The sequence below is a fragment of the Curtobacterium sp. YR515 genome, from assembly GCF_900113095.1.
Lineage (GTDB): Bacteria > Actinomycetota > Actinomycetes > Actinomycetales > Microbacteriaceae > Curtobacterium.
Genome location: NZ_FOOD01000003.1, coordinates 343,513 through 398,706, shown reverse-complemented (window position 1 = coordinate 398,706; position 55,194 = coordinate 343,513). Strand labels below are relative to the sequence as shown.

58 protein-coding genes and 1 riboswitch (2 of these 59 cut by a window edge) are annotated in these 55,194 nt (G+C 72.0%); of the genes, 25 read left to right on the top strand and 33 right to left on the bottom strand.

What is annotated here, in order from left to right; translation table 11 throughout:
- The 3 genes in view from BM028_RS10065 to BM028_RS10055 are tightly spaced (each overlapping or abutting the next) and all read left to right on the top strand, a layout consistent with a single transcriptional unit that may run on beyond the window.
- Positions 1-36, top strand: the 3' portion of a protein-coding gene (locus BM028_RS10065) for a MarR family winged helix-turn-helix transcriptional regulator (protein ID WP_229086351.1). The gene continues 477 nt to the left of window position 1, outside the view; 36 of the gene's 513 nt are visible here — the last part of the coding sequence; its start codon lies beyond the left edge, outside the window; it ends in the stop codon at positions 34-36.
- The gene (locus BM028_RS10060; RefSeq protein ID WP_092386315.1) at positions 33-1,382 is read left to right on the top strand and encodes a cryptochrome/photolyase family protein; all 1,350 of its coding nucleotides are present in this window, start codon (positions 33-35) and stop codon (positions 1,380-1,382) included. The genes BM028_RS10065 and BM028_RS10060 overlap by 4 nt, the downstream gene beginning before the upstream one ends.
- Positions 1,379-2,824, top strand: coding sequence for a serine hydrolase domain-containing protein (locus tag BM028_RS10055; RefSeq protein WP_175496047.1), 1,446 nt, complete (start codon positions 1,379-1,381; stop codon positions 2,822-2,824). Before BM028_RS10060 ends, BM028_RS10055 begins: the two co-directional genes overlap by 4 nt.
- A 51-nt stretch (positions 2,825-2,875) precedes the next feature.
- On the opposite strand, the gene BM028_RS10050 is transcribed toward BM028_RS10055, so the two are convergent.
- Positions 2,876-3,850, bottom strand: a complete 975-nt coding sequence (locus BM028_RS10050) for a carbohydrate kinase family protein (protein ID WP_175496046.1) — start codon at positions 3,848-3,850, stop codon at positions 2,876-2,878.
- Positions 3,851-4,010: 160 nt separating this feature from the next.
- Here BM028_RS10050 and BM028_RS10045 point away from each other — a divergent pair, with 160 nt between their 5' ends.
- Positions 4,011-4,586, top strand: coding sequence for a TetR/AcrR family transcriptional regulator (locus BM028_RS10045; protein WP_139219797.1), 576 nt, complete (start codon positions 4,011-4,013; stop codon positions 4,584-4,586).
- Positions 4,587-4,686: 100 nt separating this feature from the next.
- Here the strand turns inward: BM028_RS10045 and BM028_RS10040 are convergent, their stop codons facing one another.
- The 5 genes from BM028_RS10040 to BM028_RS10020 form a co-directional block, all read right to left on the bottom strand.
- Complete coding sequence (locus BM028_RS10040; RefSeq protein ID WP_070418340.1) at positions 4,687-5,301, bottom strand: superoxide dismutase; 615 nt, start codon at positions 5,299-5,301, stop codon at positions 4,687-4,689.
- Between the two features lie 44 nt (positions 5,302-5,345).
- Positions 5,346-5,855: a flavin reductase family protein gene (locus tag BM028_RS10035; RefSeq protein ID WP_070418339.1), complete on the bottom strand. Its 510-nt coding sequence runs from the start codon at positions 5,853-5,855 to the stop codon at positions 5,346-5,348.
- A gap of 292 nt (positions 5,856-6,147) precedes the next feature.
- Positions 6,148-7,671, bottom strand: coding sequence for an MFS transporter (locus tag BM028_RS10030; RefSeq protein ID WP_070418338.1), 1,524 nt, complete (start codon positions 7,669-7,671; stop codon positions 6,148-6,150).
- Positions 7,672-7,891: 220 nt separating this feature from the next.
- Positions 7,892-8,914 (bottom strand): LacI family DNA-binding transcriptional regulator, encoded by a 1,023-nt coding sequence (locus BM028_RS10025; protein ID WP_071296384.1) that lies wholly within the window; start codon positions 8,912-8,914, stop codon positions 7,892-7,894.
- The gene (locus BM028_RS10020) at positions 8,893-10,953 is read right to left on the bottom strand and encodes an aldo/keto reductase (protein ID WP_092386307.1); all 2,061 of its coding nucleotides are present in this window, start codon (positions 10,951-10,953) and stop codon (positions 8,893-8,895) included. The genes BM028_RS10025 and BM028_RS10020 overlap by 22 nt, the downstream gene beginning before the upstream one ends.
- 183 nt (positions 10,954-11,136) lie before the next feature.
- On the opposite strand from BM028_RS10020, the gene BM028_RS10015 reads away from it, so the two are divergent.
- From BM028_RS10015 to BM028_RS18515, 5 genes are all read left to right on the top strand, one after another.
- Positions 11,137-12,438 carry an ABC transporter substrate-binding protein gene (locus BM028_RS10015; protein WP_092386305.1) on the top strand — a complete coding sequence of 434 codons (1,302 nt, stop codon included), beginning with the start codon at positions 11,137-11,139 and terminating at the stop codon, positions 12,436-12,438.
- Positions 12,435-13,475, top strand: a complete 1,041-nt coding sequence (locus BM028_RS10010) for a carbohydrate ABC transporter permease (protein ID WP_083403485.1) — start codon at positions 12,435-12,437, stop codon at positions 13,473-13,475. The genes BM028_RS10015 and BM028_RS10010 overlap by 4 nt, the downstream gene beginning before the upstream one ends.
- Positions 13,472-14,395 carry a carbohydrate ABC transporter permease gene (locus BM028_RS10005; protein WP_092386303.1) on the top strand — a complete coding sequence of 308 codons (924 nt, stop codon included), beginning with the start codon at positions 13,472-13,474 and terminating at the stop codon, positions 14,393-14,395. The genes BM028_RS10010 and BM028_RS10005 overlap by 4 nt, the downstream gene beginning before the upstream one ends.
- Before the next feature lie 125 nt (positions 14,396-14,520).
- Complete coding sequence (locus BM028_RS10000) at positions 14,521-15,069, top strand: TetR/AcrR family transcriptional regulator (RefSeq protein WP_092386301.1); 549 nt, start codon at positions 14,521-14,523, stop codon at positions 15,067-15,069.
- Positions 15,070-15,135: 66 nt separating this feature from the next.
- Positions 15,136-15,306: a hypothetical protein gene (locus tag BM028_RS18515; protein WP_156794867.1), complete on the top strand. Its 171-nt coding sequence runs from the start codon at positions 15,136-15,138 to the stop codon at positions 15,304-15,306.
- 164 nt (positions 15,307-15,470) lie between these two features.
- Here the strand turns inward: BM028_RS18515 and ribH are convergent, their stop codons facing one another.
- The 7 genes from ribH to BM028_RS18690 all read right to left on the bottom strand — a co-directional run bounded on the left by ribH (position 15,471) and on the right by BM028_RS18690 (position 24,803).
- Positions 15,471-15,950 (bottom strand): 6,7-dimethyl-8-ribityllumazine synthase, encoded by a 480-nt coding sequence (gene ribH, locus BM028_RS09995; RefSeq protein WP_070418333.1) that lies wholly within the window; start codon positions 15,948-15,950, stop codon positions 15,471-15,473.
- Positions 15,947-16,663 (bottom strand): 3,4-dihydroxy-2-butanone-4-phosphate synthase, encoded by a 717-nt coding sequence (gene ribB / locus BM028_RS09990; protein WP_092386299.1) that lies wholly within the window; start codon positions 16,661-16,663, stop codon positions 15,947-15,949. Before ribB ends, ribH begins: the two co-directional genes overlap by 4 nt.
- Positions 16,663-17,364: a riboflavin synthase gene (locus BM028_RS09985; RefSeq protein ID WP_092386297.1), complete on the bottom strand. Its 702-nt coding sequence runs from the start codon at positions 17,362-17,364 to the stop codon at positions 16,663-16,665. The genes ribB and BM028_RS09985 overlap by 1 nt, the downstream gene beginning before the upstream one ends.
- Before the next feature lie 91 nt (positions 17,365-17,455).
- Positions 17,456-17,590, bottom strand: a riboswitch (FMN riboswitch).
- A gap of 197 nt (positions 17,591-17,787) precedes the next feature.
- A complete protein-coding gene (locus tag BM028_RS09980; RefSeq protein WP_139219796.1) occupies positions 17,788-20,211 on the bottom strand; it encodes a bifunctional lysylphosphatidylglycerol flippase/synthetase MprF in 2,424 nt (807 codons plus the stop codon).
- On the bottom strand, positions 20,208-21,521 hold the full coding sequence (locus tag BM028_RS09975) for an alpha/beta hydrolase (protein ID WP_254789510.1): 1,314 nt from the start codon (positions 21,519-21,521) through the stop codon (positions 20,208-20,210). Before BM028_RS09975 ends, BM028_RS09980 begins: the two co-directional genes overlap by 4 nt.
- Positions 21,522-21,716: 195 nt before the next feature.
- A complete protein-coding gene (locus BM028_RS09970; protein ID WP_092386293.1) occupies positions 21,717-23,366 on the bottom strand; it encodes a hypothetical protein in 1,650 nt (549 codons plus the stop codon).
- A gap of 90 nt (positions 23,367-23,456) precedes the next feature.
- Complete coding sequence (locus BM028_RS18690; protein ID WP_217647246.1) at positions 23,457-24,803, bottom strand: hypothetical protein; 1,347 nt, start codon at positions 24,801-24,803, stop codon at positions 23,457-23,459.
- A 111-nt stretch (positions 24,804-24,914) separates the two neighbouring features.
- Here BM028_RS18690 and BM028_RS09960 point away from each other — a divergent pair, with 111 nt between their 5' ends.
- On the top strand, positions 24,915-25,346 hold the full coding sequence (locus BM028_RS09960; protein ID WP_070418328.1) for a GNAT family N-acetyltransferase: 432 nt from the start codon (positions 24,915-24,917) through the stop codon (positions 25,344-25,346).
- A 1-nt stretch (position 25,347) separates the two neighbouring features.
- Here BM028_RS09960 and BM028_RS09955 read toward each other — a convergent pair whose 3' ends face one another.
- Both BM028_RS09955 and BM028_RS09950 read right to left on the bottom strand, forming a co-directional pair.
- Complete coding sequence (locus BM028_RS09955) at positions 25,348-25,875, bottom strand: Lrp/AsnC family transcriptional regulator (protein ID WP_070418327.1); 528 nt, start codon at positions 25,873-25,875, stop codon at positions 25,348-25,350.
- 9 nt (positions 25,876-25,884) lie between these two features.
- Complete coding sequence (locus BM028_RS09950; protein ID WP_092386291.1) at positions 25,885-26,451, bottom strand: TetR/AcrR family transcriptional regulator; 567 nt, start codon at positions 26,449-26,451, stop codon at positions 25,885-25,887.
- 110 nt (positions 26,452-26,561) lie between these two features.
- Here BM028_RS09950 and BM028_RS09945 point away from each other — a divergent pair, with 110 nt between their 5' ends.
- Positions 26,562-28,037: an MFS transporter gene (locus tag BM028_RS09945; RefSeq protein ID WP_092386289.1), complete on the top strand. Its 1,476-nt coding sequence runs from the start codon at positions 26,562-26,564 to the stop codon at positions 28,035-28,037.
- 316 nt (positions 28,038-28,353) lie between these two features.
- Positions 28,354-28,764, top strand: coding sequence for a phage holin family protein (locus BM028_RS09940; RefSeq protein WP_092386287.1), 411 nt, complete (start codon positions 28,354-28,356; stop codon positions 28,762-28,764).
- Here the strand turns inward: BM028_RS09940 and BM028_RS09935 are convergent, their stop codons facing one another.
- The gene (locus BM028_RS09935; protein WP_071296394.1) at positions 28,765-29,271 is read right to left on the bottom strand and encodes a hypothetical protein; all 507 of its coding nucleotides are present in this window, start codon (positions 29,269-29,271) and stop codon (positions 28,765-28,767) included.
- Between the two features lie 37 nt (positions 29,272-29,308).
- Complete coding sequence (locus BM028_RS09930) at positions 29,309-29,698, bottom strand: DUF5997 family protein (RefSeq protein ID WP_070418322.1); 390 nt, start codon at positions 29,696-29,698, stop codon at positions 29,309-29,311.
- 33 nt (positions 29,699-29,731) lie between these two features.
- Here BM028_RS09930 and BM028_RS09925 point away from each other — a divergent pair, with 33 nt between their 5' ends.
- Positions 29,732-30,493 carry a LysR family transcriptional regulator substrate-binding protein gene (locus BM028_RS09925; protein WP_175496045.1) on the top strand — a complete coding sequence of 254 codons (762 nt, stop codon included), beginning with the start codon at positions 29,732-29,734 and terminating at the stop codon, positions 30,491-30,493.
- A complete protein-coding gene (locus BM028_RS09920; protein WP_092386283.1) occupies positions 30,490-30,960 on the top strand; it encodes a GNAT family N-acetyltransferase in 471 nt (156 codons plus the stop codon). Before BM028_RS09925 ends, BM028_RS09920 begins: the two co-directional genes overlap by 4 nt.
- Before the next feature lies 1 nt (position 30,961).
- On the opposite strand, the gene BM028_RS09915 is transcribed toward BM028_RS09920, so the two are convergent.
- Genes BM028_RS09915 through BM028_RS09905 form a run of 3 tightly spaced genes read right to left on the bottom strand, consistent with a single transcriptional unit; the run spans position 30,962 to position 32,896 of the window.
- A complete protein-coding gene (locus BM028_RS09915) occupies positions 30,962-31,771 on the bottom strand; it encodes a DJ-1/PfpI family protein (protein WP_092386281.1) in 810 nt (269 codons plus the stop codon).
- 38 nt (positions 31,772-31,809) lie between these two features.
- Complete coding sequence (locus tag BM028_RS09910; protein WP_092386279.1) at positions 31,810-32,427, bottom strand: DNA-3-methyladenine glycosylase I; 618 nt, start codon at positions 32,425-32,427, stop codon at positions 31,810-31,812.
- A 52-nt stretch (positions 32,428-32,479) separates the two neighbouring features.
- Positions 32,480-32,896 (bottom strand): VOC family protein, encoded by a 417-nt coding sequence (locus BM028_RS09905; RefSeq protein ID WP_092386277.1) that lies wholly within the window; start codon positions 32,894-32,896, stop codon positions 32,480-32,482.
- 96 nt (positions 32,897-32,992) lie between these two features.
- On the opposite strand from BM028_RS09905, the gene BM028_RS09900 reads away from it, so the two are divergent.
- Positions 32,993-33,523 (top strand): DUF3800 domain-containing protein, encoded by a 531-nt coding sequence (locus BM028_RS09900; RefSeq protein ID WP_092386275.1) that lies wholly within the window; start codon positions 32,993-32,995, stop codon positions 33,521-33,523.
- A 196-nt stretch (positions 33,524-33,719) separates the two neighbouring features.
- Here BM028_RS09900 and BM028_RS09895 read toward each other — a convergent pair whose 3' ends face one another.
- Positions 33,720-34,049 (bottom strand): hypothetical protein, encoded by a 330-nt coding sequence (locus BM028_RS09895; protein WP_071294543.1) that lies wholly within the window; start codon positions 34,047-34,049, stop codon positions 33,720-33,722.
- 30 nt (positions 34,050-34,079) lie between these two features.
- A complete protein-coding gene (locus BM028_RS09890) occupies positions 34,080-35,750 on the bottom strand; it encodes a sodium:solute symporter family protein (RefSeq protein ID WP_071294544.1) in 1,671 nt (556 codons plus the stop codon).
- Between the two features lie 139 nt (positions 35,751-35,889).
- Here BM028_RS09890 and aroQ point away from each other — a divergent pair, with 139 nt between their 5' ends.
- Both aroQ and BM028_RS09880 read left to right on the top strand, forming a co-directional pair.
- Positions 35,890-36,333, top strand: a complete 444-nt coding sequence (gene aroQ, locus BM028_RS09885; RefSeq protein WP_092386273.1) for a type II 3-dehydroquinate dehydratase — start codon at positions 35,890-35,892, stop codon at positions 36,331-36,333.
- Between the two features lie 97 nt (positions 36,334-36,430).
- Positions 36,431-37,483: a Gfo/Idh/MocA family oxidoreductase gene (locus BM028_RS09880; RefSeq protein ID WP_092386271.1), complete on the top strand. Its 1,053-nt coding sequence runs from the start codon at positions 36,431-36,433 to the stop codon at positions 37,481-37,483.
- A gap of 35 nt (positions 37,484-37,518) precedes the next feature.
- On the opposite strand, the gene BM028_RS09875 is transcribed toward BM028_RS09880, so the two are convergent.
- Complete coding sequence (locus BM028_RS09875; RefSeq protein ID WP_092386639.1) at positions 37,519-38,115, bottom strand: NAD(P)H-dependent oxidoreductase; 597 nt, start codon at positions 38,113-38,115, stop codon at positions 37,519-37,521.
- 88 nt (positions 38,116-38,203) lie between these two features.
- On the opposite strand from BM028_RS09875, the gene BM028_RS09870 reads away from it, so the two are divergent.
- On the top strand, positions 38,204-38,665 hold the full coding sequence (locus BM028_RS09870) for an MSMEG_6728 family protein (RefSeq protein ID WP_092386269.1): 462 nt from the start codon (positions 38,204-38,206) through the stop codon (positions 38,663-38,665).
- Positions 38,666-38,686: 21 nt separating this feature from the next.
- Here BM028_RS09870 and BM028_RS09865 read toward each other — a convergent pair whose 3' ends face one another.
- From BM028_RS09865 to BM028_RS09835, 7 genes are all read right to left on the bottom strand, one after another.
- Positions 38,687-38,977, bottom strand: coding sequence for a hypothetical protein (locus BM028_RS09865; protein WP_092386267.1), 291 nt, complete (start codon positions 38,975-38,977; stop codon positions 38,687-38,689).
- A gap of 245 nt (positions 38,978-39,222) precedes the next feature.
- Positions 39,223-39,489 (bottom strand): hypothetical protein, encoded by a 267-nt coding sequence (locus BM028_RS09860; RefSeq protein ID WP_070418313.1) that lies wholly within the window; start codon positions 39,487-39,489, stop codon positions 39,223-39,225.
- Between the two features lie 90 nt (positions 39,490-39,579).
- Positions 39,580-40,719 carry a cysteine desulfurase family protein gene (locus BM028_RS09855; protein WP_092386265.1) on the bottom strand — a complete coding sequence of 380 codons (1,140 nt, stop codon included), beginning with the start codon at positions 40,717-40,719 and terminating at the stop codon, positions 39,580-39,582.
- A gap of 1 nt (position 40,720) precedes the next feature.
- Entirely contained in the window at positions 40,721-41,599 is an 879-nt protein-coding gene (gene nadC / locus BM028_RS09850) for a carboxylating nicotinate-nucleotide diphosphorylase (protein ID WP_092386263.1), read from the bottom strand.
- Positions 41,596-43,215, bottom strand: coding sequence for an L-aspartate oxidase (gene nadB / locus BM028_RS09845; protein ID WP_092386261.1), 1,620 nt, complete (start codon positions 43,213-43,215; stop codon positions 41,596-41,598). The genes nadC and nadB overlap by 4 nt, the downstream gene beginning before the upstream one ends.
- Before the next feature lie 2 nt (positions 43,216-43,217).
- The gene (nadA, locus tag BM028_RS09840; protein ID WP_071294552.1) at positions 43,218-44,489 is read right to left on the bottom strand and encodes a quinolinate synthase NadA; all 1,272 of its coding nucleotides are present in this window, start codon (positions 44,487-44,489) and stop codon (positions 43,218-43,220) included.
- Between the two features lie 16 nt (positions 44,490-44,505).
- Positions 44,506-45,204: an NUDIX hydrolase gene (locus BM028_RS09835; RefSeq protein WP_070418308.1), complete on the bottom strand. Its 699-nt coding sequence runs from the start codon at positions 45,202-45,204 to the stop codon at positions 44,506-44,508.
- 122 nt (positions 45,205-45,326) lie between these two features.
- Here BM028_RS09835 and BM028_RS09830 point away from each other — a divergent pair, with 122 nt between their 5' ends.
- From BM028_RS09830 to BM028_RS09820, 3 genes are all read left to right on the top strand, one after another.
- On the top strand, positions 45,327-45,590 hold the full coding sequence (locus tag BM028_RS09830; protein ID WP_083403155.1) for an acylphosphatase: 264 nt from the start codon (positions 45,327-45,329) through the stop codon (positions 45,588-45,590).
- A gap of 128 nt (positions 45,591-45,718) precedes the next feature.
- Complete coding sequence (locus BM028_RS09825) at positions 45,719-47,197, top strand: MDR family MFS transporter (RefSeq protein ID WP_092386259.1); 1,479 nt, start codon at positions 45,719-45,721, stop codon at positions 47,195-47,197.
- Positions 47,198-47,240: 43 nt separating this feature from the next.
- Positions 47,241-48,488, top strand: coding sequence for a D-arabinono-1,4-lactone oxidase (locus BM028_RS09820; RefSeq protein WP_092386257.1), 1,248 nt, complete (start codon positions 47,241-47,243; stop codon positions 48,486-48,488).
- 50 nt (positions 48,489-48,538) lie between these two features.
- On the opposite strand, the gene BM028_RS09815 is transcribed toward BM028_RS09820, so the two are convergent.
- Positions 48,539-49,027 carry a 2'-5' RNA ligase family protein gene (locus BM028_RS09815; protein ID WP_092386255.1) on the bottom strand — a complete coding sequence of 163 codons (489 nt, stop codon included), beginning with the start codon at positions 49,025-49,027 and terminating at the stop codon, positions 48,539-48,541.
- A gap of 143 nt (positions 49,028-49,170) precedes the next feature.
- Between BM028_RS09815 and BM028_RS09810 the strand changes: the two genes are divergently transcribed.
- The 3 genes from BM028_RS09810 to BM028_RS09800 are packed head-to-tail and all read left to right on the top strand — an operon-like array spanning position 49,171 to position 51,829.
- On the top strand, positions 49,171-50,121 hold the full coding sequence (locus BM028_RS09810) for a MetQ/NlpA family ABC transporter substrate-binding protein (RefSeq protein ID WP_071294556.1): 951 nt from the start codon (positions 49,171-49,173) through the stop codon (positions 50,119-50,121).
- A complete protein-coding gene (locus tag BM028_RS09805) occupies positions 50,121-51,161 on the top strand; it encodes a methionine ABC transporter ATP-binding protein (protein ID WP_071294557.1) in 1,041 nt (346 codons plus the stop codon). The genes BM028_RS09810 and BM028_RS09805 overlap by 1 nt, the downstream gene beginning before the upstream one ends.
- Entirely contained in the window at positions 51,158-51,829 is a 672-nt protein-coding gene (locus BM028_RS09800; protein ID WP_217642545.1) for a methionine ABC transporter permease, read from the top strand. The genes BM028_RS09805 and BM028_RS09800 overlap by 4 nt, the downstream gene beginning before the upstream one ends.
- Before the next feature lie 311 nt (positions 51,830-52,140).
- On the opposite strand, the gene BM028_RS09795 is transcribed toward BM028_RS09800, so the two are convergent.
- Complete coding sequence (locus BM028_RS09795; protein ID WP_083403156.1) at positions 52,141-52,917, bottom strand: endonuclease/exonuclease/phosphatase family protein; 777 nt, start codon at positions 52,915-52,917, stop codon at positions 52,141-52,143.
- A 134-nt stretch (positions 52,918-53,051) separates the two neighbouring features.
- Positions 53,052-54,455, bottom strand: a complete 1,404-nt coding sequence (locus tag BM028_RS09790) for an MFS transporter (protein WP_217647245.1) — start codon at positions 54,453-54,455, stop codon at positions 53,052-53,054.
- 156 nt (positions 54,456-54,611) lie between these two features.
- Between BM028_RS09790 and BM028_RS09785 the strand changes: the two genes are divergently transcribed.
- Positions 54,612-55,194: the beginning of an alanine racemase gene (locus BM028_RS09785; RefSeq protein ID WP_092386253.1), read on the top strand. 632 nt of this gene lie beyond the right edge of the window; the window shows 583 of its 1,215 coding nt (coding positions 1-583); it begins with the start codon at positions 54,612-54,614; its stop codon lies off the right edge, out of view.

The following is a 55,194-nucleotide window of genomic DNA, read 5'->3' as shown; positions in this document are numbered from 1 at the left end:
CGGGCGGCGTCCGACGTCGACGCGGCAGCGGTGTGACCGGCGCCCTGGTCTGGCTCCGCGACGACCTCCGTCTCGCGGACAACCCGGCACTCCGAGCAGCGATCGACCACGGCGGCGACGTCACGGTCGCGTACGTCCTCGACGAGCAGTCCCCCGGCATCCGCCCGATCGGGGCTGCGGCACGGTGGTGGCTGCACCACTCGCTCGCCGCGCTCGACGGTGAACTCCGCGAGCGCGGGTCCCGACTGGTCCTCCGCCGCGGGCCCGCTGCCGAGGCCGTCGACGCGCTCGTGTCCGACACCGGCGCCGACGCGGTGTTCTGGAACCGCCGGTACGGCCGAGCCGAGCGGGACCTCGACGCCGGCATCAAGTCGACCCTCACCGACGGCGGGACCGAGGCGCACAGCTTCGCCGCGAGCCTGCTCTGGGAACCGTGGACCGTCCTCACCGGGCAGGGCGAGCCGTACAAGGTGTTCACGCCGTTCTGGCGTGCCGCCCAGGCGATGCCCGAGCCCCGCCACCCGCTGCCCAAGCCGCGTGACCTCCCCGCGGCGCCCCGGGTCGCGAGCGACGACCTCGACGACTGGGACCTGCTGCCGACGCACCCCGACTGGGCCGGCGGTCTCCGGGACGCCTGGGAACCCGGCGAGCAGGGCGCGCACCGGCGGCTTGAACACTTCGTGCACCACGCGCTCGAGGACTACGACCAGCGCGACGAACCCGCGATGGCCGCCACGAGCGACCTCTCCCCGCACCTGCGGTGGGGCGAGGTCAGTCCGTACCAGGTCTGGCATCGCCTGCACGGCCAGCTCGAGCCCGAGCAGCGCAAGAACGCCTCGGCGTTCCTCCGGCAGCTGGCCTGGCGCGAGTTCAACTGGAACGAGTACTTCCACTGCGAGGACATCACCACGGTGAACGTCCGGCGCGAGTTCGACGCCTTCCCCTGGCTCGACGTCCCGGACGCCGAGATCGACCGCTGGCGGACCGGGACGACCGGGTTCGACCTCGTCGACGCGGGCATGCGGGAGCTCTGGCACTCGGGTGCGATGCACAACCGGGTCCGGCTCGCGACGGCCAGCTTCCTCGTGAAGAACATGCTCGTCGACTGGCGCGTGGGCGAGCAGTGGTTCTGGGACACCCTCGTCGACGCCGACTCCGCCAACAACGCGGCGAACTGGCAGTGGGTCGCCGGCTCCGGGTTCGACGCGGCGCCGTACTTCCGGGTGTTCAACCCGGACCGGCAGCTCGAGCGGTTCGACCCGCACCGCGAGTACGTGCACCGCTGGGTCCCCGCCGACGAAGACCGTCCGGAGCCCATGCTCGACCTCAAGGAGACCCGGCAGCGGGCACTCGACGCGTACGACCGGATGCGCCGGTCGTGAGCGGCATCGATCCGCAGGTGATCGCGGACGTCGACGCGCTGTTCCGCGAACGAGTCGAACGCGGCGTCGCTCCGAGCAGCGTCTGGGGCGTGTTCGACCGCACCGGGCTCGTCGCCTCGGGCGGGCACGGCGACCGCGGCGACGGCATCGCTCCCGACGCCGACACCGTGTACCGGATCGCCTCCTGCACGAAGAGCGCGACGGCGGCCACCCTGCTCGCCCTCGTCGCGGACGACCGTGTCCGGCTGGACGCCCCGATCACGGACTTCGTGCCCGCCTTCGCGGACGTCGTACTGCCCACCGCCGACTCCCCCGTGCCGACGCTCCGCATGCTCCTCACCATGGCCGGCGGCTTCCCGACCGACGATCCGTGGGCCGACCGGCAGGAATCGATCTCGGACGCCGAGCTCGACGACGTCCTGCGCGCCGGGCTCCTGTTCGACTCGGTCCCGGGGACCCGGTTCGCCTACTCGAACACCGGGTACGCGTTGCTCGGCCGGGCGATCGCCGTCGTGGCCGGTCGTCCCTTCCCCGAGGTCGCGACCGAACTCGTCCTCGGCCCCCTCGGCCTGCGCGACACCGTCTTCCGCGCCGACGACGCCCGCGGTCACGTGGTCACGGGCGTGCGTCCCGCCGCTGACGGGGCGGGCGTCGGCACGTGGGAGCCGCTGCCGATGTCGGGCCCCGGCGCGTTCTCGTCGATCGGCGGGCTCTTCTCGACGGTCACCGACCTCGCCCGCTGGGGTCGGCACCTCGCGTCGGCGTTCACCGAGACGCCCGAGCCCGGACCGGTCTCCCCGGCCGACCGCCGACTCATGCAGCAGGCGATGCGGGTCGTGCCCGCAGCGGTGGTGCCGACCTCGAGTCGCCCGACGGCGTACGGCTTCGGGCTCTTCGTCGAGCAGGACCCGGCGTTCGGCGAGCTCGTCTCGCACTCCGGCGGGTACCCGGGGTTCTCGGCGCACATGCGGTGGTCGGTCCGGGACGGCCTCGGCGTCGTCGCCTTCGAGAACGCCACGCAGGCGAAGGTCTCGGCGGCGGCGGACCGGGCGCTCGACCTCGTGCTGACCGCCCGCGCGACCGCCGCGGCGGACCGTGCACCCGGCACCGGGCCGACCGTGGACGCGACGCGGGCGGCGCAGGCTGCCGTGACGCGCCTCCTGGCCCACTGGGACGACGACCTCGCCGATGCGATCTGCACGCCGAACGTGGCGATGGACGTGCCCTACGAACGACGCCGCCGGGCCGTCGCGGAGGCGGTGGCGGCCGTCGGTGCCGACCTCGGGGCGGAACCGGTGGCCGACGAGTCCCAGGCCCCGTCGCACCTGCGCTGGTGGCTGCCGGGGACGGCCGGTCGGCTGCGCGTCGAGATCCGGTTGGCGCCGCTCGCAGCCGGCCTCGTGCAGACCCTGGTGGTCCGGGCCGAACCCAGCGAGCGCTGACCCCGCGACCGGTGGTCCGGGCCGAGCCCAGCGAGCGCTGACGCGCGGGCGTCAGACCGGCGGACGCCCTCCCACGAACCCGAGCGCCCGCGCCGCGACCCGCGTGCCCTCGCGCGCAGCCGCCGCGACCCGCACCGGATCGGTCGCCCACGCACGGAGGAACCCCGCCGCGAACGCGTCCCCGGCGCCGAGCGTGTCCACCACCGTCGCAGGCGTGATCGGCACCCGCTGCGGCGTCCGACCTCGCCGCCCGAGCAGGACGCCCTCGGTCCCCATGGTCACCACGACCAGGGGCACGCGGTCGGCGAGCGACTCGATCGCCTCCGTGACGGTGGGCGCTCCGGTCAGCGCGCGTGCCTCGTCCTCGCTCGGGAAGAGGGCATCGAGGCCGGAGAGCGCCTCGAGGAACTCCGACGCACCGACCGCACGCACCACCGCGGCGGACGAGGGGTCGAGGGACACCCGTGCGGAACCGGACCGGGCCTGGGCGACGAGTGCCGCGATGCGGTCCGGACCGCCTCCGCCGAGCATCGCCGAGCCGGTCAGGTGCACGATGTCCGCACGCGCCACGAGGTCGACCGGCAGGTCCTCCGCCGACAGCACCCCGCTCGCTGCGGGATCGGACATCGCGGTCCGACCGTTCCCGTTCCGCACGGACACGACGGCGCCGGTCGCGGTCCGGGCGTCGTAGCGGATGTGCGCCCGGACGCCGGCGTCGGCGAGCGATCGCTCGTGCCGGTAGACGTCGTCCACGCCGACCCGACCCACCAGGTCCACGTCGGCGCCGAGCCAGCCGAGCCACGTCGCGGTGTTGCCTGCGGCGCCGACCGGTCGGTGCCGGATGACAGCGGCCGGGTCGTGTGCACCCATGCTCGCGGCCGTGGTGTGCACGAGCACCCCGTCCAGGACGTCGCCGACGACGAGGAAGCGCTTCCCCGCCCCGCGACGGCGCCCGGCGACCGCCCGCCCGGCACGGGGTGCCTCGGGGCGCGACGGGGCCACAGGGCGCTCTGGAGGCATGGACATCGGCCCCATCCTACGTGGAATCGAGTAAAACTCCGCTTCTCGCCACAAATCCCTTGCACCCGTTATGGATTCCCGGCTGTTTCCCGGCGACCGGCAGTAATATACTCTGTGATCGTATGTGAACGGTCGCGTACTGCCCATCACGCTCGTTGGAGACGCCATGCCCCGCAAGCCCGACCCGACACTCAAGCCGGCGATCATCGCGAAGGTGGCCGAGCACCTGCAGGACACCAAGCTCGAGGACGTCTCCGTCCGCAGCCTCGGCCGGGTGCTCGGGACGAGCGCGTACCCGATCGTGTACCACTTCGGCACGCGCGAAGCCCTGATCGACGCCGTGGTGGACCACCTGGCGGAATCGGTCTCCGACGTCACGCTCGACCCCGGCGCCGACGACCTCGGGCTGACCGACTACCTCGTCGCGGTGTTCGGCGGGCTCGACGACCCCGAGCGCTCCCTCGCCGCCCGGCTCACCTTCGAGCTCGGATCGGTCGAGTCGCTCGACGGCCGTGATCGCGAGCGCACCTTCCACCGCGCGCAGGTGAGCGCGATCGCCGCCTGGTGCGTCGAACACGGCTACGGCGCGGTGGACGCCGAACGGGCGGCCCGCGGTGCCGTCCTCGCAGCTCGGGGCGTGCAGTGGGGCACGATCGTCGACCGCGAGCGGGCGACGCCCGACGCCGCGCTGCGCGCGATCGCGCACAAGCTGGTCGCCGGGGCCCACTTCCAGTCGGCCTGAGCGGTCGACGCGCACCGACGAACGACGGGAGGCGCGGTGCCAGCCGGCACCGCGCCTCCCGTCGTTCACCGGGTCACCACCGTGACCCGCTGCGCCCGTCTCAGAGGGTGACGAAGCTCTGCGACTTCGCGTTCGCGAAACGCGCGGCGACGTTCTCCCAGTCGACGATGTTCCACACGGCCTTGACGTAGTCCGCCTTGACGTTGAGGTAGTCGAGGTAGAAGGCGTGCTCCCACATGTCGAGCATGAAGATCGGCACGAGACCGAACGGCACGTTGGCCTGCTGGTCGAACAGCTGGAACGTGGTCAGCTTCTGGCCGACGGTGTCCCAGGCGAGGACGGACCAGCCGGAGCCCTGGATGCCCGTGGCAACGGCGGTGAACTGGGCCTGGAACTTCTCGAACGAGCCGAAGAACTCGTCGATCGCCGCGGCGAGCTCGCCCTCGGGGACCTTCGTGTCCGGGCCGAGGTTGGTCCAGAAGATCGAGTGGTTGACGTGGCCACCGAGGTTGAACGCGAGGTCCTTCTCGAGCTTGTTGACGTTCGCCAGGTTGCCGGACTCACGGGCCTCGGCGAGCTGCTCGAGCGCGGTGTTCGCACCCGTCACGTAGGTCTGGTGGTGCTTGTCGTGGTGCAGCTGCATGATCTTGCCGCTGATGTGCGGCTCGAGTGCGGCGTAGTCGTACGGCAGCTCCGGCAGGGTGTACTCAGCCATGTGAGTTCCTTTCGATCAGTGGTGTGCGGATGGTGCTCCGCGGCTCACGAGAGCCGGGAACGATCGGTGAGGGAGTGGAATTCCCGGTTGTGGTAGACCAGCGGCTCGCCCCGCTCGAGGCCGACGACGATGTCGAGGACCTCGGCGACGACGACGGTCGACGAGCCGATCGGCGTGGTCGAGAGGGGCCGGCAACGCAGGGCGCTCGCGGCACTCGGCAGGTAACGGTCACCCGACGGCAGGGTGCCCCAGATCGGGTCGTCCGCCGCGGGGCTGCCGGTGGAGGCGAAGCGACGGGCGAGTGCGACGCCGAGCGAGTCGACGAGGTGCACCACGAAGATCGGGGCGCCGAGCACGACCCCGGCGGACCCGGAGTTCGTGGACAGCGAGAACACGAGCACGGGCGGGTCGATCGCCACGCTCGCGACGCTCGATGCGGTGAGGCCGGTCGGACCGTCGGGGCCTTCGGCGGTGATGACGGCGACACCGGCCGGGTGTCCACGGAAGGCGGCCTTGTAGGCGTCCGCGATGTTCGCCGGTGCTGCGTCGGGCATGGGAGTCGTGGTCGTTCCTTCGATGGGGAGGGCCGCGGCTCCGCGGCCATGTCCCAACGTATGACCTGAACCATGGTTGAGGTCAACGATTCCCAGGTTCGGTCGATCCCGGGCGTGCCGTGTGACCCCGTGTGACGCGGGGTGCGGCGGTGCGGGCCCGACTTCGTGAGCAGAAATGGTCGGGTCGCTCGCGGCGACTCGACCATTTCTGCTCACCAAGCGCGGCGCCGCCCGCGGCGCGGCGCGGCGCGGCGCGCGAGCGCGGCGCGGCGCCGCCCGCGGCGGCGCGGCGCTACCGGCGCTTGAGCATGACGACGGCACCGGCGGCCGCGACCACCATCAGGAGCGCGGCCACCCCCGCCGTCACCGTGACGCCGGAGTCGAACGCGGCCCGCGCCGACTCGAGCAGCGCCTGCCCCGCCGACCCGCCGAGGGACGACGCCGCCGAGACCGCTCCGCCGAGGGTCTCCTGCGCGGCGGTGTGCGCCGACGAGGACAGCCCGTCCGGCACCACGACGTGCGCCCGGTAGGCCGTGGCCAGGATCGTCCCGAGCACCGCGGTCCCCAGCACGGCACCGATCTCGTACGCCGTCTCGGACATCGCCGACGCCGCACCGGCCTTGTCCGCCGGCGCCGTCGAGATGATGAGGTCGTTCGTCACCGTCTCCGAGGCACCGATCCCGATCCCGAGCAGCACGAACGCGAACGCCAGCGCCACGATCGAGGCGTGGTGCCCGAGGACCGCGACCATCGCGTAGGCGGCCGCCGAGAACAGCAGCGACACGGCGACGACCCAGCGCGGAGCGACCCGGGCGACGATCGGCACGACGACGAGGCCCGCCACGATCGTGAGGATCGACCCCGGCACCAGCACCATGCCGGACGCGAAGGGGTCGAGGCCGGCGACGAGCTGCAGGTGCTGTGCGATGAAGAACAGGAACCCGGTCAGCGAGAACATCGCCGCCATGTTCATGAGCACGCTGCCGGTAAACGCCGTGCTCCGGAACAGCCGGAGGTCGAGCATCGGGGTCCGCGAGCGGAGCTGCCGACGGACGAACGCGATGCCGCACAGGACGCCGACGGCGAGCATCGCGATCGCGAAGCCGCGCTCCTCGGGGTGCACGACGGACTTGATCGCCCACGCGATCGGGGCGAGGGCGCCGAGCGACAGGAACATGCTCGGCACGTCGACCGGCCCCGGGTTCGGGTCACGGGACTCCGGCACGCAGAACGGCACGGCGACGAGCATCACGACGAGGATCGGCACCGCCACGAGGAACACCGCGCCCCAGTGGAAGTGCGCGAGCAGCACGCCGCCGACGAGCGGCCCGAGGGCGTTGCCCGCCGCGAACATGGTGGACCAGACGGCGAGCGCCATCCGCCGCTCCCCCGCGTGGACGAAGACGTTGCGGATGATCGAGAGGGTCGCCGGCATGAGCATCGCGCCGAACACGCCCATGACGATCCGTGCGGCGACGAGCATCCAGGCGTCGGTCGCGAAGGCCGCGGCGACGGAGAAGAGCGCGAAGCCGGTGGCGCCGACGACGAGGATCCGACGGCGGCCGATGCGGTCACCGATGCTGCCCATCACGACGAGGAGTCCGGCGAGGACGAGCGGGTACGCGTCGACGATCCAGAGCTGCGTGGTGGCGTCCGGGTTCAGCGCGCGCGAGATCGACGGCAGCGCGAAGCTCAGGACGGTGTTGTCCACCGAGATGAGGAGGACGGGCAGCATGAGCACCGCGAGGGCGGCGAACCGGCGGGCGCGGCTGCCGGTGGCGGCAGTGGGGATCGGGCTGGTGAGCAGGGCGGACACGGTGACTCCAGGGACTTCGAGCCGGACCAGGTCGACGGCGGAACTGACGAACGGACCGGACGGGGCGCGGGGTGTGCACGCATCTCGTCAGGACTCCGTTAGTGTACCGTCTGGACGGTAATGGTTGCAAATGCAACTGATGACGGACGGGAGGCGCGGTGCGGGCCCGCACCGCGCCTCCCGTCCGTCCTCCGGTCGCGCTGTCTCGTGGGCCGCGTCGTCAGGCCGACTCGCGCAGGAGCAGGCGGTGCCGCACCGTGCGCTGCACCGCGTCACCCTGCCGCGGCAGCTCGCCGGCGAGCATGCCGAGGGCGAGGTCGAGCGCTTCACGCGCGACCTCGTCGAGGTCCACCGCCAACGTGGTGAGCGTCGGCGAGACGAGCGAGCCGAGCGGCAGGCCGTCGACGCCGACGACCCGGAGCTCCCGCGGGACGTCGACGCCCGCCCGCCGACAGGCCTGCAGGACACCGAGCGCCATCACGTCGTTGAAGGCGAGGATCGCGTCCTGCCGTCGGCGTCGCCGGAGGATCCGTGTCGTCTCCTCGGCGCCGCACTCCGCCGTGCCGTGCTCCGCGTGCACGAGCTCGGGCAGGTACCCGCGCCGCTGGAGGGCGTCCATCATGAGGATGCCGCGGACACTCGTGTGCTCCGGCGAGGAGTTGTCGAGCACGACCGGGTGCCGGACCCCGGTGGCGACGAGGTGGTCGGCGAGGACCTCGATCGCGTCGGCGGGGTCGATCCAGACGGCTGCGGTCGGTGGCTCCGAGTACGGGTCGAGCTCGACCATCGGCACGGTGCCGAGGAGCTCGCGCCACCGGTCGCGACGGGAGCCGAGGTACCCGATGACGACGTCCGTCTGCGACCCGAGCGCCTGCACCATGCGGTCGGCGTCGCTCGCCAGGTCGACATCGGCGAGCATGACGTTCCAGCCCTGCTCGGCGGCGAGCCGGAAGACGGCCGAGGCGAGCTGCGGCGTGTAGGGGTTGCGCAGGTCGTTCACGACGAGGCCGAGCTGGTGGTCGCCACCCGTGACGAGCCCGCGGCCGAAGCGCGACGGCCGGTAGTCGAGGCGCTCCGCGGCGGCGAGGACCCGTTCCTTCGTCGCCGCGCTGATGCCGGACATGCCGTTCATCGCCCGGGTGACGGTCTGCCGGGACACCCCGGCGGCCGCGGCGACGTCGATGATCGTCGCCCGGCCGCCGGGTGCGGGAACGGGTTCGGTCAGTCGCGGAGGTCCAGCCATGCCACCTGTTCCGGAGTGAGGTCGACGGAGAGGCCGGTCATGGACGACCGGGCTTCCGCGATCGTACGCGGTCCGAAGAGCGGGAACGTCGGGAACGGCTGGTGCAGCACGTAGGCCAGGGCGATCGCCGTCGCGGGGACGCCGAACCGCTCGCCGAGCTCCGACGCACGGCGCAGCCGCTCGAAGTTCTCGTCGCTGTAGTAGCAGCGCACGAGTTCGGCGTCGCTCGTGTCCTCCGGCTTGGCCCGGCCGGTGAAGAACCCACGTGCCTGTGAGGACCAGGGCAGCAGGGGCACCTGGCGCTCCTCGAGCCACTGCTTCGACGCCGCGTCGGTGGCGTGCTCGCAGCCGGCCCACGGCACGTCGTACGCCTCGGCCAGCCCGAAGTGGTTGCTCAGCACCTCGAACTCGTGCTTGCCGTTCGCGCGGGCGTAGGCGTTCGCCTCGTCGAACCGGGCAGGGGTCCAGTTCGAGCCGCCGTACACGCGGATGCGGCCGGCACGACGGTGCTCGTCGAGGACGTCGACGAACTCCCCCACCGGGATGTCCGTGTTGTCGCGGTGCATCATGTAGATGTCCGCGTAGTCGGTGCCCTGGCGCTCGAGGCTCTCGAGCAACTGCCGGGTGAGGGACTCCGGGTCGCAGTACGGCGTGTGCGCGCCCTTGGTGATCACGACCACGTCCTCGCGGACGCCGCGGTTCTGGATCCACTTGCCGAGCCGGCCCTCGAGCACGCCCCCGCCGTAGATGTAGCCGGTGTCGAACACGTTGCCGCCCTGCTCCACGAACAGGTCGAAGATCGCGCTCGCGTGCGCCAGGTCGGGCTGGTTGTCGACACCCATCACCAGTCGGGACATGCGCTTGCCGACACCCGCGACCTCGCCGTAGCGCATCGGGTTGTCGGCTCGGTCGGGCTCGTGCGCGGCGACCGTGAGGGGTCGGCCGCTGACGGTCGGGATGTCGGCGGTCTCGGCCTCGAACGGGAAGCGCAGACCGATCGCGGCACGCCACTTGTCGAGCGTCCGGGCGGTGGCGAGCGACTCGTCGAGGGTGAACTCGGGGGCGTCGACACGACCGGCCGCGAGGGCCGCCGTGGTGGCGTCGGCCTCGAGGGCGTAGGGGTGCGCCCCGGCGAAGGACAGCGTGCGCGGGTCCTCGTCCACCGTGCTGATCTCGATCGTGGGGTCGTCGCCGAGGGTCCACGGGTCGGTGAGCGTGATCTTCCCCGTGGTGCCGTGGACGACCACGACGTTGTCGTCCTGCACGCGGACGCCGGTCCGGAGGTTCGCGGTGATCCCGCCGGTGTAGCTGAGCTGTGCCACCGTCCACTCGTCGACGCCGGTCGGGCCGACGGTCCCGGTGGCGGTGAGCTCGGTGGGCTCGGCGACGGCCACGCCGGTCGCGGCCTGCACGATCGCGGCCGTCATGGTCACCGGGTAGCCGCCCACGTCGAGGATCCCGCCGCCGGCCGTGTCGACGTCGAAGAGCCGCCCGGACCGGCTGCCCGCCCGGAACGCGAACGAGGCGTCGACGTGCGTGACGGTACCGATCGCACCCTGCCGGACGAGGTCGAGCAGGGCCGCGGTCTGCGGGTGGAAGCGGTACATGTACGCCTCGACGAGGGGCAGGCCGGCCTGGCGTGCGGCATCGGCGAGCGCCATGGACGTGCCGTGGTTCGGCGAGAGCGGCTTCTCGCAGAGGACCGCCTTGCCCGCCGCGAGCGCCGCGAGGACGAGCGCCGCGTGCCCGGTGTGGACCGTCGAGACGTAGACGGCGTCGACGCGCGGGTCGGCGAGTACCTCGTCGTAGGTGGCCGCGGCGACGTCGGCGAACCCGTGCTCGGCAGCCTCGGCAGCGAACGCTCCCGCTCGCTCCGCCGACGAGCTGCCGGCCGCGACGAGGGTGGCCCCGACCCCGCTCGAGGGCAGCTGGGAGAGGAAGCGGCGGGCGATCCCACCGGGGCCGAGGACGGCCCAACCGGGGGTGTCGTGCCCCGTCGAGGAGGTGCTGCTGGCGGTGGTCGCGGTCTGCGCTGACATGCGGATCCCTATCGTGTCGTGAACCTTCACGGTCCCGACGACCGTACCCGTCCGTCTCCGCACCTGCAACGATGCAGATGCTTGACACGGCGTGTCGGCCGGGGCATGCTCTGACCACTTCGTGAGCGTTCACGGTCGAGCGCTCATCGGTTCCGCATCTCAACGACGAGAGCAGGCACACCAGTGACAGCAGCAACGCACAGTCTCAGCCGGCGGGGGTTCCTCGCCGGCGCAGGCGCCCTCGGCGCACTCGCCACCACGGCCCTCCTCGCCGGGTGTTCCACCGGCACCGCGATCTCCAAGGACCCGGACGAACTCGTCCTCTGGTACTGGAACCGGTCCCTCGACCCGAAGTTCCTGAAGCAGGCGGCCGGGGGCATCAGCGGCCACGAACCGATGCGGCTGCGGCCGGACCTCATCGGCGGTGCGTCGTACGACACCAAGTTCCGGACCGCCCTCGCCGGGAACGCGTTCATCCCCGACGTCCTCATGGTGAACTCGAACTGCTGGCTCTACTTCCCCGACGAGGACCTCTTCACCGACTTCGATCCCTCCGCCACCGAGAAGTCCGCCTACTACGACTGGAAGCTCTCGCTCGGCCGGACCCCGTCCGGGCGGCAGTGCTTCTGGCCCGTCGACACCGGCCCCACCGGCTTCTTCTACAACCAGGACGTCCTGCAGAAGGCCGACCTCCCCACCGACCCGGACGAGGTGAGCGCGGCGATCCAGACCTGGGCGGACTTCCGGACCTTCGGCAAGCAGATCAAGCAGAAGACCGGTGCCGCGACGATCATCACCGCGACGCAGCTCTTCAACCAGTTCGTCTCCGCGAGCCCCACGCGGTACTTCGACCGTGACGACCAGCCGCTCTACCACCACGACGACAGCTCGATCCGGAAGGCCTGGGAGAACGCGGTCGAGTCGATCCACGCCGGGATCACCGGCAACCTGCAGTCCGGGACCGACCAGAACGCCGGGTGGGTCGCGGGTCGGGTCGCCGGGCAGATCGAGGGCGCGTGGTGGACGCAGATCATCCACGACACGGCTCCGGACCTGTCCGGGAAGTGGCGGATCGCCCGGCAGCCCGAGCGACCGGGCAACAGCGGCGGCTCGTTCCTGGCCGTGCCCAAGACGTCGAAGAACCCCGAGGCCGCGGTGGCGTTCGCCAAGTGGATCACCGGCGCGGACGTGCAGTCCCACACCTACAACGACATCCAGCTCTTCCCGTCGACACCCGCGTCGTTCGAGAACGGCATCATGCGCAACCCCGGCGACTTCTTCGGGGACCAGAACCCGCTCGACTTCTTCAGCAAGGCCGCACCGGAGGTCCCCGTGACGTACATCTCGAACTCGGAGCGGTTCATCGGCGCCTTCGCGACCGAGATCACGAACGTGGAGTCCGGCGGCAAGGACCCGGAGCGTGCCTGGCAGGACGCCGTCGACCAGACCGACCGCGTCCTGGCGAAGCGCGGGGTGTCGGCATGAGCGCGCCGATCCGCGAGAAGACCGCCACCACCGCGAACCCCGTCGTCGGGGGCGCCCCCACCGCCTCGATCTCCACCGCGGCGACCGGGCACCGCTTCAGCCTGCGCCGGTTCTGGCCGCAGTACGTGGCGATCGCGCCCTTCTACGTGCTGTTCCTCGTGTTCGGGCTGTTCCCGATCGTCTTCTCGATCGTGCTGTCGTTCACGGACTGGGACGGCGTCGGCTCCCCCGCGTTCGTCGGCCTCGCGCAGTACCAGTACCTGTTGACCGACCCGCGGTTCTGGAACGCCGTCTCGAACACCTTCATCATCTGGATCATCTCGACCGTCCCGATGCTGTTCCTCGCCCTCGTGCTCGCGTTCCTGCTGCACGGCAACATCCGGGCGAAGGGGTTCTACCGGGTCGCGTTCTTCATCCCGAACGTGACGAGCATGGTCGCGATGGCGATCGTGTTCGGCTCGGTGTTCTCGGACGGGTTCGGGCTCGTCAACGCCGCGCTCCGAGCCGTCGGTGCCGACCCGGTCGGCTGGCTCTCGTCGTACTGGGGCATCAAGGTCACGATCGCGGTCATGGTCATCTGGCGCTGGACCGGGTACAACGCGATCATCTACCTCGCCGGCCTGCAGTCGATCTCGACCGAGCTGTACGACGCGGCGAAGGTGGACGGCGCGAACACCTGGCAGATCTTCACGCGGATCACGATCCCGATGCTGCGGCCGGTCATCCTGTTCACCGTCATCACGTCGACCATCGGTGGCCTCGGGCTCTTCACCGAGCCGCAGATCCTGTTCAACGGGCAGGCGGTCGGTGGCCCCGACGAGGCCGGCATGACGATCGTGCTCTACCAGTACGACCAGGCGTTCAACCAGTTCGACTTCGGGTACGGCTCGGCGATCGCCTGGGTGCTGTTCTTCTTCTCCGTGGTCTTCGCGATCATCAACTGGCGACTGCTCAGCGAGCGCGACGGGCTCAAGACCCCACGGCGACTGCGTACCCCGCGCACCGTCACGACCAGCGCGAAGGGACCCCGCGCATGAGCGCCGACACCGCACCCCGCACCACGAACACCGCCGCCGCCCTCGGACGGCCGAACGCCGTCACCGACGGGCCCGACGACCACCGCCGGGGGTTCAAGCACGGCTGGGTCGGACGGCTCGTCACGCACATGTGCCTCATCGTCGGCGTCGTGCTGTCGATCTTCCCGTTCTACTGGCTGCTCGTCATGTCGACGTCGTCGAACGCGCAGATCTTCGGCTACCCGCCGTCGCTGTGGTTCAGCGACCACACCATGCAGAACCTCGCCACGGTGTTCAGCAGCGTCGACATGCTGCGGGCGCTCGGCAACACCGTCATCGTCGCCGGCGGCACCGCGGTCCTGGTCATGCTGTTCGACTCGCTGGCCGCGTTCGCCTTCGCCAAGTACGAGTTCCCGTTCAAGCGCTCGCTGTTCACCGTCATGCTGGCGACGTTCCTCGTCCCCGGCAGCCTGTCGCTCGTGCCGAGCTTCGTGCTCATGGCGCACCTCGGCTGGATCGGTGGACTCCAGGCGCTCATCGTCCCCGGGGCGGCGAACGCGTTCGGCATCTTCCTCCTGCGGCAGTTCGCCACCGGGTCGATCCCGAACGAGGTCATCGACTCCGCGCGCGTGGACGGCGCCGGGTTCTTCCGCACCTGGTGGTCGATCGCGGTCCCGATGCTCCGCGGAGGCCTCGCGTTCCTCGGCATCTTCACCTTCATCACGGCGTGGAACGACTACGTGTGGCCGTTGATCGTGCTGATCGACCCGAAGGGGCAGACGCTCCAGGTGGCACTCGCCTCGCTCAGCTCGGTGAACGCGACCGACCTCGGCTCGGTGATGGCCGGCGCGGTGATCAGCGTGTTCCCGCTCATCGGGGTGTTCATCATCGGCTCGAGGCACTTCATCGCCAACATCGCGGCGGGGGCGCTGAAGGGCTGACCGGACCCGCAGGCGCCGTGGAGGATGGCCCACGGCGCCTGCGCTGCGCCTGCGCTGCGCCCGCTCCGGGCCTGCGCTGCGCCCGCCGGACGCGGCACGCCCGCGTCACATGGCAGACTTCCGGCATGGCAAGCGCCCGCGATCGTGTCCTGGACAGCTTCGTCGCCATCGTGTGCGAGGAAGGAGAGCGTCCGGCGACCCTCGACGCCGTGGCCGCCCGGGCCGGGGTGTCCAAGGGCGGACTGCTCTACCACTTCGGCTCGAAGGCCGCCCTGGTCGAGGGACTCTGCGAGCGCCTGTCCGACCTCTCCGCCATCGACGTCGAGCGCATGCGTGACGCCGAGGACGGCGCCGCCCGCTACTTCGTGCGGAACTGCCAGTTCGTGGGCAGCGAGCTCGACCTCGCCCTCCTCGCGGCGAGCCGGCTGCAGCAGGCCGGCTACGAAGAGACGGGCCGCACCCTCGACGAGACCGAGAACGCCTGGCTGGCCACGCTCGTCGACTCGCTCGGGGACGTCCCCACGGCGCAGGCGATCAAGCTCATGGGCGACGGGCTGTACCACGCGGCGTCCCTCGGCGCGGCCAGCGAGGTCCGACCGGACCGCGCCTCGGTCGACATGGAGCCGCTCCTCGCCGTGGTCGACCGGCTGATCGCCACCCGCCCCGGCGCGTGAACCGAGTTCGTCCCTCCTGGGGATAGACTGGGTCCGATCCACCCGCCTGATTCCGGAGGTACCACTGTGGGCCGCGTCATCGCCGCTGTTTTCTCGATCCTGCTGCTGCTGGTTTCGATGTACCTGTTCGGCTTCGCGTTCCAGGTGAGCTCGGGTCAGGCGTTCATCTTCATGGGCGGTCTCGTGCTCATGTGCCTCTCCTTCTTCCTGCCGATCCACGTGTTCGGCAAGCGGTAGCCAGCACCACCGCACACGAACGGCCCCGCACCTGAAGAGGTGCGGGGCCGTTCGCACAACGGAAGTCACCCCGCACCACGTGATCGCGTGGCGCGGGGTGACTTCGGTTGTGCGAACGTAGGAGCGACGCGCTGACGCGCATCGGGCCAGGAGGCGCGGGTCGCCTACGCGAGCACGCGCAGCCGGCGCAGGGTCACCACGGTCGACACGGCGGCGTGCACGGCCTCGGCTCCCTTGTCCTCCTTCGAACCGGGCAGTCCGGCACGGTCGAGGCCCTGCTGCTCGTCGTCCAGGGTGAGCACGCCGAAGCCGACGGGCTTGCCGGCGTCGATCGCGACCCGGGTGAGGCCGCTCGTCGCCGCGTCCGAGACGTACTCGAAGTGCGGTGTCCCACCGCGGATGATCACGCCGAGGGCGACCGCCGCGTCGAACCCGGCCTCGAGCGCAGCCTTGGCGACCACGGGCAGCTCGAAGCTCCCGGGGACGGGGATGACCTCCGCCGTGGCACCGAGCCGCTCGACCTCGCGCTGCGCCCCGGCGAGGAGGCCCCCGGCGATCTCGTCGTGCCACTGCCCGGCGACGATCGCCACCCTGATGCCGCTGCCGTCGACGTGGTCGCGGTCCGCCGCGCCTGCTCCGCTCATCGTGCCGTTCCTTCCGTGGGCGCGGACTCCGCCGCTGCCCGGTCTGCCGCGTCGAGCCACTCGGCGAGCGCGGCGATGGTGATGACGGGCACGCCGGCGCGTGCCCCGAGTCCGAGGAGTCCCGGCAGACGCATCATGCCGCCGTCCTCGTCGACGATCTCGCAGATCGCCGCGGCGGGCCGGAGCCCTGCGGCGGTGACCAGGTCGATCGCGGCTTCGGTGTGGCCCGCACGCTCGCGGACCCCGCCCGGACGGGCGCGCAGGGGCACGACGTGTCCGGGCCGGTGCAGGTCGTCGCGCACGGACGCCGGGTCGGCGAGGACCCGCAACGTGTGCGCTCGGTCGTGGGCGCTGATGCCGGTGGTGACCCCGACGGCCGCGTCGACGGTCACGGTGTAGGCCGTCCCGCGGACGTCCTCGTTGTGGGCGACCATCGGCGGGAGGTCGAGTGCGTCGGCGATCTCGACGCTCACCGGTGCGCAGATGAACCCCGACGAGTGCGCCACCGTCCAGGCGATCCACTCGGGGGTGGCGAGTTCGGCGGAGAGGATGACGTCGCCCTCGTTCTCGCGGTCCTCGTCGTCGGCGACGATCACCGGGCGGCCGGCGGCGATGGCGGCGATGGCCTCGTCGACGCTCGACAACCCGAGCGATCCCGGGACGACCGCACCGGAGGCACCCGCCTGCGCGGCGGGACGTGCCCCGGCGACCATCACCGTGCCTCCTGGCCGAGCGTGGCACCCTCGAGCGGACGCGCATCGCCCTCGAGCGGACGCGCATCACCCTCGAGCGGCCGCGCCGCCGCGTCGAGCCGCAGCATCCGCCGGACGTGCCGGGCCAGGACGTCGGTCTCGATGTTCACCCGGTCACCCGGCACGCGGGCGCCGAGCGTGGTGGCCTCGAGCGTCTCGGGGATGAGGCTCACCTCGAACCAGGCGTCCGCGGCGGGGGTGTCCTCGGAGGACACGGCGCTGACCGTCAGCGAGACGCCGTCGATCGCGATGGAGCCCTTGTCGACGACCAGGGGGCTGAGGTCCGGCGCGAGCGAGAACCGGACGCGCCGCCAGCCGTCGCCGTCCGCGGTCTCGAGCACGGTGGCGGTGCCGTCGACGTGGCCCTGGACGATGTGCCCGCCGAGCCGGTCGCCGACCGAGGCCGCGCGTTCGAGGTTGAGCCGGTCGCCGACCGCGAGCGACCCGTGCGCGCTCATGTCGAGCGTCTGCTTCATGACGAAGGCCGTGAAGGTCTCCGGGGTCTGCTCGACGACGGTCAGGCAGACGCCGCTCGTCGCGATGGAGTCGCCGTGCCGGGCGTCCTGCACGACGACGGGCCCGCGGACGGTGAGCGCGACGGAGTCGCCGTGCTGCTCGACGGCGGTGACGGTGCCGAGTTCCTCGATGATGCCGGTGAACACTGGTGTCCTCTCAACGGGACTCCGGGGGCGTTCGACGATCGTCGGCATCGACGGACGGGTCGCGCCCACGGATCGTGGGACGTCTCGTCCGCCAGCGCGCCTCCCATCCGGACTTTCACCGTCGGTCCCGGAGTTCCACCGGGTCAACCTCTGCCGGGTTCGCACCCGTCATCAGTTCGTGGACTGTCACCACCGGTTCGGACTTGCACCGACCCCGGAGCGCTTGCGTACCGGGAACGATACCCCACCCAGGTGACGGACACGTTGCGCCGGTTCCGTGGGCGTAACCGGACGTCGCGTGACCGCGCTCCGGGCCAGGAGGCGCGGTGCGGTCGACCCCGCGACCCGCGTCCGCCACCCGGTCCCGCCGGCCGCGGGGCGGACGTGCGCCGTGCCTCCCGAACCGTCCGTCGGTCCGTCTGCTCAGCCGCGCCCGCGCGCCAACGCCACCGCCTGCCGGAGCGACAGGTCCGGCAGGTACGCGCGCACCACCGCGATCCCGATCGCCGGCAGCGCGACCGGGTCCGGGTAGGCGAGCACCAGCGGGTGCAGCTCCGGGCCGAACTTCTGCTTGAACCGCAGCAGCGACCGGAACCCGTACACCGGCTCGAGGACCCCGCCGACCAGGTCCAGCAGGCTCTGCACGCCGTCGTTCGCCTGCGGGCCCTCGGCGGCCTGCGCGAGCGGGGCCGCGGACAGGCTGAGTCGCTCGACGCCGTCCTCGCGCATCCGGTCGGCCGCACTCGCGACGAGGAACTCCATCACGCCGTTCGGTGCCGCGGGTGTACGTCGCATGACGTCGAGCGTCCAGGCGACGACCCGGCCGTCCCGGTACCCCGGCAACCAGCTGGTGACCGCGAGCACCGTGCCCTGGGGATCCTGCGCGACGAGGGTGCGCACCGCGGGGTCGCGCATCTCGTCGACCCCGCCGAGGGTGAACCCCATCTCGGGCAGCTCGCGCTCGGCGACCCACTCCTCGGAGATCGCCTCGATCTGCCGGGTGGTGGACGCGGGCAGCTGCTGCCAGCTCGACCAGGTCGCGGTGAGGCCCTCGCGCGCCGCCTTGTTCACCGAGGTCCGGACGTCCTGCTTCTTCTTCCCGCTCGTCGTCCACGTGCGGGGGTCGAAGTCGGCGTCCTCGGCCACCGGGAGCGTCGCCCAGCCCTGCGCGGTGAGCACCCCGGCGGTCTCCGCGCCGATGCCGTAGAAGACCGCCGTCCAGCCGTTGTCGTCGCACCACCGGGCGAACGCGGTCATCGCCGCCGTGCGGGCGTCGGGCCAGCCGAAGGGCCCGCCGACCGTCACCGCGACGCGGCCGTTCCGGCGGAAGGCGACGCCGGCGCGACCGTCCTCGGCGAACCAGTAGGCGTTGCCCTGCCAGGTCGTCATCCAGCCGAACGCGTCCCCGCCACCGGCGACGAGCAGGGCGCGGGCGCGCTCGCGGTCGGCGTGTGCAGCGTCGGCGTCGGTGTCGGGTTCGACGGCCCCGGTCGGTCGGACGGCGGCGATCGCCACGACCAGCCAGAGCACCGGTCCGCTCAGCCCGAGCACGAGCCGGAGCGCGTGGTCGAGCGACGGGAGCCGGTCCCAGAAGCTCACCGGTGCGAGCGGGCCGAGGGCGGCGAGCGCCAGCCGCAGGGGGTCCTCGACGTGGTGCGCCGAGGACGCGGCGACGACCAGCACCACGACGACGATGCCGACCGCGGCCGCACCGACGGTGACCGCGAAGGCGACGACGCGGCGCCGGCTGGTGAGCACCGTGAAGGACCGTCGCAGCACGACGAGGACGACCGCGGTCCCGAGCGGGACGACGATCGACGCGACGATCGACACGTCGGTGACGAACTGGTCCTCGAGGCCGTGCTGCGCGACGACGCGCCCCGGGACGAGGCCGTAGGTGATCGCGGCGGCGATCGCCGTCACCGTGTCGACGACGACCACGAGCCACACCGCGAAGCGACTGCCGCGGAAGAGCCCGAGTCCGCCGACGACGAGCACGAGCAGGGGCGCGACGGCGAGCACGAGGGTCCACGGGTCGGTCGCACGGAAGGACAGGAGCCCGCGGAGGCACTCCCCCGCGACCGCGTCCGCACGGCAGCCCCGCACCGGGGTGACGGGGCCGGCGCCGACGACCGCGGCGATCGGTGCGAGCAGCCCCACCCGCGCGCGGGAGACCAGCGCGATGACGGGGCCGACGGCGGACACCAGCACCGCGGTGCCGAGCAGCACCCGGATCTCGCGGTGCGAGCTGCGCACCCAGCCCTGCCGCTTCGGCGTGCGGCGCAGGAATTCGCCGAGCAGCCACCCGGCGGCCGCGGCGAGGACGGCGGACAGGTCGGAGACGTGCCCGGCGTAGAGCAGGAGGGCGGCGACCACGGCGAGGGCGTTCACCCGGATCCGCCGCCGCCACAGCGTCCCCGCGAAGGCGCTGGCGGTGACGACCGTGCCGACGATGGCGGTCCAGGGGTCGAAGCTCGTCGCCCGGCCGAGCACCATCGGCACGGCGCCCTTGCCGTCGAGGTCGACGAGCACGGCGAACGCGGCGATGCCCGTGCCGACGACGGTCGTGACCACGAACGCCAGTGCCGTGCGCCAGGACCCCATGAGCCGCTCCGACGCCCCGACGAGCACGACCACCCCGGCGAGCGTCAGCAGCAGGGCGAGCACGCCGGTCGACGCCGCGAAGACCCGGAACGGACCGAACACGGTCGCGTGCGCTCCGTGTTCCAGCCGGAGCACGAACGCGAGCGTCGAGGTCGCCAGCACGAGCACGACGATCGCCGTGGTGACCGGGCGGGTGACGACGACCCGGCGGACCGTCGCCACTGCCGATGCGACGCCGCTCACAGCGTTCCGCTCGCGGGGAGCCCGAGGTGGTCGAGCACCGGTGGGAGGCCGTGTGCGAGCACGTAGCGGACGGTGTTCCAGTCGTGCGCCGACCCCGGGGAGACGACCAGCTGCGTGGCGATGCCCTCCCGCGCGGCCGCCGCACGGAGCGTGGCGGTGGACGCCTTGTACGGGGCGTCGTCCCCGCCCACCCCGAACACGACGAGGTGGTCGGCGTACCGGCCGTGGGCACGCATCTCGGCGACCGGCGTCGCGGCGTCGTAGGCGGAGCGGGAACCGCCGAAGCCGACGGCGATGGTGTGCTGCAGGCTGCCGTTCTTCGGGGCGATCTCGCTCGAGATCGCCAGCGCGGACCCGAAGACGTCGGGGTGGGCGGACGAGAACTGCATCGCGCAGGTGGCCCCCTCGGAGAAGCCGAGCACGCCCCAGCCCGTCGGTGCCGTGGCGACCGCGAGGTGCTTCCGGATCCAGTCGACGGTGTCCGTCATGACGTAGGTCTCGCTGCGCCCGAGCCGCCGGGAGTCCACGCACATCGGGTTGCGGTTCGGGGCGCCGAGCTGGTCCGGGGCGACGACGATCGGGGCGAGGCCGTCGTGCGCTGCTGCATACCGGTCAAGGTAGTGGCCGATGTCGCCGGTCTGGAAGAGGTCGGCCGGTTCGCCGGGTTGCCCGGAGAGTGCGACGAGCACGGGCAGCGCCGGGGCGTTCCGGACCTGCGCGGCCGGCGGGAGCCACACCACGGCCTTCCGGGCGTGGAAGTGCGAGATCGTGCCGGGGATCGTCACGCTGAACGTCTCGCCCGCCTTCGGCATGTCCGCCGGGGCGTGCCAGTCGTGCAGGTCGACGAGCCGCTCGACCGCCGGATCCCGTTCCGCCAGGGTCCGCGTCTTGTAGGGGTTCGTGGCGATGGCCTGCTCGACGTTCTTGTAGAAGCCGAAGTCGACGTTGATGCCGAGACCCGCTGCGAGCAGCAGGCTCGCGGCGGCGGCCCCGGCGACCACCCGGCCCGTCCAGCCGCCCTGCACGAGCAGCACGACCAGCAGCAGGATCCCGGCGCACGCCAGGGCGACCCACATCCGGGTCACCGAGGTGAACGCGACACCGAACGCGTCCTGGACGTCGCCGAACCACCAGACGAGCGCCAGCCCGGCGACCGCACCGACGCCGAGGGCGGCGATCCGGACGAGGACGCGGCCGAGCGATCGCGGCCGGGCGAGGAGCGCCCACACGACGAGGACGGCGGCGAGCACGTCGACCGGTACGAGGACGGTCGAGCCCGTGATGGGGATGCGCAGGAGGTCGTGGAGCACGCTCTCATCGTGGCGCTGCCCTGCTGCCGGGCGGCCTCGGAGGCGCTTCTGCTCCGCACAGGTTCGCCATGGTCCGCTCCCAGAGAGCCTTCGGCGTTCGTCCAGCGGACGGCGGACGGCGGACACAGGTCCGGCCGACGGCGGGCACGGGTGCGAGGGGCACCGCGGCGCGGTGCCCCTCGAGCCCGTCGGACGTCAGTGCCGCTTGCGCAGCACCAGGGTCCCGGCTCCGGCGAGGAGCAGCAGCAGGGCGATGCCCGCGGGGACGACCGGCGAGGACGCTCCCGTGTAGGCGAGGGCCGGCTGGCTGCTCGACGCAGCCACCGTGCGGACGGCGGCCTGGACGACCGTCGAGGCGCCGGCGGTCGTCGCGACGACCGTCGCGGGCCGGGAGGCGCTGGTCGCCACGGCCGCGCCGGCCCCGGTGGCCGGGGTGGTCACCGAGACGGGCGTGGTGCCGTCGCCGGCGCCGTTCCCGTCGCCGGGGTCGGTGCCGTCACCAGGGGTGGTGCCGTCACCGGGGTCCGTGCCGTCACCAGGGGTGGTGCCGTCGCCCGGGTCCGTGCCGTCGCCGGGGTCGGTGCCGTCACCGGGCGTCGTGCCGCCACCGGGCGTCGTCGTCGAGCTGGTGCCGTCGCCGACGATGCCGATCCCGTTGCCGCCGATGGTGATCGGGAGGCTGATCACGGGTGTGATCTGGCTGCCCGAGAGCAGTCCCCCGTCACCCGAGGTGGATCCGCCCGTGGTGGGCGTCGTGGTCCCGGTCGCCGGGGCCGTGGAACCGGTGCTCGTGCCGTCACCGACGAGGCCGATGCCGTTCCCACCGATCGTCACCGGAACCGACACCACCGGGGACACCTGCGTGCCCGAGGCCGTGCCGTCCGACCCCGAGGTCGAACCACCCGCGGCCGGCGTCGTGGTGCCGGTCGCCGGGGCAGCTGCCCCCGCCGAGGTGCCGTCACCGAGCAGCCCGATGCCGTTGCCCGACACCGTCACCGGGACGGACACCACGGGCGCGACCTGCGTGCCCGAGGCCGTGCCGTCCGACCCCGAGGTCGAACCACCCGCGGCCGGCGTCGTGGTACCGGTCGCCTGGGCCGCCGACCCCGAACTGGCGCCGTCACCGAGCAGCCCGATGCCGTTGCCCGACACCGTCACCGGCACCGACACCACGGGCGCGACCTGCGTGCCCGAGGCCGTGCCGTCCGACCCGGAGGTCGTCGGCGCCGCGGCCGGAGCAGCAGGCGTCGAGGCAGCGGGCGCCGACGCGGCAGGCGTGGCGGCAGCGGACACGGCGTCGCCGCCGACCGCCACCGCGTTGCCCGTGGCGGAGACCGGCGCGGTCACCGCACCGGCGACCTGGGTCCCCGAGGCGATGCCGTCCGACCCGGAGGTCGTCGGCGCCGCCGCGGGCGCAGCAGCAGGGGCCGCCGGAGCAGCCGAAGCTGCCGGAGCCGGAGCGGATACCGCGGCAGCGTCGCCACCGACCGCGATCGCGTTGCCCGAAACCTGGACGGGCGCCGCGACGTCCGGCAGGACCTGCGTCCCCGAGGCGATGCCGTCGGCACCCGACGTGGACGGTGTCGCGGCCGGAGCCGAGGACGACGGTGCGGCCGGGGCCGCGGGCGCTGCGGGCCGGGTGATCGACGACACCGCGTCGCCGAGGACCCCGAGTGCGTTGCCGGTCGCGGACACCGGCGCGTCGATCGACGGCGCCACCTGTGTGCCCGAGGCGGTGCCGTCCGCTCCGGAGGTCGTCGCCGCGTTCGCCGCGACCGCACCCCCGAGCGTCAGACCGCCGACGAAGAGGGCGAACCAGAGCCCTCTCGAGACGTACTTGTTCATGATCGTTGCTCCCTGATCGAGATGAGATGTGGACCGACCGCGATGGCGGCCGGCGGTGCGTGCCTGCCGTGTCGGACAGGCGCACCGATCTCAGTCAGGGGCGACGTCGTGCTCGCCGACGATGGACGCGGGGACCGCGTCGTCGGCGATGGTGCCGCGTGACCCCGCGGCGAGGGAGACCTGGTCGTCGGAACCGACGATGCCGACGGCTGCTGCCGACCCGCCGGAACCGGCAGCGGTGCCGCCGAGGGCACCGGTGGCGGAACCGTCCGCGGGGCCGCCGAACGTGACGCCGTGGCCCTCGGGGACGAGGAGTGCCCGGCCGCCGAACGTCGCGTCCTGCACGCCCGGTGCAGCGGCGGCGCTCCCACCTCCGGCGAGCACGGAGGCCCGCTCGGTGGCGACGGCGTCCGTCCGCTCGGCAGCGCTCCCCGGCGCCACGGTTGCCGGCGCGACAGCGCTGGCAGCGCCCGGGGACGTGAGCGACGGTGTCGACGCGACCGGGGCCGTGGACGTGCCGCCCACCGGAGCGGTGGGGAGGCCGACGACGGGATCCGTGCCTCCTGGCAGGACGCCGCCGACCGTCGGCGGCAGGCCGGTGAGCACGTCCGGCACCGATCCGACGACCGTGCCGACGCCGCCGAGGGTGTCGTCCACCAGCCCGCTGACCGGGTCGGTCACGGTGCCGAGGGTGTCGTCGCCGAGGACCGTGCCGACGACCGGGAGGCCGCCGACCACCTGGTCGAGCGAGTGCACGACGGTGGTCACGGGGCGAGCGTCGGTGAGGGTCTGGACGGCTCCGCTGACGGGACGGAGGACGGTCGCGACCGTGCCGGTGACGGGCCTGGAGGCGCTGCTCGCCTCCGCCGGTCCGGCCTGCGGTGCTGCGGGGGTCGCGCTGGTCGCTGCGGGTGCCGCCGCGGGGGCGGTCGCGGGCTGCGCTGCCGGTGCTGCGGGTGCAGCCGGGGCGGGCGCGGCGTGTGCCGGTGTGGACGGTGCCGGAGCGGCGCTCGACGGCTGCGTGTGGGCCGGAGCGGCGCTCGACGGCTGCGTGTGGGCAGGAGCGGCGGGGGCCGGTGCCGCCGGGGCCGCGGGTGCCGGGTGCGCTGCCGGGGCGCTCGGTGCGGGCGCGGCCGGGGCTGCCGGAGCGGCGGGGACGACGGCCGTCCGGACCGGGGCGACGACGCCGTCGACGACGTGCCCGACCCCACCGGCGACGCCCTGGACGGTGTCGCCGAGGCCGTCGACGACCCCGCCGACCAGCCCGCGCTGCTGCGACGGGTGGGTCTGCAGCGTCTGCTGGGCGGGCGCGGGGGCCGCCGCGGCCGGACGAGCGCCGAGCACCAACGAGAGCAGCACGAGGGCAGCGGCGATGCCGACGCCGAACGCGACGTACCGGATCATCGCGCGCCAGGGTGCGCGCAACGGCTGGTCCATGCGCTCACCTCCTGATCTCGGCTGCGCACGTAGAGTGGTTGTCCGGCAATGTACGCCGCTCCGTTCCGGAACGCACCCTGTTTCGGAAGAAATCGTCAGGAAAGGCCGGTCTTGGTCTCGATCTTCAACGCCCCGACGCGCAACCTGGACGTCGTCACCCTGCACGAGATCCTGCGACTCCGGCAGGACGTGTTCGTGGTCGAGCAGGCAGCCGCCTACCCGGACATCGACGGGCGCGACCTCGAGCCCGGCACGCTGCAGTTCTGGGCGGGGCAGGGCTCGGTCGACGCCACGCTCCGGCTCCTCCGCGAGGACGACGGCACCGAGCGCATCGGCCGCGTCGCCACCGCGAAGGCCGCCAGGGGGCAGGGGCTGTCGTCGCTGCTGATGGAGGCCGCGATCGCCGAGGCACGCTCCCCGCGCATCGCGATCGACGCCCAGGCGCACCTCGAGCAGTGGTACGCCCGGTTCGGGTTCGTGCGCTCGGGCGAGGACTTCAACGAGGACGGGATCCCCCACCTCCCGATGACCCGCACGCGCTGAGTCAGGCCCGCCAGCGCCGGAGCTCGTCGAACGACCGCCCCTGCTGTGCACGGTCGGCGACGAGCCGTTCGAACACGATGTTCGTCTGCGTCGTCGCCACCGAGGGGTCGCCGCTGAGCTCGTCGGCCACGAAGTCGCGGAGTTGCTCGGTGGACGTGCACGCGATGTGCACGAGGAAGTCCTTGTCGCCGGCCAGGAACGACACGTCCTGCACGACGGGCACCCGGAGCAGCCGCTTCGCGAAGTCGCGGAGCTCGTGGCGTGCTGCGGCGTGCACCCGGACCGAGACCATCGCCTCGATCGCGAAGCCGAGCCGTGCGACGTCCACGTCGGCCCGGTAGCCACGGATGACCCCGGCGTCCTCGAGTGCACGGACGCGCGTCAGGCACGTCGACGGGGCGATGCCGACCGCAGCGGCGAGGCGGTTGTTCGGGATCCGGGCGTCGGCGGCGAGGGTCCAGAGGATCCGCTCGTCGACCTCGTCGAGGCGCGGCGCGGGATCGGGGCGACGGACGTGGCGATCGGACACGGCTCGACGCTACCGCGGCCCGGCGAGGAGCTGCCGCAGGACCCCGGTGAGCGCGTCCGAGACCGCGTGGTGGTCGGCCGACGCGAGCGGCTCGACTTTCGTGGACGTCCGGAGCATCGTCATGCCGAGCACCACCGCCAGGGCGATCTCGGCGCGGAGGAGCAGGTCGTCGGTGACCTCGTCGTGGACGGCCCCGGCGAGTCGTTCGGCGTAGCGGCGCAGTGTCTCGCGGCGGATGGCGTCCGCGCCGTCGTCTCCCGAGGAGCGCAGCAGCAGCATGAGCTGGAGCGAGTCGTCGTCGGTCGGGGACCGGACGGCGTGCTCGATCATGCCGGCGAGGGACCGCTCGAGGTCCGGCACGGGCCGCTCCTCGGCGCCGAGGTCGCGGGCGACGCGGTCGAGACACTCCCGGAAGAGCCCCTCCTTCGACACGAAGTACCGGTTGATCAGGGCGACGTTCACGCCGGCGTCCGCGGCGATGTCGCGCACGGTGGTGGCCCGGTAGCCGTCGAAGGCGAACCGACGTCGCGCGGCCTGCACGAGCAGTCGGCGGGTTGCCTCGGCGTCCTTGCTCATGCTCCGAGCGTAGCGGGTCGAGGACTGATGTAAGCAAGTGTTGACATCCGCCTGGAACCGCGTACCCTCGTCAAGTCAGCAACTGTTTACATCCGAGCCTACGGAGCACGATGACCGAGACCATGGAGACCCCGCGGACCGGGTCCCACCCCACCACCGGTGCGCGCCGACCGAACAGCACGGCGATCATCGTCTACCTGTCGCTCGGCGGCCTGTCCTTCGCCGTCCTGCAGTCGCTCGTCGCACCGGCGCTGTCGACCATCGGACACGACCTCGGCGCCTCCACGAGTGCGACGAGCTGGGTGCTCACGGCGTACCTGCTGTCGGCATCGGTGCTCACGCCGATCCTCGGCCGGCTCGGGGACATGGTCGGCAAGCGCAAGGTGCTCATCGTCGTCCTGTCGATCCTCCTCGTCGGCGCCGTCCTCGCCGCTCTCGCACCGAACCTCGGCACGCTGATCGTCGGTCGCGCGCTCCAGGGTGCCGCCGGTGCCGTGATGCCGCTGTCGATCGGCATCGTGCGCGACGAGCTCCCGAAGGAGAAGGTCAGCGTCACGATCGGCCTGCTGTCGGCGATCTTCGGCATCGGCGCGGGCGTCGGGATCGTCGCCGCGGGCCCGATCGTCGAACACCTCTCGTGGCACTGGCTGTTCTGGCTCCCCGCCGTGCTCGTCGTCATCGCTCTGCTCGGCGCGGTCTTCGGCATGCCCGAGTCCCCGGTCCGGAAGCCCGGTCGCCTGGACATGCTCGGCACCGGTGTGCTCGCGGTCTCCCTGGTCGCGATCCTGCTGGCGATCAGCGAGGGCGAGACCTGGGGTTGGGGCGACGGCAAGACCGTCGGTCTGCTGATCCTCGGCGCGGTCGCACTCGTCGCCTTCGTACTCGTCGAGCTCCGCGTCGCCGAGCCGCTCATCGACGTCCGGCTGTTCGCGGTCCGCGGCGTCTGGACGGCCCACGTGGTCGCGCTCGTCTTCGGCTTCGCGATGTTCGGCACGTTCGTCCTCGTCCCGACGCTCCTCCAGCTCCCGACCGCCGTCGGGTACGGGTTCGGCAAGGACGTGACCGAGGCCGGGCTCTTCCTGCTCCCGACCGTCGTCATGATGATCATCGCCGGGCCGATCGCCGGCATCCTCGTCCGCAAGGTCGGCCCGAAGCCGCCGATGCTGCTCGGTGGGGTCGCCATCGTCGCCGCGTTCCTCATCCCCGCGATCTCGCACGCCGCGATCGCCGAGGTCGTCGTGTCCGGCGTCCTGACGGGCATCGGCATCGGCCTCGCCCTCGCCGCGTGCTCGAACGCGATCATCGAGAGCGTCCCCGCGAACCAGACCGGCGAGGCCATCAGCGCCAACACCGTCGTCCGCACGATCGGCTCCAGCGTCGGCACCGCGGTCATCGCGGCGCTGATCACGTCGCACACCACCGCGCAGGGGCTGCCGACCGACGACGCGTTCACGATCGGGTTCTGGGCGTGCACGGGCGTGGCCGTCCTCGCGGTCCTCGCCGCCGTCGCAGCACCGTCGATGCGGGCGCGGCGGGCCGCTGCCGCCGCACGCGGGATCGACGACCTGGACGAGATCGCGTCCTAGCGCACCACGGCGGTCGAGACCCGACCGTCTCCGGAGGCCCGGCCTGCGTCGACGACGCGAGCCGGGCCTCCAGTCCGTCACCCGCTCGTCCCCGCGGCGGACGCGCCGAAGCCCGTGTTCTTCTCGGCGCGTGACCGTTCCGGTTCGCGATCCCCGGCATCCGCGAACCAGAACGGTCACGCGCCGGACGGAACCTGCTCGTCGCCGGCGGTCCTGGGAACCCGCCGAGCATGCGCGTCGCAGGCGTGACGACTCCTGTCCCCGACGCGTCACCCTGGTGGGTGCGGACGACCGCGCCCGAGGAACAGGAGACACCATGAGCACCGACCACGACGACACCACGACCGGCAAGCCGTCCTTCCGTGACACCGTCACCGCCGGGCTCGTGCAGAAGGCGCTCGAGCCGGTGCTCCGCGCCGTCCGTGACGAGGTCGCATCGGCACGACGCGAGATCGGCGACCGCGTCAGCGGCGCGAAGACGGGCCTCGTGCTCACCGGTGTCGCGGTGGCGTTCGCGCTGACGACCCTCGTCCTGCTCGCCGGGTTCGTGGTGGTGCTGCTTACGCTCGTGCTCCCGCTCTGGGCCGCGACCGGCATCACGCTCGTCGTGTTCGGCGTCGTCACCGCGGTCCTCGCGGTCGTCGGCATCGCCGGCATCCGTCGGGGTGTGCCGCCGGTGCCGTCCGACACGATCCACGAGGTGCAGGAGCGCGTGGCGAACCGCTGACTACATCGCGAGCGTCATGCCGACGACGGCGACCGTCATCGCGAAGACCTCGCCGCTCCGGACGGCACGCCGGTCTTCTCGTGCCCACTCGTGGCGGAGCAGCCACCCGCTGAACGCGGCGTAGCCGATCACTCCGGCGCCGAGCACCGCGGTCAGGGCGATGCCGTGGCCCGCGTGTCCGTCGGCGATGCCCGTGGCGTGCCCCATCAGGAGCATCCCGGACATCACGACCGCGGACAGCGCCCGGTGGACGTCCATCGGCTCGGCACGGCGACCGTCGGCGCGGCGCCGCCGCATGACGGGCAGCGGCGCGAGGAGCAGGAGCACGGTGGCGGCGAGGAGCGTCCACACCGCTCCGGCGTGCACGACGGGCATGAGCATCGCGACGAGCATCACCGCCGCGGGGACGATCACGCCCGGGCGAGGCCGGTACCGGTCCCCCACGATGCAGCACACCGACGCGAACTGCGGCACGACGAGCATGGCGTCGGCGACGGTCTCGTGCACGGGGTGTCCTCGGGCGGCGGGGTGGTGCGGGTCGGGGTCAGTCCTCGGTGCGGCCAGCGGCCTTCGCGGCACGCTCCTGCTTCACGCGGGCGTTCTCGGCGTGCACCGCGGCCTGCGTCGCGCGCTCGCGGACGAGCCACTCGGGCTTCTGCTCGAGCAGCGTCTTGATCTCCGCCGTGGTGAGCGGTTCGTCGATGCCCGCACGGGTCAGCCCCGAGATCGACACGCCGAGCTTCTGCGCCACGACGGGTCGCGGGTGCGGTCCGTCGCGACGGAGGTCCTCGAGCCAGGTCGGGGGTTCCGTACGGAGTTCGTCGAACGCGGTCCGGCTGATCGGCGCGTCCCGGAAGGTCTCCGGGGCGGCCGCCAGCAGGATGCCGAGCTTCTTCGCGGCCGTCTCGGGCTTCATGGTCTGTTCCTGCGCCATGGACACAAGGGTACGGCCCCTATGCTCGGTTGCATGACCGCGGCACTCACCATCGCCTTCGTGCCGGGGGTGTCCCCCGCGAAGTGGGCCCGCGTCTGGCGCGAGCGCTTCCCCACGACCGAGCTCCGACTCCGCCCGATCGGAGCGGACGAGGTCGACGACGCACTCGCCGGCGAGGCCGACATGGTGTTCGCCCGGGTCCCCGTCTCCGACGCGCACAACGCCATCCCGCTCTGGACCGAGACCGCCGTCGTCGCGATGCCGAAGGACTCCCCGCTCGCGGACCTCGCCGAGGTCGACCTCGCCGCGACCGACGTGCACGTCGTCGACCCCGGCCCGGTCCCGGAGGACGTCGACGCCACGCTCGACCTGGTCGAGGCGAACGTCGGCGTGGCCGTCCTCCCCCAGTCCCTCTTCCGTGCCGCGAGCCGCAAGGAGCTCGTCAGCCGCACGCTCGCGGGCTCGCCCGGCACCCGGATCGTGCTCGTCTGGCGTTCCGAGGACGCCACCGAGACCACCGAGGAGTTCATCGGCGTGGTCCGCGGGCGCACCGCGAACAGTTCGCGGGGTGACCAGGACCAGCCAGGAGGCGCGGCTCCCGACCCGAAGGACGGGTCGCGTCCGGCGAAGGGCGGCAGCAAGGCCGCACCGTCGAACGCGAAGACGGTCGCCAAGCGCGGCGCCACCAAGGGCACCGGTGGCAAGAGCGGCGGCGGGAAGAACTCGACCGGTCGCGGGCGTGTGCAGCGCGGCATGAAGGGCAAGCCGAAGCGCGGGTCGAAGGGCAACCGGTGACGGACACGCACCTCGTCGCGATGCCGGCCGAGCGACTGCCCGGGTGGCTCGACCGCACGATGGCGGAGTACGTCGAGTCACGCATCCGGGCGGGCGAGACGCGGGAGCGCGCCGAGGCGAACAAGCAGCAGTCCCTCGACAAGTGGTTCCCCGACGGAACGCCGCTGCCCGAGCACTTCGTCTGGGACGTCCTCGACGGTGTCGACGCCGTGGTCGGGTACCTCTGGATCGGCCCGTTCGCACCGGGCAGCACCGACTGGTGGGTGTTCGACGTCGAGATCGACGAGCCGAACCGACGCAGGGGGCACGCCCGCCGAGCGCTCGAGCAGGCGCACGAGGTCGCCCGCGCGAACGGCGCCCGGACCATCGGCCTGAACGTGTTCGGGTACAACACGGGCGCGCAGGACCTCTACGCGCGACTCGGCTACGGCGTCACCGCGACGCAGATGCAGCTCCCGCTCGTCTGACTCAGTGCATCACGGCCGCAGCCGCCCGCGCCACCCGGTCACCACGTGCCGTTTCCGCTGCGGCACGCGCCTCGGTCACGATCCGGGTGTCCGCCCGGACCGCCGAACCCGCGTCGAACGGGGGCTGCGGGTCGTACTCGATCTGGAGCTGGATCGCCTCGGCTGCAGGCTGCCCGGCCAGTTCGGCCGCGAGCCAGAGCGCCATGTCGATGCCGGCGCTCACCCCGGCCGCGGTGACGACGGCCCCGTCGTCCACGACACGGTCGTCGACCGGCTGCGCGCCGAACGCCGCGAGCATCGGCTTCGACGCCCAGTGCGTCGTCGCGCGCTTGCCGGCGAGCAACCCCGCCGCGCCGATGACGAACGCGCCGGTGCACACCGAGGTCACCCACGTGGCGCGCTCGGCCTCGCGCCGGACGAACGCGACCACCGCGGGGTCGAGCATCGCGTCGAAGGCGCCGTCGCCGCCGGGGACGACGAGCACGTCGGCCGGGCTGGCATCACCGATGGTCGTGGTCGGTACGAGCGACAGCCCGCAGTCGCTCGGTACCGGGTCGAGCGTCGCCGCGACGTACTCGACGCGGGCTCCCGGGACGCGGCACAGCACCTGCGCCGGCCCGGTCAGGTCGAGCTGCGTCAGGCCGGGGAACAACAGGAACGCGATCCGGATCTCGGCCGGGTCGTGCTCGGGGATGCCGGCACCGGGGTCGTCGGACGGCTCGGGCGTCGGCACCTCGGCGTCGAGGGGCACCTCCACCACCTCGGCCTCGACCGGGTGGACGGGGCGGACGCGCGGGTTCTCGGAGCTCATGCCGCGACCCTAGCCCTGCACCGTCGGCACCGTCGGGGTCAGCTCCAGACGCCGGAGGTCCCCCGACGGTGGCTGCCGACGAGGTGCGTGTCGACGATGCCGAGCGCCTCCATCAGCGCGTACATCGTCGTGGGACCGACGAAGGCGAAACCCCGCTTCCGGAGCGCCTTCGACAGTGCGACGGACTCGTCCGACTTCGTCGGGACGTCGGCGTACGTGACCGGCTCGGGCGTCGTCGCCGGCCGGAACGACCACACGAAGTCGGCCAGGCCGCCGTCCTCGCGCAGGGCGATCGTGGCGTTCGCGTTGGTGATCGTCGCGAGGATCTTCGCCCGGTTCCGCACGATGCCGGCGTCGGCCATGAGCCGTGCGACGTCGTCCTCGCCGAACGCAGCGACCGTGTCGGCGTCGAAGTCCGCGAACGCTGCCCGGAACGCCGGACGCTTCGCGAGGATCGTCCGCCAGGACAGCCCGGACTGGAACGCCTCGAGCGACAGGCGTTCGAACACTCCGCGCTCGTCGCGCACGGGCATGCCCCACTCGGTGTCGTAGTAGTCGCGCAACAGCTCGTCACTCGATGCCCACACGGGCCGGGCGAGGCCGTCGTCACCCATGACGAGGTCGGACGGGGCAGCGGCGACGGGCTCGGAGCTCATGGCACCATCCTGGCCGTCGCCACAGACACCCGCCGCCGACACCCGCCGCCGATCACTCGGCGGGCGGACCGTCCTGCGCTGCCTGCGCGTCCATCCACACGTACTCCCAGCGGTGCCCGTCGGGGTCGACGAAGCTCCGCTGGTACATGAACCCGAGGTCCATCTCGGGGCGGTCCTCGGAGCCGCCGGCGGCGACCGCTGCGTCGACGATCCGGTGCACCTCGTCCTTGGAGTCGGCGCTGAGCGAGTTGATGACCTCGATCGTGTCCGCGTCGGCGATGGTCTTCGTGGTGAACTCCGCGAACTTGGCGTGGGTGAGCACCATGACGTAGATGGTGTCGCTCACCACGACGCACGCCGCGGTGTCGTCGCTGAACGCCGGGTTGATCGAGTAGCCGAGGGCCTCGTAGAACGCCTTCGAGCGCTCGAGGTCGGCGACGGGCAGGTTGATGAAGACCATCGTGTCCATGGGGAGGATCCTTTCGTCGTGCTCAACCTGGCGCGCCCGGGATCGGAGCGCAACCGTTTCATCGGCGAAGCAACCGGTACGCAATATACTGGCTCGATGCAGACGGCGTACGTCGACGAGTCCGAGCCCGGCGGCGGACTCGACCACACCGCGTACGTGATGGCCGCGGTGGTCGTGCACGACCGGGAGCGCGACGACGTCCGCACCGGGATCCGAGCCGCGACGCCCCGTCGGATGCGGAAGCTGCACTGGTACGAAGCGCTGCACGCGCAGCGGATCTCGTGGCTCGAACTCCTGCGTCGCGCGGTCGCGGTCGTCGTCGTCCGCTACGACGGGGCGGCCGCGCGCGTGGAACGCCGACGGCGCCACTGTCTCGAACGACTGGTGTGGGAACTCGAACAACGCGGCGTCGGGGAGATCGTCATCGAGTCCCGCGGACGGGCCCACGACGACGCAGACCGATCGATGTTCGATGCGCTCCGACGTCGAGGGGTCGGGCGCTCGGTCCGCCACGAGCACGTGCGCCCGGACGACGAGCCGCTGGTCGCGCTGGCCGACCTGGCGTGCGGCGCACACGTCGCCGCGCTCGACCACGAGTTCGACGGATCGGTCGTCCGCGTGCCGTGAACGCAGCCGGACAGCGCAAAACCCCGGTCCCGCGCTGGCTGCAGGATGCTCCGGGGCTCACTTCCGACCGAGCAGCACGCGATCGACATATCAATACTAGGGCCGCCGCGAGACTGCCGTCAACCGGCACCGAGACGGACGGGAGGCGCGGTGCCAGCCGGCACCGCGCCTCCCGTCCGTTGGTCAGCTCAGCTGATCACGCGAGCTCGCGGCCCTCGCCGGCCGCCTTCTGGTGCTCCTCGGCTTCGGCCTGGCCGATGATGTCTTCCGCCGGGACGGGGTTCAGCCGATCCCAGAGGAAGAAGAGCAGCCCGCCGACGAGCATCGACAGCCCGACCCACAGGTTGATGTGGATGCCACCGGTCTTCTCGGGGTCGGTGTTCCAGTGCACGATGCCGACGATGGTCACGATGACGCCGTACAGGACGAACAGGCCACCGAGGATGCGACGCAGGTCGAGTCGGCGGGTGGAGCGGACGAGGGCGGCCTTCTGCTCCTCGGTCATGGCGGTGTTGGTGTCGCTCATGGGAGATCTCCTTCGCGGGTCTTCGCGGGCCTAGAGGAACGGGAGGTAGAGGACGACGCACAGGATCAGTGCGACGGTGCCGAGCAGCGCCGGGGAGCGGTACCAGGCGGTGTCGGTCGCGACGGAGTCGCTGTGCAGGTCGATCTTGCCGACGCCGTACACCAGCCCGCCGAGCTCCTTCTCGTCCTTCGGCTTCGTGACCATCGACACGACGAACCCGACGACGAGCACGGTGACGAACGAGATGATCGCGCCGTAGAGGGTCTCGGCGGTCGCGGTGGCGAACAGGTCCGGGTTGACGAGGTACGCGATCCACGTGATCGTCGGCGTCACGATGCCGAGGATGTAGCCCCACAGCGCACCGGCGGTGGTCATCCGCTTCCAGAGCAGCCCGAGGATGAACACGGCGAACAGCGGCGCGTTGAAGAACGAGAACAGCGTCTGCATGTACGTCATGATGTTCGACGCCTGCGCGGCGATGAACGCGGTCGCGATGCCGACGAGCACGCCGACGACGGTGACCCAGCGCCCGGTCTTCAGGTAGTGCACGTCGGGCATGTTCGGCTTGATGTAGCGCTGCCAGATGTCGTACGTGAAGACGGTGTTGAACGACGACACGTTCGCCGCCATACCGGCCATGAACGAGGCGAGGAGGCCCGTGACCGCGACGCCCAGCACACCGGTCGGCAGGTACATCTGGATGAGCTTCGGGATCGCGTCGTTGTAGTCGAGGGCGCCCGAGGCGAACTGGTTGCCCACGACGGCCGCGGCGATGAGGCCGGGGATGACGACGATCGCCGGGATGAAGAGCTTCGGGATCGCGGCGATGAGCGGGGTGCGGCGGGCGGCGGACATGTTCTTCGCCGAGAACGCGCGCTGCACCTCGGTGAAGTTCGTCGTCCAGTAGCCGAAACCGAGGACGAACCCGAGGCCGAGCACGATCGCGAGCCAGTTCGCACCGATCGGGTTCGTGACGTCGCCGAAGCCGGTGCCGGCCCACGCCTGCAGGTGCTGCACACCCTGGGTCTCGGTGATGGCCTTCGAGAGGCCGCTCCAACCACCGACGCGGTGCAGACCGACGATCGTCAGCGGGATGAGGCCGGCGATGATCACGAAGAACTGCATGACCTCGTTGTAGATCGCGCTGGAGAGCCCGCCGAGGGTGATGTAGACGAGCACGAAGCCCGCGGACACGATGATCGCGAGCCACTCCGGCCAGCCGAGCATCGCCTCGATGACGATGGCCATGGCGTAGAGGTTGATGCCGGCGATGAGCACGTTCGACACCGCGAACGCGATCGAGTTCACCAGGTGCGGGGCCTTGCCGAAGCGGCGGAGCATGAACTCCGGCACACTGCGGACCTTGGACCCGTAGTAGAAGGGCATCATCACGAGCCCGAGGAACACCATGGCCGGCACGGCACCGACCAGGTAGTAGTGCAGGGTCGCCATGCCGATCTGGGCACCGTTGGCGGCCATGCCGAGGATCTCGGTCGCGCCGAGGTTCGCGGACACGAACGCGAGGCCCGTGATCCACGCGGGCATCGAGCGGCCCGACAGGAAGAAGTCCATGCTCGTCCGGACCTGCTTCCGGGCGGTGAAACCGATCCCGATGACGACCGCGAAGTACACGATGATCATCAGGTAGTCGACCCAGCCCAGATCGAGCCGGATCCCGTTGTTCGCTGCAGCGAGAACCATTCAAACTCCACGTCAGTGTGTTGCGATCGACAACTCCGCCGACCCGGACGGGAACGTTACACCGGATTGTGACCGTTCACATAGCCGAGGTATGCATCGCACCCGCAATGCGACTGCGGGCGCTCGGTAGGCTCCTGGCATGACCGAGCAGCCGCGCATCCTCGTCCTCAACGGCCCGAACCTCGACGTCCTCGGACGGCGCGACCCGGACCAGTACGGCACGGTGACGCTCGCTGAGATCGAGGCGATCGTGCACACCGAGGCCGCGGTGCACGAGCTCGAGGCGGACTTCCGGCAGACGAACCGCGAGGGCGAGCTCGTCGAGTGGCTGCACGAGGCACTCGACGACTTCGTGGGCGTCGTGATCAACCCCGCCGCCTACGCCCACACCTCGGTCGCACTGCACGACGCGGTCGAGGCACTGTCGGTGCCGGTCGTCGAGGTGCACCTCTCGAACACGTGGAAGCGCGAGCCGTTCCGGCACGTCGACCACGTCGCGACGGCAGCGACGGCCGTCATCGCCGGCGCCGGTGCGGACGGCTACCGCCTGGCGGTCGCGCACGTCGCGTCCCTGCTCGGCTGAGTCAGTTCCAGGAGGTGCGGGTCGGGCCCGCACCGCGCCTCCCGTCTCACGCGCTGGAACGTTCCGTCCGTGCGGATCGCGCGCTATGTTCTTATGTATGGACAAAGTGCGCATCGGGCTCGTCGGCTACGGCATCGGCGGGCGGGCCTTCCACCGGCCGTTCCTGACGGACGCCGAGGGGACCGACCTGGTGGGCGTCGTGGCACGCTCGTCCGACAAGCGGGAACAGCTCGCGTCCGACCTGCCCGGCGTCCCCGTGCACGACTCGCTCGGCGACCTGCTGGCGGCCGGGGTCGACGCCGTCGTGATCACCACTCCCCCGTCGACCCGGCGCGACCTCGTGCTCGAAGCGGTCGCGGCCGGCGTCGCCGTGGTCGCGGACAAGCCGTTCGCACCCGATCCGTCGACCGCACGCGAGCTCCGCGACGCCGCCGCGCAGGCCGGGGTCGTCATCGCGCCCTTCCACAACCGCCGGTGGGACACCGACCTCGTGACGCTGCGCGGGGTCCTCGAGGACGGACGGGTCGGCACGCCGCTGCGGTTCTGGTCGCGGTTCGACCTGGTCGAACGCGAGGGCATCGCGACCGGCGTCGGGGGCGGCGTGCTCTCGGACATCGGGTCGCACCTGGTCGACCAGGCGGTGTCGCTGTTCGGATCGATCGTGCGGGTGTCGTGCACGCTCGACGTCCGGGACGCCCGCGCGCTCGGACGCGACCAGGACGGCGACATCGATGCCGGGTTCACCCTGGCGGCGACGCACGGCTCCGGCGTGGAGTCCGTCCTGACGTCGAACAAGGCGGGCTGGCTGGGCACTCGTCGCCTGCGCGTGGACGGGGTCGACGGGACGTACGAGGCCTCGAGCACCGACGTGCAGGCGCAGGCCGCGGTCGCGGGGCACGCACCGGCCGACGACCGTGCCGGGTGGGGCGTCGAGCCGGCCGGCGGGACGCTCACGACGGCGGCGGGATCGGTCGAGGTCCCGTCGTCGCAGAGCTCGTACACCGACTACTACGAGCGGTTCGCGCGTGCGGTCCGGGGACTCGGGCCGGTACCGGTGCCCGCGGATGACGCCGTGCACGTGGTGGACGTCCTCGACGCAGCGCGTCGCTCGGCGGCATCGGGCGAGACGATCGCGGTCCCCGCGCCCTGACGCGTGCGCTGCGCCGCCGCACGGCGGGCTCCGGGTCAGAAGTCGGCGGGGCGCCGGACCTCGGTGGTGGCAGCGGTGGCGAAGCCCCCGCGGATGATCGGGAGCGCCCGCTGCACGGCCTGGTCGATGCGGAGCTCGAGGTCGACGTTCGCGATGTCGTAGCCGCCCTCGCGCTTGGCGAAGTCCCGCTCGTTGCCGAAGACGCCGAGCGGCAGCGTCGTCGACTGGAAGAAGCCGAACAGCGGGCGCATCTGGTGCTCGACGAGCAGGGCGTGCCGATCGCTCCCGCCGGTCGCGGTGAGCAGCACCGGGGTGTCGACGAGGTCGTACTGCCCGATCCAGTCGAAGAAGAGCTTGAACGCACCGGAGTACGCGGCACGGAACGCCGGGCTGCCGACGACGAGGACGTCCGCCGCCTCGACCGTCTCGAGCGCGCGTCGCGTGCGGTCCGACATCGCCTCGCGGGACGGTGCCGCGCCGAGGTCGGCGAGCAGCGGCCCGATCTCGACGGTCTCGGTGCGCGCGTCGTCGATCTCCTGCCCGAGGCGCGCCACCGTCGCAGCCACCAGGGTGGACGTCCGCGAGGGGTCCGAGGGGCTGCCACTGACGCCGACGACGAGTTCTCCGCTCATGTGCTCGATGCTCACACGCCTGGACTCCCGGCGGTCGGCGTGTGACGGCATGTGTCGGGTTCCAGCGCCGCCGCGTACCGTCCGCGCCATGCAGACGTTCTTGCCGTACCCGGACTTCCGCGCCTCGGCCGAGGTGCTCGACGACCGGCGGCTCGGCAAGCAACGGGTCGAGACGCTGCAGGTGATGCGGGCACTGACGCTGCCGGACTACGGCTGGCAGCACCACCCCGTCGTGGCGATGTGGCGTGGGTACCGTCCGGCGCTGATGGCGTACCAGCAGGCCACGTGCCGCGCGTGGACCGAGCGCGGGTACGCCGACACCTGTCTGGAGAAGACGCTCGCCGACCTCGCGCTCGTCCCCGAGGACCTCGACGCGTACGAGCGGACCGACTACCCGGTGCCGCCGTGGAACGCGGACCCCGCCGTGCACCGCTCGCATCGGTCGAAGCTCGTGCAGAAGGCGCCGGAGCACTACCGGCCGCTGTTCCCCGACGTGCCGGACGACCTCGACTACGTCTGGCCGGGGACGGTCGCGCCGGTGCCGCGCTGACGACGCGTCCTCCTCGTCGCCTCAGGCGATCGGGGTCCAGCGACCGCCGTCACGGCGGGTGACGACGACGGACCGCACCTCGGCCGTCGCTCGCAGCCCGGTGGCCGCGTGCTCGGCGACGGCATCGGCCACGTCGTCCGACGGCGACTCGAAACGGACCACTGCGCACGGGACCCCGCGCAGCAGCCGGACGTCCCGCGCCTCGACCACCACGAGCTCGGCGACGAGCCGGGCGGCCTCGGGGAGCACGGCGTCCGGGGTGGTGCCGGGTGCGAGCGCTCCGACGGCGAGGGTCACACGGTAGGAGGGCACGGTCCCACGCTAGTGCGAGCGCCCGGGCTCGTGGGCGCGGAGCAGCGCACCGGGACCCGCCGTGGGCACAGGGGGTTCGGGCATCGCACAGGGGAAGCGACGCCCGCGCCCACGACGGGTCACAGGTGCTGCGGAGCACGACGAATCAGGGGGTGTCGTGCCCCGCGCCGGACGCAGGTCAGGGAACCTGGTCCGGCTCGTCGCACCGGCGAGTCCGCAGGGGTCGGACTCGACGGTGCTGGTCCTCAAGGGTGTTCGGTGTCCTCTCGGTACCGGTCCGTCTCGGTCGGTGCGGGCATCGACCGTCGGGCCGCGGCGGGTCGGACCATGGGGAGCAGGGCACTCCCGATGGTCGCCAGTGCTCCGACGACGGCGATGAGCCCGAGCGGGGCGGTGCCGAGGTCGTGCTGCGCGGCCAGGACGAGCGCGAGGACGGTCGCGGGTGCGGGGAGGAGCTGGACCGCCCGGAAGTGGTCCTCCTGCCGGACCCGAGTCGTCATCGCGTTTGCCATGTGAACACTCTGGCGCACTTCGCCGGTCCGCAAAAGGGGGGACACGACCCCACTCATGGAGTAGAACGTCTAGTACACCCTTGTCGGGTGTCAGGCGAGCGCGCGGACGGTCGCGACGGCTGCGGCGACGGCATCGACGACCACCGGGACGTCCGCCGCGGTCAGGCCGGCGTCGAACGTCAGGCGCAGCGCCGTCCGGGCGACCTCGTCGGACAGGCCGAGCGCCGTGAGCACGTGCGAGGCCTCGGTGCTGCCGGCCGCGCAGGCGCTCCCGGACGACGACACGACGTCGCGCTCCTCGAGCTCGAGCAGGACCGTCTCGCCGTTCACCCCGGGGAAGCAGAACGACGCGTGGCCGGGCAGCCGCGACGTCCGCGACCCGGTGACGAACGCCCCGGGCACCGACCGGAGCACCCCGTCGAGCACGGCGTCCCGGGTGGCGGTCGCGGTCCGGGCCGCGTCGTCCCGGCCCGCGGCGACGAGCGCGACGGCCGTGGCGACGCCGACGGCACCCGCGACGTCCTCGGTGCCGGAGCGTCTCCCCCGCTCCTGTCCCCCACCGTGCAGCAGCGGTTCGAGCGCCACGCCGGACCGGACGGCGAGCACGCCGGTGCCCTTCGGTGCGCCGAGCTTGTGCCCGGACACCGACACCGCGTCGACGCCGAGCACGTCGAGCCCGACCGGGAGCCACGGCGCCGACTGGACGGCGTCCGTGTGGAACCGGGCCCCGACGGCGTGCGCGACCGCGGCGAGCGCCGGCACGTCCTGCACCGTCCCGATCTCGTTGTCGGCGTGCGCGACCGAGACGAGGGTGGTGTCGGGTCGGAGCGCTGCCGCGAGGACGTCCGGGTCGACGACCCCGTCGCGGTCGACCGGCAGGACCGTGACGTCGAACCCGTGGAACCGTTCGAGGTACCGGCAGCTCTCGAGCACCGCCTCGTGTTCGATCGCGCTGGTGACGACGTGGCGACCGCGCGGGGACGCCAGGGCGATGCCCTTCACGGCGGTGTTCGCACCCTCGGTCCCGCCGGTGGTGAACACGACCTCGGCCGGGCGGCACCCGAGCACCGCGGCGACGGTGGCGCGGGCGTCGGCGAGGCCCCGGGCTGCGGCGTCGCCGACCCCGTGCGCGGAGGACGGGTTGCCGAAGGTCCCGGTGAGGTACGGCCACATCGCCTCGAGCACCTCGCGGCGCACGGGCGTCGTGGCCGCGCGGTCCAGGTAGAACACGTCAGACGCCGACGGCCACGTCGACGTCGAGCCCGAGGTCGAGTGCCCGCGCCGAGTGGGTGAGCGCCCCGACGGAGATCACGTCGACACCGGTGGCGGCGATCGCGGCGACGGTGTCGAGGGACACCCCGCCGGAGGCCTCGACGAGGGCTCGCCCGGCGACGACCTGGATGCCGGCCTCGAGCTGGTCGGTGGTGAAGTTGTCGAGCATGATCGTGTCGACGCCGGCCGCCACGACGGGCTCGATCTGGTCGATGCGGTCCACCTCGACCTCGAGGTGGACGGTGTGCCCGAGCCGCTCGCGGGCCGCGGCGATCGCGTCCCCGATGCCGATACCGCCGGCGAGGAGCACGGCGAGGTGGTTGTCCTTCGCGAGCACGGCGTCGGACAGCGAGGTCCGGTGGTTGTGCCCGCCGCCGCACCGCACGGCGTACCGCTCCAGTGCCCGCAGACCGGGCGTGGTCTTGCGGGTGTCGACGATCCGGGCACGGGTGCCGGCGACGGCCGCCACGTAGGTCGCGGTCGCCGTGGCGATGCCGGACATCCGCTGGGCGAGGTTCAGTGCGACCCGCTCGGCACGGAGGACCGACCGGGCGGGACCGCTCACTGTTGCGAGGACGTCGCCCGCGGTGAACCGGCTGCCGTCCGGCACGTGCAGGACCGCGTCGATCGTCGGGTCGACCGCGTGCATCACGGCGACGAACACGTCGCCCCCGCTGAGGACGCCGGGCTCGCGCGCCGCCAGGGTCGCGGTCGCCGTGGCGTCTGCGGGGATGAGCGTCTCGCTCGTGACGTCGCCCCAGGGGGCGTCCTCCTCGAGCGCGGTGTCGATGACGCGTCGGAGGGCGTGCGGGGGGATCGTTCCGGGGTCGACGGTCATGCGGGTACCTCCTGCGGGACGGCGGTGTGCTGGGCGACCCACGCGGTCGACGCGGGGGCTGCTGGATCGGTGTCGGGGTGGTCGGTGCGGGCGTGGGCCCCACGGGACTCGGTCCGGGCCTCGGCGGCGAGCACCGTGACCCGGGCGAGGTCGAGCAGTGCCCGGTCCTCGAGGTCACGGACGCCGGTCGGCTCGGGCGCGACGAGGGCTGCCAGGTCGCGTCGTGCGCTCGCGAGACCGCTCGCGTCGCGGAGGAGCCCGACCCGGTCCGTCATGACGGACTGGACCGCCTGGCGGACGTCGGCGGCGTCGGTGGGTCGAGCCGCGCCTCCTGGCAGCAGGGGACGGGAGGCGCGGATCACGTCGGTCGCACTCGGCACGCTGGTGACGGGGAGACCCGCGTCGCCGCGCAGGCGGAGTCTGCCGGGTCGCGGCACGTCGAGCGCGTCCGCTGCGCGGACCGCGAAGACGAGTCCTTCGAGCAGCGAGTTCGACGCGAGCCGGTTGGCGCCGTGGACGCCCGTGCAGGCGACCTCGCCGATCGCGAGGAGGCCGGGCAGGCTCGTCCGTCCCTCGGCGTCGGTGGCGACCCCGCCCATCGAGTAGTGCGCGGCCGGGGAGACGGGGACGCCCTCGCGGGTCCAGTCGAAGCCGGCGGACCGGGTGGCGCGGTTGAGCCCGGGGAAGCGCCGGACGAGGAAGGCGGGGTCGAGGCCGGTCGCGTCGAGGAGCACGGGCTCTCCGTCCTGCTCCCGGACGGCGGCCGCGATGCCCCGGGCGACGACGTCGCGGGGGGCGAGCTCGGCGTCGGGGTGGACGTCCACCATGAAGCGGTGCCCTCGTGCGTCACGGAGCACCGCTCCCTCGCCGCGGACCGCCTCGGAGACGAGCCCGCCGCCGGGGACCGCGAGGCGGGTCGGGTGGAACTGCACGAACTCCAGGTCGGCCAGCACGGCACCGGCACGCCAGGCGGCTGCCTGCCCGTCGCCCGTCGCGACGAGCGGGTTGGTGGTCTCGCGGAACAGGTGCCCGGCGCCACCGGACGCGAGCACGACGGCGTCCGCGTCGATCCGCCGGGGCTCGCCGAGGAGGTCGAGGACGTCGACCCCGACGACCGAGCCGTCCCGGACCACGAGGTCGACGAGGCAGGTCCGTTCGAGGATGGTGACGTGCCGGCGGTGCAGGGCGGCGATGAGGGTGCGCTCGATGGCGGCCCCGGTCGCGTCGCCGTCCGCGTGGACGACGCGCCACCGGCCGTGCGCTGCCTCGCGCCCGCGGGCCAGGTCGTCGCCGTACCGGTCGAGGCTCGTCGGGTCGGTGGTGCGGTCGAAGGGGACGCCGAGCGACAGCAGATCCCGCACCCGCGCAGGGCCGTCGGTGCAGAGCACCTCGACGGCGCGGGCGTCGGCGCTGCCCGCTGCCGCCACGTGGGTGTCCGCCTGGTGGAGCGACGCGGAGTCGTCGGCGCCGAGCGCGACGGCGACGCCTCCCTGCGCGTACGCCGTCGCGCCGTCGGCGAGCGCGCCCTTCGTCACCAGGGTGACGTCGTGACGGGCACTCGCGCGGATCGCTGCGGTGAGTCCGGCGATGCCGGAGCCGACGATGACGACGTGCACGGTCAGACCGTGGGTCGGGCGGCGAGCATGCGCTCGAGTGCGACCTTGGCGTCGGCCTGGACGTCCGCCGGCACGACGATCTCGTTGAGGACCTCGCCGCGCACGAGCGCCTCGAGGACCCAGGCGAGGTAGCCGGGGTGGATCCGGTACATCGTCGAGCAGGGGCACACCACCGGGTCGAGGCAGAAGATCGTGTGCTGCGGGTACTCGGCGGCGAGCCGGTTCACCATGTTGATCTCGGTGCCGATCGCGAACGTGGTCGGTTCGGTGGCGGCCGCGACGGTCTTCCGGATGAGGTCGGTGCTGCCGGCGTGGTCGGCGGCGTCGACGACGGCCATCGGGCACTCGGGGTGCACGATGACCTGCACACCGGGGTGCTCACGACGGGCCTGGTCGATCTGGTCGACGGTGAAGCGGCGGTGCACCGAGCAGAAGCCGTGCCAGAGGACGACCCTGGCGTCCTGCAGGGTCTGCTCGTCGTTGCCGCCGAGGGGCTTCCGCGGGTTCCACATCGGCATGAGGTCGGTGCTGATGCCCATCGCCTTGGCGGTGTTCCGGCCGAGGTGCTGATCGGGGAAGAAGAGCACGCGCTGCCCCCGCTCGAACGCCCACTCGAGGACGGTCGCGGCGTTCGACGACGTGCACACGATGCCGCCGTGCCGCCCGCAGAACGCCTTGAGGTCGGCGGCGGAGTTCATGTACGTGACGGGGATGACCGGCACGCGGCCGTCGGCGTCGGGCTCGGTGCCGTAGACCTGCTCGAGCTCGGCCCACGCCGCCTCGACGCTGTCGATGTCGGCCATGTCGGCCATCGAGCAGCCCGCGGCGAGGTTCGGCAGGATCACGCGCTGGTCGTCGCGGGCGAGGATGTCCGCGGTCTCGGCCATGAAGTGCACGCCGCAGAACACGATGGCCTCGGCGTCGGGCTTCGTCAGCGCGGCGTTCGCGAGCTGGAACGAGTCGCCGAGGAAGTCCGCGTGCCGCACGACCTCGTCGCGCTGGTAGAAGTGCCCGAGGACCACGACGCGGTCGCCGAGGGTGGCCTTCGCCCGCTCGATGCGTTCGTGCAGCTCGTCGTCCGGGGCGTTCCGGTACTCGTCCGGGATGACGCCCTGCCGGGGTGCCGATGTCGGGATGACGTCCGACATCGACGAGCCGGGGCCGTAGCCGGGCCGGGAGTCGAAGTCCCACGTCGGCATCGCCAGGTCGGGCGTGCAGGTGCTGCCGGCGGCCTGACCGTTGGAGATCAGTTCGATGGTGGTGGCGATGGACACGGGTGTTCCTTCGGTTCTACGGCTTCTTGCCCTGCTGCAGCGGACCGTTGTCCGCGTAGGCCAGGTCGGGGTTCGAGCGGTACAGCCGGGCCGGACGGTGCCGGTCCCCGCTCGTGGTCTCGTCCGTCGGCAGGATCGCGTCGGTCTTCTCGACCTGGCGACGGAAGTTCGCGGGGTCGAGCGCACGCCCGAGCACCGCCTCGTACACCCCGCGGAGTTCGGCGAGGGTGAACCGGTCCCCCAGGAACGCCTGGGCGATCCGGGAGTACGACATCTTGTTGCGGAGCCGCCAGAGCGCGTACGCGACGATCCGGTCGTGGTCGAAGGCGAGCGGCGGGTGTTCGTCGGCGAGGAACCACCGCACGTTCCAGTCGTCGGGGACCGAGCTCGCCTCGTCCGGGTGGACCAGGGCCCAGTACACGATCGACACGACGCGGCTCGGCGAGCGGTCGACGTCACCGAAGGCGTAGAGCTGCTCGAGGTAGCGCGGCTGCACGTTCGTGGTCTCGCGGAGGCGGGCCGCGGCGGAGTCCTCGAGCCCCTCGTCCGGCCGCACCCAACCGCCGGGGAGCGCCCACGCGCCCTCGTACGGCTCGGCCACCCGACGCACGAGTGGCATCCACAGCGCCGGCGCCCCGGTGTCCGGGTGCGGGCGCAGCGCCACGATCACGGTGGAGACCGCGACGCGGATGGGGAGCTCAGGAGTAAGTGTCATGATGACTCGAAGTGTTCGGGTTGGGATGACACTATCACCGGGTTTCACGAGACGGAAACAGCGTCGAAAACTCCTGGTCGGACCGCGCGCCTACATTGAGCCGCATGACTACGGTGACGAGGATGCACGCCGTCGTGTCGGGGACGGTCCAGGGGGTCGGTTTCCGGTACTGGACCGCACGGAAGGCCGACGGGCTCGAACTCGCCGGGTACGCCCGGAACCTGTTCGACGGCACGGTGGAGGTCGAGGCCGAGGGTCCGGCCCCCGCGGTCGACGCCCTGATGACGTTCATCCGGACCGGCCCGCCGTCCGCCGAGGTCACCGACGTGACCTGCCGCGCGGTGGTGCCGCACGGCGACGTCGACGGCTTCGCGATCCTGCACTGACCCGGTCGCCGCCCGACGTCGACGGATGTCGGACCGAAGCGGAATAATCGAATCCACTCAGGCGGTTGCCCTGTCTGCGCCCATGGCGCCCCCTCGTTCCACCAGTCGTGATCCACCAGGAGCCCCGCATGACCCAGGCCGTCGATTCCGCACCCCGCACCGGGAGCGTCGCGCAGCCCTCCGCCGGCGAGACCCGACTCGTGATCGGGCTGCTGCTCGTCTCGGCGTTCGTCGTGATCCTCAACGAGACGATCATGGGTGTCGCGCTCCCGCGGCTCATGGACGACCTCGACATCAGCGCCGCGACCGGCCAGTGGCTCACCACGGGCTTCCTGCTCACCATGGCGGTCGTCATCCCGATCACCGGGTTCCTGCTGCAGCGCTTCAACACCCGGCCGGTGTTCGTCTGGGCGATGAGCCTGTTCTCGGCCGGCACCCTGATCGCGCTGCTCGCGCCCGGGTTCTCGATGCTGCTGCTCGGGCGCATCGTGCAGGCCAGCGGGACCGCGATCATGATGCCGCTGCTCATGACGACGGTCCTCACGCTCATCGAACCGGCGCACCGCGGCCGTGTGATGGGCAACATCTCGATCGTCATCTCCGTCGCCCCGGCGATCGGTCCGACCATCTCCGGCCTCATCCTCAACGCGTTCTCGTGGCGCTGGCTCTTCGGCTTCGTGCTGCCCATCGCCATCGCCGCGCTGATCCTCGGCATGGTCAAGGTCCGCACCGTGTCGACGCCCCGCAAGGCCCCGCTCGACGTGCTCTCGGTCGTGCTGTCCGCCTTCGCGTTCGGCGGCATCGTCTACGGCCTCTCGAGCATCGGCGAGGCCGGCACCACCGGGCCGCTCGTGCCGATCGTCTCCCTCGTCGTCGGCGCCCTCGCCCTCGCCCTGTTCGTGTTCCGACAGACCCGGCTGCAGCGTGCGGACCGCGCCCTGCTCGACCTCCGCACCTTCCAGACGAAGGGCTTCACCGTCCCGATCGTCGCGATGGGCCTGAGTTTCATGGCGATGTTCGGCACGCTGATCCTGCTGCCGATCTACCTCGAGCGGGTCCTCGGACTCGACGTCCTGAACGTCGGCCTGCTCCTGCTGCCCGGCGGCCTCATCATGGGGCTGCTGTCCCCGATCGTCGGTCGCGTCTACGACCGCCGTGGTCCGCGGGTCCTGCTCATCCCGGGCTCGATCATCGTCAGCGCCGTCCTCTGGGCGCTCTCGACCGTCGGCGTCGACACCAGCGTGTGGTTCGTCCTCGGCGCCCACGTCGTCCTGAGCATCGGGCTCGCCCTCACCTTCACGCCGCTGTTCACCGCGGCGCTCGGCGGGCTGCCCCCGAAGCTCTACTCGCACGGCAGCGCGGTCCTCGGTACGGCGCAGCAGCTGGCCGGAGCCGCCGGCACGGCGCTGTTCGTCACGCTCCTCACCATCGGTGCCTCGGGTGCGGCGGCCGGCAGCGGCGCCGCGGGCCTCGCCGAGGCCACGGCCTCCGGCGTGCGGACGGCGTTCCTCGTCGGCGCGGTGATCTCGCTGTTCGGGATCGTGATGTGCTCCCTCGTGCGTCGCCCGGCGACCCCGGACGGTGCCCCCGCACCGTCGATGCACTGACCGGAACCGCACGCGCCGGGGTGCGCGTGGCATCGTGGGCGTCATGCGGTCGACGACGAGCGAGCTGAACTGGTCCGGCACGGTCACCTACACGGCCGAACGGGTCCTCCGCCCGTCGTCGATCGACGAGGCCGCCGAGATCGTCGCCCGGTCGACCCGGGTGCACGGTCTCGGCACCCGGCACTCGTTCAACGACGCCCCGGACGCCCCCGGCGTGCTGCTCGACCTCACCGGGATCCCGACCGACCTCGCAGTCGACGCCGTGCGGCGGACGGTCACGATGGGCGCCGGTACCCGCTACGGCGTCGTCGCGCCCGAGATCGACCGCGCCGGGTTCGCGCTGCACAACACGGGGTCGCTCCCCCACATCTCGATCGCCGGCGCCATCGCGACCGGGACACACGGTTCCGGCACCGCACTCGGGTCGCTGAGCACCGCGGTCCGGTCGTTCGAGGTGCTCGGGCCCGACGGGTCCGCACGGACGATCGACCGCGATGACCCGGCGTTCGACGGCGCCGTGCTCCACCTCGGCCTGCTCGGCGTCCTCACCCGGGTCACGCTCGACGTCCAGCCGAGCTACCGGATGCGCCAGGACACCTACGGGCCGATCCCGTGGGACACCTTCACCGCCCACGTCGCCGAGGTCCACGCCGCCGCGACGTCCGTCTGCTCGTACACGGTGTTCGGCGACACGGTGAGCGAGGTCCTGCTGAAGTCGCGCGTGCCGGACGGCGACGACGACGTGGCCGTCCCGGACGAGCTGTTCGGCGCGCCCCGGCTGCCCGGCTCGCCCGGCGACGGACACCACACCGCCCGGGACGGCTCGGTCGGGCCGTGGTGGGACCGGCTGCCGCACTTCCCGATCGACTCCGTGCCGAGCCACGGCTCCGAGGTGCAGAGCGAGCACTTCGTCCCCCTCCGGCACGCGGGTGCGGCGCTCGACGCCGTCCGGACCATGGCCGCCCGCATCCAGCCGCACCTGCACGTCTGCGAGCTCCGCACGATGGCGGCGGACCCGTTCTGGTTGAGCCCGACGCAGGGCGAGGACGTGCTCTGCATCGCGTTCACGTGGCAGAAGCACCCGGTCGAGGTGGCCGCGTTGCTCCCGGACCTCGAGGCGCTCCTCGCACCGTTCGACGGACGACCGCACTGGGGCAAGATGAGCTCCCTCGACGCGGCCGCCATCGCCGGGCTGTACCCGCGGCTGGCCGACTTCCGCGACCTGGTCGCGGCGGCCGACCCGGAGCGGACGTTCGCGTCGTCGTTCGGCGAGCGGGTCCTGGGGACGTGAGCCGCGCCTCCTGGGCCATCGTCACGACGCGGACGTGAGCCGTGCCCGCTTCACCCGATCGACGTGACGGTCCTGGACTCTCCGTCCCAGAACCGCACGCCACCGACCACGAGATCGGGGAGCGGGGTCCCGCGGAGCGCCGCGACAGCCGCACCGAGGTCCTCGTCCCGGACCCGTCGCGCGAACGTCAGGTGCGGCGACCACGCCCCCGGCGACGTGGTCTCGACGCCTCCCGGGGACGCCCGGTGCACCGCCTCGTGGAACGCGGCGAGCGCTGGGTCGACGACCACCGCCCGGGCGAGCACCGAGCGCCCGGGTCCCGCGGGGAACAGCAGGACGCCACCGAGCCGCAGCCGCGACGGCACCGGCACGTCGAACCCGCTCGGGATCCGGAGGTCGTCGCCCGCGGCCAGCGTGACGTGGGGGCTGTTGGTGTCCGACCGTCCGAGGCTCGGCAGGTCCGCACGGACCAGCGCGTCCCACGCGGCGCGCACGGCGGTGTCCGACGACGGATCGAGGACGAGTTCGAGACTGCGCACGTACCGAGTGAACCAATGAACCGTGTGACAGGGATGTAACACGGCGGAACGGAACTCGCACCGTGCCTGGCTGCCCGTCACACTCGACTGCACGCCGCGGACCACCGCGGACCCCCACAGCACTGCCCACGAGGAGCTCCGTCATGTCCGCTGCACCCGCTCTGCCCGAGAAGCCGAAGGGCAAGCGCCCGATCGGCTGGATCATCGCCGCCGCGGTGGTCGTCGTCGCGATCGTCGTCGCCCTCATCGTCGGCGCCGTCCGCTCCGGCGGGTCCGACGACGGCGCTGCCGCCGGTGGTTCGCCGAAGACCGTCACGATCGGCGTCGCGGACAAGTCGCTCTCGTACTGGAGCACCTACACGAAGCTCGCGAAGTCGAAGCTCAACGTGACGGTCAAGCTGACGAACTTCTCGGACTACTCGCTGCCGAACCCGGCGCTCAAGGACAAGCAGCTGGACCTCAACCAGTTCCAGCACATCCAGTACCTGGCCGACTACAACGTCACCTCGAACGACGACCTGCAGCCGATCGGCTCGACGGCCGTCTACCCGCTGCCGCTCTACGCGACGAAGTACGACGACGTCGCCGACCTGCCCGAGGGCGCCAAGGTCGCGATCCCGGACGACTCGATCAACCAAGCCCGCGCGCTGCTCATCCTGCAGGCGGCGAAGCTCGTCACGCTCAAGGACGGCGGGTCGGCCTTCTCGACGACCACCGACATCGAGTCGTCGAAGGTCGACGTCCAGCCGCTGAACGCCTCGCAGACGGCGAACGCCCTGCAGCAGGGCTCGGTCGCGGCCGCCGTGGTGAACAACAACTACGCCACCGCCGCCGGCCTGCCGATCTCCGACGCGATCTACCAGGACGACCCCTCGAGCGCGAGCGCGGCACCGTACGTCAACGTCTTCGCCGTGCGCAACGCCGACAAGGACAACACGACCTACCTCGACCTCGCGAAGCTCTTCCAGGACGAGTCCGTGCAGAAGGTCTTCAAGAAGGACCTGCCCGAGGCGGTCAGCCGCGACGAGAGCGCGTCCTCCTTGCAAGAGGAACTCGCGAAGGTCGAGCAGGACGCGAAGGCGGCCAAGCAGTAGTGCCGGTCCTCGTCGAACTCCGCGGCGTCTCGAAGCACTACCGCCGCGCCGACACCGGCGAGACCGTGGTGGCCGTCGAGGACGTCTCCCTGGACGTGCACCAGGGCGAGGTCCTCGGCGTCATCGGGTACTCCGGTGCAGGCAAGTCCACGCTCGTCCGGCTCGTCAACGCACTCGAGCTGCCCTCGTCCGGGTCGGTGACGGTCGCCGGCAACGAGCTCACGGCGCTGCCCGAGCGGGACCGCCGGACGGCACGGCGCAACATCGGGATGATCTTCCAGCAGTTCAACCTCTTCCGGTCCCGCACCATCGCCGGCAACGTCGCGTACCCGCTCAAGGTCGCGGGCGTGCCGAAGGAGGAACGGGACCGCCGGGTCGCCGAGCTGCTCGACTTCGTCGGGCTCCTCGACCGCGCGTACGCCTACCCCGAACAGCTCTCCGGTGGGCAGAAGCAGCGCGTCGGGATCGCCCGGGCGCTCGCGGCGTCGCCCGACCTGCTCCTCGCCGACGAGGCGACCAGCGCGCTCGACCCCGAGACCACGTCCGAGGTCCTCGGGCTCCTCCGCCGGGTGAACAAGGAGCTCGGCGTCACGATCATCGTCATCACGCACGAGATGGACGCCGTCCGACAGATCGCCGACCGCGTCGCCGTCATGGAGCAGGGGCGCGTCGTCGAGGTCGGGGACGTCTACGACGTGTTCGCGAACCCGCAGACCGGCGCGGCCCAGCGCTTCGTCCGGACCGCTCTGCACGACCGGCCCTCGGCGGAGACCGTCGCGCGGCTGCGCGAACGGCACCCCGGTCGCCTCGTCACGGTCCAGATCACCGACGAGGCCGGGCTGCAGAACCGCATCGACCAGGTCTTCCGCTCCGCCGGGGTGACCGCCGAGCTCGTCTACGGCGGGGTCGGCGAGATCCGGGAACGCCGGATCGGGTCGCTCACCTACGAGCTGACCGCGGCCCGTCCGTCCGAGATCGACGCGGCCGTCGCGGCCCTCCGTGCCGCGCGCATCACCACCGACGAGGAGGGCGCAGCGTGAACAACTCGTTCCAGAGCGTGATCGACACGTTCGACGTCTTCGTCGCGTCCATCCGCGACACGATCGTGATGTCCCTGGTGTCGCTCGTCATCGCCGGCATCATCGGCCTGGCGCTCGGCCTCGCGCTGTACGCCACCCGCCCGGGTAACCTGCTCGGCAACCGGGCCGCCTACACGATCATCAACGTGGTCGTGAACCTCGTCCGGCCGATCCCGTTCGTGATCTTCCTGGCGGCGATCGCCCCGCTCTCCCGCGTGGTCGTGCAGACCACGATCGGCGTCCCCGCGGTGACCTTCGCGATCTCGCTCGCGGCGTCGTTCGCGGTGTCCCGGATCGTCGAGCAGAACCTGCTGTCGGTGGACCCCGGCGTCGTCGAGGCGGCACGGGCATCGGGAGCGCACCCGCTGTCGATCCTGCTCACGGTCCTCATCCCCGAGGGCCTCGGACCGCTCATCCTCGGCTACACGTTCATCTACATCGGCATCGTCGACATGACGGCGCAGGGGGCGTTGATCGGTGGCGGTGGGCTCGGCGAGTACGCGATCACGTACGGGTCGCAGCGGTACGACTGGTGGATCGTGTACGTGTCGGTGGCGGCGATCGTCATCATCGTGCAGCTCGGCCAGTTCATCGGCAACCGGCTGGCGCGGGCGACCCTGCGTCGCTGACGCGCGGGGCGCCCCGCGCGCCCGCGCGCCCGCGCGCGCCGGGCGGGGCCGAGGTCGCACGAAGTGCCGCCGTCCGCACCGCGCAGCGGCACGTCGTGCGACCTCGGCGTCACGCTGGCGGCATGTCCTGCGACCGCGACAGCCTGGAGGCGCGGTGCCGGTCCACGAGACCGGCACCGCGCCTCCTGTGCGTGCGTCCGTCACCGCGCGGGCCGAGGTCGCACGTCCTGCCGTCCCTGCATCGAGCGCGCGGCAGTTCGTGCGACCTCGGCGACCCACGTGCGGCGTGTTGCGCGACCTCGGTGGGCGCGTCAGGCGGCCGGGGACTCCACCGTGGCGACGGTGCCCGTCGCGCCCGGGTGCTCGTAGTGCGCACGCACCAGGATCGGCCGGTGGTCGGAGATGCCCGCCGGCAGGGTCTCGACGCCGGCGATGTGCAGCCCCACGCTCGTGGCGAAGTCGAAGTGCCCCGTGAACTTGCGGTAGCGCAGGTACGTCGGCTGGTCGGAGAGCGACAGCGCGAACCCGTGCTGCTCGATCTTCCGGCGCAGGTTCGTCTGGAACCAGGGGTAGTTGAAGTCGCCGACCATGATCGCCGGGGCGTCGTTCGAGAGCTCGCGGACGAACTGGTGCGCGGCCTCGATCTGCTTGCGGCGCAGCGAGTTCGTGGCGGTGAGGGGTGAGGCGTGGAAGGACGCGACGATGACCTCGGCGTCGACCTCCTTGTCGCGCAGGTGCATCGCGATCAGGCGCTCGTGCGCGGGCGCGAGGACCCGGTCGTGCAGCGACTTCTGCAGGGAGTGGATGCTGAAGTCCTCGACCTCGAACCGGTCGTCGCGCTTGTAGATCGCGAGGCCGAGCCGGTTCGCCTTGGTCGACGCGGCGAGGGAGAGGCCGGCGATCGAGGGGGCGAGGTCGTTGCTGTCGCACTCCTGCACGCAGATGACGTCGGCCTGGGACGCTTCAGCCAGGGAGGCGAGCTCGCCGTTCGCGGTGTGCTCGCGGAGGTTGTAGCTGACGACGCGCAACCCGGTCGGTTCCACGGCCGTCTCGGCTGTGATCGTCCCCTGCTGCTCTGGCGCGGCCATGCTGCCTTCCTGTTCCGGGCGTTTCCGGTCGCCCTGCCGCGGCAACCGTACTCGGCGTTCGCGGACTGTTGCTGAGACTGTAGCGCGGCCTCGGTTTCGTGCGTGTGACCGCGGGGAAAACGGACGATGCGCGCTCAGGCCCGGACGCGACGGGCGGGGCGGATGGTCTCGCCGGCTGTACGGCTCATCAGGACGCCCTCGACGCAGGCGACGACGAGCAGGGCGGCGATGACCCAGAACGCGGCGTCGTACGGACCGGATCCACCGAGGCCCGACGCGGCCCGGATGACCACGGCGCCGACCGCGACACCGAACCCGGCGGCGGTCTGCTGCAGGGTCGACGAGAGCGTGTTCGCCGGGGTCATGTCCGCCTGCTCGACGTCGGCGAACGCGATGGTGTTGTAGGCCGTGAAACCCACCGACCGCGCCGCACCGCTGACGACGAGGAGCACGGCGAGGAGCCAGAACGGGGTGTCCTCGGTCATGAACGCCATCGCGACGACGCTCAGCGCCGCGACCGCGCTCGACACGATGATCACCGGCCGGTACCCGAACCAGCGGAGGAACGGCGTCGTCATGGGCTTGATGCCGAGGTTGCCGACGAAGACCCACAGCACGGCGGACCCGGCGAGCACGGCGCTCCACCCCCACGCGTCCTGGAACAGCAGCGGCAGGACGAACGGCACGGCGGAGACGGCCAGGCGGAACAGGCTGCCGCCGGCGTGCGACACCCGGAAGGTCTCGAGCCGGAACGAGTCGAGCCCCATGATCGGGTGCGGCGCCCGACGGAAGTGCCAGATCGCCAGCCAGCAGCCGGCCGCCCCGACGACGCCGGAGAGCACGACCGCCAGGACGGGCACGCGGTCCAGGGCGAGCAGGGACGCCATGACCACGAGCGACCCGAGGCCGAAGCAGGCGAGCAGCGACCCGAACCAGTCGAACGGCACCCGCTCGGACGCCCGCTCCTGCGGCACGAGGACGAGCGCGGCGACGAACGCGATGACCCCGAGCGGGATGTTGATGAGGAAGATCCAGTGCCACGTCAGGGTGTCGACGAGCACGCCGCCCACGAACGGCGCGATGATCGGCGCGGCGAGGGCCGGCCAGGTCAGGATCGCGATGGCCGTGACGAGCTGCTCGCGTCCGGCGCTCCGCAGGACGACGAGCCGCCCGACGGGGACCATCAGCGCGCCGCCGAGCCCCTGCACGATGCGCCAGATCGTCAGGTCGACGAGCCCGGTGGACAGGGCGCACAGCCCCGACGCCACGGTGAACAGGACGATCGCGCCGGCGAACACCGTCCGCGAACCGATCCGGTCGGTCAACCATCCGCTGACGGGGATGAACACGGCGAGGGTGACCAGGTACGCCGTGATCGCCACGCCGATGGCCGCCGAGTCGACGCCGAGGTCCCGACCCATCGCGGGAGCGGCCGTGGCCAGGATGGTGCCGTCGAGGAGCTCCATGAAGAAGGTCCCTGCGACGAGCACGGCCACCGCGGTGCTCCCCCGTCGTCGTGTCGTCATCGTCGTCGTCATGGCAGGACAAATGCTATGCCCGATCGGTTTCCGTGACGTCCGGGGACGGCGCTGACGGGGTGGTGTTCTGCACCGCAGAATGAGGAGGACGAGCGCGTTGCCCCGGACACCCGGCCACCGGGAGCGTGGAGGCACCGCAGACGCACAGGAGGATCGATGACGACCACACCCGGCACGGTCACCACGAAGGGCGCGCCCGACCCGGCAGCACCGGCACGCCGGCACGTCCTCGAGCACGCGTACCTGCCGGTGATGACCCTCCGCGAGTCGGCACTGGCGAACAACACCGCCGTGATGCAGGCGTACGTCGAGCGGCACGGTCTGCTCTTCGCGCCGCACATGAAGACGCACATGGCCCCGGCGCTGGCCGCACGACAGATCGCCGCCGGCGCCTGGGGCGTCACCGTCGCCTCGGTCCAGCAGGCGATGGTCGCGTGGGAGCACGGCATCCACCGGATCGTCGTCGCGAACGAGGTCCTCGACCCCACCGGTCTCGCCTGGCTCGCCTCCCGCCGCGCCGCCGACCCGGACGCCGACGTCCTCTGCTGGGTCGACTCCCCCGCCGGGGTCGAGGCCGGCCGCGCGGCGCAGGACGCGGTCGACGGCGACCTGCACGTGGTCGTCGAGGTCGGGTTCCCCGGCGGTCGCACCGGCGTCCGCACCGCACAGCAGGCACGGGACCTCGCACAGCTCGCCCACGACCGGGGGCTCTCGCTTCGAGGCGTCGCCGGGTACGAGG

What these genes read in the sequence shown, in the direction of transcription:
- BM028_RS10045 (WP_139219797.1), top strand. Translation starts at nt 4,011, where the DNA reads ATGCCCCGCAAGCCCGACCCGACACTCAAGCCGGCGATCATCGCGAAG.
- BM028_RS09900 (WP_092386275.1), top strand. Translation starts at nt 32,993, where the DNA reads ATGCAGACGGCGTACGTCGACGAGTCCGAGCCCGGCGGCGGACTCGAC.
- BM028_RS09880 (WP_092386271.1), top strand. Translation starts at nt 36,431, where the DNA reads ATGGACAAAGTGCGCATCGGGCTCGTCGGCTACGGCATCGGCGGGCGG.
- BM028_RS10010 (WP_083403485.1), top strand. Translation starts at nt 12,435, where the DNA reads ATGAGCGCGCCGATCCGCGAGAAGACCGCCACCACCGCGAACCCCGTC.
- BM028_RS10020 (WP_092386307.1), bottom strand. Translation starts at nt 10,953, where the DNA reads ATGTCAGCGCAGACCGCGACCACCGCCAGCAGCACCTCCTCGACGGGG.
- BM028_RS09830 (WP_083403155.1), top strand. Translation starts at nt 45,327, where the DNA reads ATGCACGCCGTCGTGTCGGGGACGGTCCAGGGGGTCGGTTTCCGGTAC.
- BM028_RS09915 (WP_092386281.1), bottom strand. Translation starts at nt 31,771, where the DNA reads ATGAGCTCCGAGAACCCGCGCGTCCGCCCCGTCCACCCGGTCGAGGCC.
- BM028_RS09810 (WP_071294556.1), top strand. Translation starts at nt 49,171, where the DNA reads ATGTCCGCTGCACCCGCTCTGCCCGAGAAGCCGAAGGGCAAGCGCCCG.
- BM028_RS09870 (WP_092386269.1), top strand. Translation starts at nt 38,204, where the DNA reads ATGCAGACGTTCTTGCCGTACCCGGACTTCCGCGCCTCGGCCGAGGTG.
- BM028_RS09970 (WP_092386293.1), bottom strand. Translation starts at nt 23,366, where the DNA reads ATGAACAAGTACGTCTCGAGAGGGCTCTGGTTCGCCCTCTTCGTCGGC.
- BM028_RS10005 (WP_092386303.1), top strand. Translation starts at nt 13,472, where the DNA reads ATGAGCGCCGACACCGCACCCCGCACCACGAACACCGCCGCCGCCCTC.
- BM028_RS09945 (WP_092386289.1), top strand. Translation starts at nt 26,562, where the DNA reads ATGACCGAGACCATGGAGACCCCGCGGACCGGGTCCCACCCCACCACC.
- BM028_RS09930 (WP_070418322.1), bottom strand. Translation starts at nt 29,698, where the DNA reads ATGGCGCAGGAACAGACCATGAAGCCCGAGACGGCCGCGAAGAAGCTC.
- BM028_RS09905 (WP_092386277.1), bottom strand. Translation starts at nt 32,896, where the DNA reads ATGGACACGATGGTCTTCATCAACCTGCCCGTCGCCGACCTCGAGCGC.
- ribB (WP_092386299.1), bottom strand. Translation starts at nt 16,663, where the DNA reads ATGGTCGCCGGGGCACGTCCCGCCGCGCAGGCGGGTGCCTCCGGTGCG.
- BM028_RS09910 (WP_092386279.1), bottom strand. Translation starts at nt 32,427, where the DNA reads ATGAGCTCCGAGCCCGTCGCCGCTGCCCCGTCCGACCTCGTCATGGGT.
- BM028_RS10035 (WP_070418339.1), bottom strand. Translation starts at nt 5,855, where the DNA reads ATGCCCGACGCAGCACCGGCGAACATCGCGGACGCCTACAAGGCCGCC.
- BM028_RS09860 (WP_070418313.1), bottom strand. Translation starts at nt 39,489, where the DNA reads ATGGCAAACGCGATGACGACTCGGGTCCGGCAGGAGGACCACTTCCGG.
- BM028_RS10025 (WP_071296384.1), bottom strand. Translation starts at nt 8,914, where the DNA reads ATGGCTGGACCTCCGCGACTGACCGAACCCGTTCCCGCACCCGGCGGC.
- BM028_RS10000 (WP_092386301.1), top strand. Translation starts at nt 14,521, where the DNA reads ATGGCAAGCGCCCGCGATCGTGTCCTGGACAGCTTCGTCGCCATCGTG.
- BM028_RS09790 (WP_217647245.1), bottom strand. Translation starts at nt 54,455, where the DNA reads ATGACGACGACGATGACGACACGACGACGGGGGAGCACCGCGGTGGCC.
- ribH (WP_070418333.1), bottom strand. Translation starts at nt 15,950, where the DNA reads ATGAGCGGAGCAGGCGCGGCGGACCGCGACCACGTCGACGGCAGCGGC.
- BM028_RS10050 (WP_175496046.1), bottom strand. Translation starts at nt 3,850, where the DNA reads ATGTCCATGCCTCCAGAGCGCCCTGTGGCCCCGTCGCGCCCCGAGGCA.
- BM028_RS09890 (WP_071294544.1), bottom strand. Translation starts at nt 35,750, where the DNA reads ATGGTTCTCGCTGCAGCGAACAACGGGATCCGGCTCGATCTGGGCTGG.
- nadC (WP_092386263.1), bottom strand. Translation starts at nt 41,599, where the DNA reads ATGACCGTCGACCCCGGAACGATCCCCCCGCACGCCCTCCGACGCGTC.
- aroQ (WP_092386273.1), top strand. Translation starts at nt 35,890, where the DNA reads ATGACCGAGCAGCCGCGCATCCTCGTCCTCAACGGCCCGAACCTCGAC.
- BM028_RS18690 (WP_217647246.1), bottom strand. Translation starts at nt 24,803, where the DNA reads ATGGACCAGCCGTTGCGCGCACCCTGGCGCGCGATGATCCGGTACGTC.
- BM028_RS10040 (WP_070418340.1), bottom strand. Translation starts at nt 5,301, where the DNA reads ATGGCTGAGTACACCCTGCCGGAGCTGCCGTACGACTACGCCGCACTC.
- BM028_RS09940 (WP_092386287.1), top strand. Translation starts at nt 28,354, where the DNA reads ATGAGCACCGACCACGACGACACCACGACCGGCAAGCCGTCCTTCCGT.
- BM028_RS09835 (WP_070418308.1), bottom strand. Translation starts at nt 45,204, where the DNA reads ATGACACTTACTCCTGAGCTCCCCATCCGCGTCGCGGTCTCCACCGTG.
- BM028_RS09825 (WP_092386259.1), top strand. Translation starts at nt 45,719, where the DNA reads ATGACCCAGGCCGTCGATTCCGCACCCCGCACCGGGAGCGTCGCGCAG.
- BM028_RS09950 (WP_092386291.1), bottom strand. Translation starts at nt 26,451, where the DNA reads ATGAGCAAGGACGCCGAGGCAACCCGCCGACTGCTCGTGCAGGCCGCG.
- BM028_RS09895 (WP_071294543.1), bottom strand. Translation starts at nt 34,049, where the DNA reads ATGAGCGACACCAACACCGCCATGACCGAGGAGCAGAAGGCCGCCCTC.
- BM028_RS09925 (WP_175496045.1), top strand. Translation starts at nt 29,732, where the DNA reads ATGACCGCGGCACTCACCATCGCCTTCGTGCCGGGGGTGTCCCCCGCG.
- BM028_RS09795 (WP_083403156.1), bottom strand. Translation starts at nt 52,917, where the DNA reads ATGGCCGCGCCAGAGCAGCAGGGGACGATCACAGCCGAGACGGCCGTG.
- BM028_RS09875 (WP_092386639.1), bottom strand. Translation starts at nt 38,115, where the DNA reads ATGAGCGGAGAACTCGTCGTCGGCGTCAGTGGCAGCCCCTCGGACCCC.
- BM028_RS09820 (WP_092386257.1), top strand. Translation starts at nt 47,241, where the DNA reads ATGCGGTCGACGACGAGCGAGCTGAACTGGTCCGGCACGGTCACCTAC.